The organism is Aquirufa rosea (assembly GCF_004118285.1).
Lineage (GTDB): Bacteria > Bacteroidota > Bacteroidia > Cytophagales > Spirosomataceae > Aquirufa > Aquirufa rosea.
The window spans coordinates 230,686-288,356 of the sequence record NZ_SDHY01000003.1; the positions used below are offsets into that span (position 1 = coordinate 230,686).

The following is a 57,671-nucleotide window of genomic DNA, read 5'->3' on the forward strand; positions in this document are numbered from 1 at the left end:
CAAGTAGTTGTGATAGCATGTAGCTTAAGCTTATGCATTGAGAGTTTACAAGCGATAGGTCACATAGGAATATTTGAAATTGATGACGTAATTTTAAATGGATTGGGGGTTTGGCTAGGGCATGAATTTTGGAAAATTTTGCCTTCAAATATTCATTGGGATCGTTTCCTGAGTTTCTCTATTTTGAGCATTTCTGTCCTCCTTGTTTATTACTTAATCGCCTCAAATTTTAGGTGGCCCCTGCCGATTGGTTTTGAGCCAATGACTCAAATAGAAACTAATGATGCAAGCCGTAATTATGTATCTACCAATGATGATTTATGTGGAGTAACTGGGGGTAAGGGATGTATTATCAAATTGGATCCAACTAAACATCAATTCTTAATTCAGAGAAAAGATGGAGTTATAGAACTAATTCATATTAATGAAAAAACTATCATTAACAGCCCCAGAGGTGTGATTCACGAGACAGACCTGCGTAAAGGCAATCGAGTAACATTGGTGGTAGGGGAAGGCCGACTAGCTAGTTTAATTTTGATATGCCGATAGCCACTTTCAAAGTTATTTTAGGCCATATTCTACGTAAATGGTCTAATTATTCAAATTTTGAGGCTCTTGCTAAGCGATCATTTAGGACGATCCCTATGCCTTCATTTGGTAATTTTTCAGCTATGATTAATGAAAGCCCTTTTTGGTCTAAACGATGCATGGCTGCGTATAAATTTTTAGCGGCCTCTGATAAATTACCAGTGGGAGAGAGGATTTCTTGAATAAGGTTTGGGTTGTTTTTATTAGCTTTCTTGAATAGTAATAGGCCAATGGCTTTTTCGTGAAAGGATAGAAGCGAATTCTCCATGTCTTCACTTACAATCAATGGGGTTTTGGGAGAGTAATGTTTGGAAAGCATGCCGGGTGCTTCCGGATTTTGGTCATTATGGTTGAGCAGGTTAACCTTACCTATACAGGATTCTATCTCCTCCATGGATAATGAGCCTAGGCGGTAGATGATCGCTCGGGATTCTTCATCAAATCCCACAATGGTAGATTCTATGCCCTTTTCGCATTCGCCACCTTCAAGAATTAGCGGTAAATCATTCTTGAAATATTTTTCTACATGCGGTGAGCTAGTAGGACTTATAGATCCGAAGGGATTGGCACTGGGAGCCACTAAAGGAAAATCCAATTGATTTAGTAAGGATAGGGTAAGAGGGTGATTAGGTACACGAACTGCCACGGTATCTTTACCTGCAGTGATTAGGTTTGAAATATGTGGAAGTTTTTTTAACACTAATGTCAAAGGGCCTGGCCAAAATCTTTTCGCCAATTGATAGGCCGCCTGTGGAATATCATATGCCACCTGATCTAGTTTATCTAGTGAGGAGATATGAACTATCAAGGGGTTTTTCAAAGGTCTTTTTTTTAGTTCAAATATTTTTTTGATGGCTTCCTCTTCCCAAGCATTTCCTGCTAATCCATAAACAGTTTCGGTAGGTATCGCAATTAATTCCATTTCTTCCAATAATTGCTTGGCTTGATTTATATCTTGACTAATCATATTAGATTCAACTGTATGCGAACAAAAATTAATAGTCTAGTTCCAGAATTTCACCTCAAGAACTAGACTATTTGTAATTTAGGAAAGCTCTGAAGATTCAAATTTACAAATCAAAAGCTATTTATTGGCCTTGTCCTAAGGAATAGGCTGCTTTACCATTAAAGGAGTATAAGTTTTCCGTTTTAATGACATCAATTTGACTTTCCGTAGCTTTTTGCAATAATTCAATGATGTCTTTTTTGCTGAAAGAACTAGCTGAATTAGGCTTAAAGCGGCATCTCCAATGATCCGTGCAGAAGGTTTCAGGGAATCCATCTGGCCAAACCTTGATTCCCCTATTGGTAATCATACTCAGTTGAACTCCTTGGTTTTCTATTTGTTTAATTTGGGCTGCTAGTGTATCAGCCGAGCTTCCTTCCCAGTGTATAAATAAGTCAACTCCTTCCAAGGTTTTTTCAGCGGCAGGTTTTCTCTTATAGCTTGGTAACTGTAGTGCAGAATTGTGAGCATAAGAAACAGCTTTCAATTGGTCAGGTTTTTTACCCAAGTTCTTAATTACCGCCTGAGCAAACTCTTTAGTACCTACTTTCTGCTTGCTGGTATTTTCATTGTAGATGTCGTAGGTATGAATACCCTCTTCCAATGTTTTCAACCAGGCATTTTGCACTTTTTCAGCAATATCCGTTTGCCCAATGTGGTTTAACATCATGATGGCGCCTTGTAGTAAACCTGAGGGATTGGCTAAGTTTTGTCCAGCTCTTCTTGGAGCCGATCCATGAATGGCTTCAAACATGGCACAAGTCTCTCCAATGTTAGCTGATCCTGCCATACCCACGGATCCTGTAATTTGAGCAGCAACATCGCTAAGTACATCACCATATAAATTGGGCATCACAATGACATCAAATGCCTCAGGAGTATCGGCCATTTTAGCGGCACCGATATCAATGATCCAGTGCTCATTTTCGATTTCTGGATAATCTTTGGCAATTTCATCAAAGACCTGATGAAACAATCCGTCCGTCTGCTTCATTATATTGTCCTTTGTGAAGCAGGTTACTTTTTTTCTATTTTGTTGCTTCGCATATTCGAAAGCATATCTGACAATTTTCTCACAGCCTGGGCGACTGATCAGCTTCAAGCATTGAACCACTTCATCAGTTTGTTGATGTTCAATACCTGCATATAAATCTTCCTCATTTTCTCTTACAATCACAACATCCATGATAGGATGCTTCGTTTTTACGAAGGGGTGAAGACTCATGCAGGGTCTTACATTGGCGTAAAGACCAAGGAATTTACGAGTGGTTACATTGAGGCTTTTATATCCCCCACCTTGGGGAGTAGTAATAGGGGCTTTTAGAAAAATTTTGTTCTTTCGAATGGTTTCCCATGATTCGGGTGCAATTCCCGAGGTGTTACCGGCTAGGTATACTTTTTCGCCGACTTCAATTTCATCAATTTCAATTTGGGCTCCTGCGGCTAGAATGATTTCTAGTGTGGCATCCATGATTTCTGGACCAATTCCGTCACCTTTTGCTACTGTAATTTTAGTCATATTGATTTGATTTAAAATTTGATGACACAAAATTCAGTAATCAAAATCATATTTTTTTATTTATATTTATAATGATATACATAAAATATTTTAATATTAATTATTGATGAATCAAATGAATATTTTTCTTCTGATTGCTAAGAAACGAAGATTTGATGAGTTAGCTACAATGACATTTACTCATAAAAATCGATTTTAGTTCTTATGGTTATTATTTATGTTCCATTTGATCAGTTAATATTTTTAACTATCTGATGAATAGCTTTCATAATTTTTTCTTCTATTCCTGTTTCAAATGGACCTGGCATGCCGTAGTAGATCATGCTGGATTCGGCCTCATATCCACCTTCTTTCAATACCCTTTCTGAGGGAATGTAACACATGACTTCATTGCTATAGCCTGCCACAAAAATGTTTTTATTCGGAAAATCTTCTTTGGTTCGTAAGGAATAATCGACCACGACTTCACCTCCCAGAGCAATGATTCTGAATTCCCTACCTAAGCGAATTCCTTGAACAGGGTAGTTGTAATGATCTGTATTCCAACCTTTATTATAGGCTTCCAGCATTAATTTGGCTCTTCTTTGAATGAATTTATCTGTGCTTTGTAAGTCTTTTTGATAGTCTGCTGCCCGCACTTTTTTGAATCGCAAGTTGATAGTGGTAAAATCAGATTGGATATCATTACTTATTGACTTCATTTCACCTGAAAAAGCTAAATGGATGACTTGTTTGGCTAAGGTATTACCATGTTGTTGTGCCAGTTCCACGGTTCCCCGAGGTTCAGGATTTTGATCACCTGCACATCCTAATATGAAAAATGCAGTAGCATTTGGTATTTGTTTCTCTATATCAATTTGGGCAAAACCCGCATAGTCTCCATTGATCAAATAATTATTTCCTGTTACAGTGGTATTGTGGCAAGCATAACCAAATAATACTGCCTTTATTTCCCCTGAAGCATTTTTGCAAGTAAGTACAGGAACCTCGTGGTCAATGGGGTCAGCCAATAATATGCCATTTTTCCTGGCGGCTAAAGCCCTTCGATTGATGGCAAAGTTAGCCGAGGTTTTACCTATTGCAACCTGCATAGGTACTTGTTGGGCATAAGCATGGCTAATCACCTCCACTAATTTATCAATTAAAACCTGAGTATATTCCGATACAATTTTTTGTTCTTCGTAACTGTAATTTGCAATGACGCTTAAGGATGGCCAAATCATGGGTCCCGAATGGGTATGGGAGGAATTAAACATCAATTGGCGGCGTTCAATTCCAAGCTTTTCTTGTATTTTCTGAGCCACCTCTGTGGACACCTGATGGGATAGGCCCAATAAATCTGTGGTGACAATGATAACTTTTTCTTTCTTGTTTGTCACGACTATCGCCTTCGCCCATAAATCATGCACCACACCTTCTGCAGGCTTATCACGATTGGCATAACCAGTCAAAAATGCCGGTGATTTGGGGGTTATGTTGATTTTAGCAATCCCCACTTGAAAACTTGACTGAGAAAAGCAGGTGCCAATCGTGGCCCAAAAGATGAGCAATAAATGTCTAATTATCATGATTGTATTCTGATCTTGATTAAATCGGTGATTGTTTTTCCATTTCTTTGGATTCTAGCGAGGGTATAGACATTTCCGTTGAGGTCTAATGCTATGGAATTTACATAAAGCGGTCTGTCCCCATTATCATAAAATATGGCTCCATGGTCTTTATAGCTGAGGGTGGAAATATCGAAGGTGACTAGATGTAAGTTTTCTAATCCTTTGGCAGCTCCTTTAGCGATGGATCTTTCTCCTTCTATTCTTTTGCCATTTTCATAGATGGGTCCACCAGTTAAATAATAAATAGTTTTTCCATCAGGGCCCAAGGTAAACCCTAAATATCCATAACTGAATTGGTCAAAAAAGCCTGACTTTTTAGAGGGAAGGGAGGTGATTCGATCGATCAATTCTATGCTTTGCACTTTGGGATCAAACTTGAATAAGTAACCAGAATTGCCATGCACACCATAGGCTAACTTTTCTGGAGCATACCAAAATATTTGTCGCCAATGGTACCCCATGGTTCCTGGCCACTGTGCCTCAAATTTTCCGAAATAATCCAAGCGCATATGAACGTTTGTTAAAGGAGTAATTTTCATTTCTGAGGGATTAACACAGAAAATATCCCCTTCAATGTTCGTAAAATAACAAAAACCTGTATCCTGGTCGACAAATAGTGACCTACATAAGGACCTGAAATCATCGCCTGGAGTTCCTGCCTCACCGTTTCCCGATATGTTGGGTAAATAGCTTAGTTTTTTCTTGTTTACTTCGTAACAGAAAAAATGGCCAGTGGGCCATGTTATACCAAAAATATTTCCTCTACTGGTATCCATGACCATGGTGACCACCCCTTCACCATGGGGGATGGTAGTTAAATCCTCAAATGTTTCCTCTGTTAAATCATACGAAAGGATGTGTCCGCCGGGATATAAATCAAATCCACCAGGCGCTTGTTGAGGCAAGCGATCCATTCCATCAATCAATTGATAATATCCAACATGTGTAGAAAAGTAAAGTTTGTTTTTGTATTCGTAGAAGAGTACATGGCTTTTTCCTTGGGCAATACTTTTTTGACTTGATTCTCCACAAATCACATTTAAGTCTCCCAAAAACTTAATCTCTTCGGTGGTGGGGTCAAAGCGAAACATTTGACCAGCCACATCAAATTTGTCAGATGACAATACGTAATAGATTCGACCATCGCTAGCTAATGAAAGGGCATTGTAAGTATCGTGGGCATCATGGAAGCCTGAATCAAATCGTTGGGCTATTAAGGTAGGATTTGCTTGGTTCATTTTAGCTTTTTCTTAATTTGGTCCGCATGGGCATGAATTCTTTGGATGGCTTGATCGATTAATTCCATGTCATTTTTCGTACCAAGTAGTAAATTTTGAGTAAACCAAACGGCCTCATTGCACAATTGATTGTTCAAAGGGCATTGGTTATTTTCCATGTAGCTAGTATAATTCAGCTCATTGGAAGAATACATTTTTTTGAAATTGCTAGATTCAAAGGTTTGTTTCAAAAATGGCTGGGTATTTAAGGAAGTATATCCGCCAGAGCAGGGTACTCCTTCCGCATCTAAGGCTTGTAAAAATTGTGCTCTGCTGAGGCCTTTGAATGCATTGGGATCATATCGGAAAGGGTATAAATGGTAGGCCGCCCGAGTTACGTCTGGGTAAAGGCGGACGGTGTGTATGCCATCAATCGATTTTAAAAGGGAAGTCAGGTAGTTAGCATTTTCATTTCTTTTGGCTGTTTGTTCTTCCAGTCGACTCAGTTGAGCCAAACCAATGGCAGCTTGATATTCAGAAAACCTTAATTTATTGCCTTGTATTTGACTTCCTGCACTAATAGAGCCTGTGGCTATTCCATAGGGTAAACCTAGATTATGAAAGGAATAACAAGCATCCATGAAGGCTTCATCGTTGCTGATAATGGCCCCACCTTCACCGATGGCAATATTTTTGGAGTTTTGAAAGCTGAAACAGCCTGCTTTCCCGAAGGTTCCCACGTGTTGATGATTGATAGCAGCCAAGGGTGCCTGACAAGCGTCTTCGATGACAATTAATTGATGTTTTTTGGCCACTTCCATGATGCGTGGCATATCGCAGGGAAGTCCCAAAATATGCACAGGCATGATGGCTTTGGTCCTTTGACTAATTTTGGCTTCTATTTTAGTAGGGTCCATTTGGAAGGTCGTAGGGTCAACATCTACGAAAATGGGTATGGCTCCATTGGCCAAAATCGCTTGTATGGTGGCGATGAAAGTGTAGGGTGTAACTATGACTTCATCACCTGCTTGAATTTTGGATTGATTCAGGGCAATAATGAGCGCATTGGTTCCATTGACCACGGTCAGACAACGTTTGGATCCAATTAAATTAGCCCATTTTTCTTCAAATAGACTAACTGTTTTGGCTCTAGACCAAACTCCACTTCGCATGACATCCAACAGGATTTTTTCATCATTTTCTGAATCCCAAATGGGCCATTTGACCCACTGGTTGGGTAAAATCGTCTTTTCTCCACCTAATATTACAGGCTTATTGGAATTTTTGGAAAGTATTAAAAAATTGGATTTGGAGATTATTCCTGCCTGTAAACTAAGGATAGAGGCTTTTTTGATAAAATCTCTTCGATTTGCGTTTTTCATTTTGAGGTATAACAGAAGAGTAAAATAGGTTGATTTTCAAAACCTTGAAGTAGGATTGAATAAATATATAATCTAAAAGTAATTTAAATAAATATTAAAAGATGTTTTTAAATGAAAGTAAGTTGCTGTTGCTGCTTTTCATGAAAAATGATTGTATTGAAATCAGCTCACCCCCAATAAAAAGGGATATCTCTACAAGAAATGTCCTCTTATTTGACTGATTCGTTATTTTGTAGCCCCGGCAGGAATCGAGTCGAACGCGACCCCAGCAGCATCTTGGGTACCGGAAACCTACATGATGCCAAGCATTCATAAAATGGAATCCTATTGGAAGTTCTGCTGCATAAATTCCATTTTCACCCCAATAAAAAAGGACATCTCTTCTTGAAATGTCCCTTGAAGCTGACCATCGTCATGTTGTAGCCCCGGCAGGAATCGAACCTGCATCTTAGGTACCGGAAACCTACATTCTATCCATTGAACTACGGAGCCAAAGGGTCAAAATTACGAAAACTTCTCTAACTGTTTGACAAGCACGGCAAAATCTTTCGGGTAGGGTGCCTCCACCGTGATAGGACTTCCATCTAATAAATTGAAACTTAAACTATGTGCATGTAAGGCCACGCGACGAATCAGGGGTAGCTCTTCTGTTTCTTTTTTTAGGTTAAACTTTTTCTTTAGGTCTGATAAGTATATATCTTGTCCGCCATACAAGGCATCCGCTACAATAGGAGCTTTTAAACAAGCCAAGTGAATGCGGATTTGGTGCATTCTTCCAGTAATGGGCATGCATTCTACCAATGTGAAATGCTTAAATACTTGTAATGTTTGAAACCAAGTTTCCGCATGTTTTCCTTTTGCTCTGTCGATCACCACGATACCATCCTTCAAGGGTAAAATGGGCAAATTGACCAGCATACCATCCCAATCGTGCATTCCTTCTACCACCGCGTGGTAGCGCTTAGCTGTTTCTCGATGCTCAAATTGCATGGAGATATGTCTGTAAGCCTCCGGATGTTTGGCAATCACCAAGGCCCCAGAGGTTTCTTTATCCAGTCGATGGCCTACCTGGGCATCGTCAGAATAGGCTTTGGCCAATCGTAAAATATTGGGAGCAAAAGTGTCTTTGCGCTCATCTAAAGTGGATATCCCTGACGGTTTATTGATGACAAAAAAATCGCTGTTTTCGAAAAGGATAGCGTCCTCTATTTTCCATTTCATAGACAAATTTAGTTCGGTAGGCTAATTTTTCCTAAACTTAACCAGGGAGAATCCCCTAAACGTCTCTCAGAGGAAACATGTTTGTCCATCAAGGTTTCGTTGGCCAATAAGGCAAATAATACCGCTTCTTTTGCTTCGGAAGCTATACCCAAGCTATCACTTTGGCTAACAGTCATGTTTGGATTTATTTTGGCAAGCCTTTCCATTAGTAAGGGATTTCGACTACCTCCACCACTCACAATGAGTTTAAAATGGTTTTCTTTCTGATTCGGAATGTATGTTTGCATGGCCAAACTAATGCATTGAGCTGTCAGTTCGGTCAAGGTTCGTAGGGTATCTACAGGAGTCAATGAGTAATTATTTTCTTTCATGACTTGTTGCAAAAGCTCGAGATTAAAATATTCAGGTCCAGTGCTTTTGGGGAATGGCTCCTGAAAGAAAGGTAAATTCAATAGGGAGTCCAAAAGTGGGATATGCAATATCCCTTGTCGAGCCAAACGGGCATCTTTATCATATTGAAATCCAGGAAAATGTTGCCGAACAAAGGCATCCAATAAGGTGTTTCCTGGGCCAGTATCGGTGACTAAAATATCTTTAGGTTCCTGACTGGCCGACAAATACGTAAAATTACCAATACCGCCTATGTTCAGTAAAATCCGATGTTCTCCCTTTTTTGAAAACAAAAAATAATCTCCATAAACGGCCAAAGGAGCGCCTTCACCTCCGCCTGCCACGTGTTTTTGACGGAAATCGGATAAGGTTATAATTCCCGTCAGATGAGCTATATGATCGCCATCTCCGATTTGCATGGTGGAATGGGGCAATTTTCCCGATCGAATGGGGCGATGCATAACGGTTTGTCCGTGCGATGCTATGGCATCTACATCAGCTGGTTTTACCCCCCAGTGTTGTAAACTATCCAAAATATATTGAGCATGCAAACGTCCTATTTGAGTGTTCAAAGTAGATAAACTTGGAAAGTGAATGTTGTCCTTGGCAAATACTTCTCGGATGGATTGTTTGAATTCCTCGGGATAGGGGATAGTTTGATGTTGAAGTAAATCAATTTGGGTTTGTAAGCCATATCCACTAAACCGGCAAAGTGCCAGATCTAAACCATCTAAGGAGGTACCAGACATGAGTCCTAGAATCAACCTGGATGGTTTTTGGGTTATTTGGTACAAATGAGCTATTTGTGGATTCAATATCTGTGGTGGTTTTGAAATGTTCGCTTTTACCAGTTGTTACTTTTGGGGTTATGTCTTTAGCCCCTTCGACCTTTAGATTTGACAACTTTTTAAAAGTTGTCAAATCTATGGGCTAACTACGGGCTAACTAAGAGCTAACTAATGCCTAACCAAGGGTTAATGTAAGGGTTAATCCTTAGCCTAAAGTTAATTCCCAAGTAAGCGAAGTTATAAAAAATCGGGCTTTATCTTTGATATTTATTATCAGACAAGTGATAATAAATTGATAATTCCACCTCCTCATTCCGTATATTTGTGACATTTTTAAACAATCGGACATTCATGGCATTAGATGTAATTATTGTTGGTGGAGGCATTGTAGGTTTAGCTACAGCTCAGCGATTATTGGAAGCGAAACCTGATTTGCAAATAGCCCTTTTCGAAAAAGAAAATATGGTTTCCCTGCATCAAACGGGAAATAATTCTGGAGTTATTCACTCAGGATTATACTATAAACCAGGTTCTTTAAAAGCCAAAAATTGCATCGAAGGTTATCATCAATTGATTGAATTTTGTGAGAAGGAAGCTATTCCATACGAATTGACAGGTAAAATTGTGGTGGCAAGCACTCATGAACAAAGAGCTCAGTTAGACAATTTATATATCAGGGGGCAGCAAAATGGTCTGGAGGGCTTAAAAAAGCTTTCGTTACCAGAGATGCAAGAATATGAGCCCTATGTGACGGGAGTGGAGGGAATGTGGGTGCCACAAACAGGTATTGTGGACTACCGAGTGGTAGCAGCTAAATTAGCGGAGAAAATTCAACAGGCTGGATGTCAAATTCACTTGAACGAGCGAGTGATTGGAATCACCAAAGGTATTAGTTACTCGATTGTAGAAACTGTTAAAGGGGTATATGAAACCAAATTGGTGATTAATTGTGCTGGTTTATATTCAGATGAAGTGGCACAATTATCCCAAAGAGAGCCATTGGATGTGCGCATTGTGCCATTTAGAGGGGAATATTTTAAGTTGAGAAAAGAAAAAGAGTATTTAGTTAAAAACTTAATTTATCCAGTTCCAGATCCTAATTTCCCATTCTTGGGCGTTCACTTTACTCGCATGATGCGTGGGGGCGTGGAGGCAGGCCCTAATGCCGTATTGGCATTCAAAAAAGAGGGGTACAAGAAATTGGGTGTGGATTTCAAGGAATTATGGAATACGCTGACATGGCCAGGATTCCAAAAAGTAGCTACTAAATATTGGGAAACGGGTTTGGGCGAGATGTACAGAAGCTTTTCTAAGGAGGCTTTCACCAAAGCACTACAAGTCCTAATTCCAGAAATTCAGGAGCAAGATTTAGTGGAAGGAGGAGCAGGAGTGCGTGCTCAAGCCTGCGACCGTAATGGTGGATTATTGGATGATTTTTCTATCATTGAAGATGCCAAAATCATTAATATTTTGAATGCACCAAGTCCAGCGGCGACCTCCTCCTTATCCATTGGTAAGACGGTAGCAAGTATGGCCTTGAATCGATTTTCTTGATATTCATTCTAGTCTTAGGGAACCCTTCTATCACTGAGTGCGTTCAAGATTTTTACCTTAACCATTAGATAAACTAGCATGAAATTATTATTTACTTATTTAAGTCATTACCGTTGGCGGGTAGTGGGTGCTTTGGCATTGGCAGCCACCAACCAGATATTCTCTTTGATGGATCCCTATATTTTTAGGAAAATCATTGATGATGTTGCGGCGGTATACAGGTCCAATACGCATACTATGGACCAATTTGTACAAGCAATTTGGCCTTTGGCTTTGGCATCTGTGGGCGTGGCCTTTGTTTCCAGGGTCGCCAAAAACTTTCAGGATTATGTCATTAATACGGTTACTCAAAAGGTGGGAGCTAACTTGTATTCTGATGGAATCCGTCATTCTTTGGAATTACCTTATGAAACTTTTGAAGACCAGCGCTCTGGAGAAACCTTGGGGAAATTACAAAAGGTACGCACCGATGTAGAAAAGCTAATTACCGTTGGAATAAATATCTTGTTTCAATCTGTGATAGCCTTGGTATTTATTTCCATTTATGCCTTTTCAGTTCATTGGATGGTTTTACCCTTGTTTTTACTTACAGGGCCGCTTATCGCGTATGTTTCATCTGTTCTAAGTAAAAAAATCAAAACGATTCAGATTGAGATTGTCAAAGAATCTACCGCCTTGGCAGGTTCTACTACCGAATCCTTGCGAAACATCGAATTAGTGAAATCCCTCGGTTTGGCAGATCAAGAAATCCGTCATTTGAATGCCACCACAGAAAAAATTCTGCTTTTAGAACTAAAGAAAGTGCGATATGTGCGCTCCATGGCCTTTGTGCAAGGTACATGCGTGAATCTTTTACGTATGTTGATGGTGGTAGTTTTAATCTATTTGATCTATGAAGGTCAAATTACCATTGGCCAATTTTACTCCTTGAATATCTATTCTTTCTTTTTATTCAATCCTCTACAGGAAATCGGGAATGTAGTCAATACTTATCGTGAAGCTGAAGTTTCTTTGCAGAATTTTGAACAAATATTGACAATTCCAATAGAGAAAAAACCTGAAAAGCCTAAAGCCATCAGTTTCATTCAATCTTTGCAATTTGATCAAGTAAGTTTTCAACACCAATCTGCGACCTCAGAAGCATTGAAAAATATCAGTTTTGATGTGAAAGGTGGTGAGACCATTGCTTTTGTTGGTCCTTCTGGTGCAGGAAAGTCTACCTTGGTGAAATTACTGGTAGGTTTGTACCGACCGAAAAAGGGGAAGGTATTTTACAATGGCGAGGAAGGTGAGCAAATTGATTTTGATCAACTGAGGAAAAAAATAGGCTTTGTCACACAGGATACTCAATTATTTTCTGGTTCCATTCGCGAAAACCTATTGTTTGTCAATCCCAATGCTACCGATGCTCAATGCCTGGAAGTACTAGAAAAAGCGGCTTGCCAAACTTTATTGGCCCGAGCCGACAAAGGATTGGATACGCTGATCGGAGAAGGAGGAGTCAAGGTGTCTGGTGGTGAAAAGCAACGACTAAGTATAGCCAGAGCACTTTTGAGAGATCCAAATTTATTGGTTTTTGATGAGGCAACATCAGCATTAGATTCATTAACGGAAGAGGAAATTTCAGAGACCATTCGTGCAATTTCTCAAGAATCTACCCATTTGACTATCCTGATTGCCCACCGTTTATCTACCATCATGCATGCTACCAGAATTTATGTCTTGGAAAAGGGTAAAATTGTGGAACAAGGTTCACATGATGAGCTGATTGAGAGCAAAGGATTGTATTTTGCTATGTGGCGCCAGCAGGTGGGTGAAAATAAAAGCAACTAAAGCTTGTAAGAAACCTTTAAAAAATTTTGCAATTCCTTGATTGCCCATACATTATTTGGGAATCTTTTGTTTCGAACAAATAGGATTGTGTATATTTGTTATTTGAAAAAATTTCAGACTATTAATACTATGTCGTTAAATAAATTCTCTAAAACTCTAACTCAAGAGATTACTAACCCTGCAGCTAAAGCGATGTTGTATGGAATCGGATTAAGTTCTGAGGACATGCAAAAGGCACAAATTGGTATTGCAAGTACAGGTTATGAAGGTAACCCTTGTAATATGCATTTGAATGGCTTGTCGGTCCATGTAAAAAAGGGTATTCAAGAGAATGGTATGGTGGGATTAATTTTTCACACCATAGGTGTTTCTGATGGAATGACCAATGGAAATGATGGTATGAGTTATTCCTTGCCATCTCGTGATATTATCGCAGATTCCATCGAAAATGTCGTGGGAGCTCAGTGGTATGATGGCGTTATAGCGGTAGTAGGTTGTGATAAGAATATGCCAGGAGCCATGATGGCTTTAGCCCGTTTGAATCGTCCGGGTATGCTCGTATATGGAGGAACCATCAAATCTGGCTCTTACAAAGGAGAAAAATTGGATATCGTTTCTGCATTTGAAGCTTTGGGTAAGAAATATGCAGGAAGCATTTCAGATGAAGATTATGAAGGAGTTATTCGTAATTCAATCCCGGGTCCTGGTGCTTGCGGAGGTATGTATACCGCGAATACTATGGCCTCTTCCATGGAAGCCATGGGATTAGTTTTGCCGAATTCTTCATCTTATCCAGCTACCCATGAAGGTAAAAAAGAGGAGTGTTTGGCCATAGGTGCTGCCATGAAAAACTTATTGGAGAAAAATATTTGTCCTAGAGATATCATGACGCGCCATGCCTTTGAAAATGCCATGACGGTAGTAATGGCTTTAGGGGGCTCTACCAATGCGGTTTTACATTATTTGGCCATTGCTCGTTCGGCAGGTATCGAGTTCTCATTAAAAGATATTCAAGATATTTCTGACCGTACACCATTATTAGCTGATTTAAAACCTTCAGGTAAATATTACATGGAAGATGTATTGGCCATCGGTGGTATGCCAGCTATTTTGAAGTATCTGTGGAAGGAAGGTTATTTACATGGGGAATGCATGACTGTTACAGGTAAAACGATGGCAGAAAATTTAGCCGATGCACCCGATTTAAATTTTGATACTCAGAAAATTATTTATCCAATTTCCTCTCCAATTAAGCCAACTGGTCATTTGCAAATTTTATATGGTAACTTAGCTACCGAAGGTGCGGTGGCTAAAATTACAGGTAAAGAAGGAGAGCGATTTGAGGGAACTGCTAAGGTTTGTGAGCGTGAAGAAGAAGTAATGGAGTTTATCTCCAAAGGCGAAATTAAGCCGGGCCATGTAGTGGTAATTCGTAATGAAGGACCAAAGGGTGGACCAGGTATGCCAGAAATGCTTAAGCCAACTTCTGCCTTAATGGGCGCTGGATTAGGAAATAGCGTGGCGATGATTACCGACGGGCGTTTTTCTGGTGGAACTCATGGTTTCGTAGTAGGTCACGTTACTCCTGAGGCACAAGAAGGTGGAAACATTGGGTTAGTGAAGGATGGAGATAAGATTACCATCGATGCGGTAAATAATGAGATTATCCTACACGTGTCCGATGAGGAACTGGCTGAGCGCCGTAAATTATGGAAACCAAGAGTTTCTCCCCATACTTCCGGAGTATTAAGAAAATACATCAAGAATGTATCTTCTGCAAGTTTAGGATGCGTAACTGATTTGTAAAAAATGACAAATTAGATTTTTTTCTATCTACGGATAATATAAATTAGACGAACCATTTAACGAAACAACATAAGACCCTTTAGTATCATGGGAAAAACCCAAGTAGCAACTACTCAACCCACATCAACTCAACCCTCAAATTTTAAAACTGGGGCTCAAGCGGTTATGCAATCGTTGGTTGAGCAGGGGGTGAGTACCATTTTCGGATATCCGGGTGGAGCTATTATGCCTACCTACGATGCTTTATTTGATTACAGAGATCAATTGAAGCATATTTTGGTGCGTCATGAGCAAGGGGCAGGTCATGCTGCTCAAGGCTATGCCCGTATGTTGAATAAGGCGGGAGTATGTTTGGTTACCTCAGGTCCTGGGGCAACTAACCTCATTACACCGATTGCCGATGCGATGTTAGATTCTACACCTATTGTTTGTATCGTAGGACAAGTAAGAGCTAATTTATTGGGTACTGATGCATTTCAGGAATGTGATGTGATAGGTATGTCCATGCCTATAACTAAATGGAATTATCAAATTGTAGATGCGAATGAAATCCCTGAGGTCATGGCAAAGGCATTTTATATTGCCGAGTCAGGCAGACCAGGGCCCGTGTTGATTGAAATTACAAGATCGGCTCAGGTAGAAGTGATGTCGGTTCCTTTTTCTTATAAAAAGTGTGAATCCATTATTTCTTATAAGCCAAGAATTGAGCCAAAAGAGGAACATGTGGAGGCTGCAGCTAAATTGATTAATTCGGCGAAGCGTCCTTATATTTTGGCAGGTCATGGAGTTTTAATAGCCCAAGCCGAGAATGAGTTAAAGGAATTTGTTGAGAAAACAGGAATCCCAGTAGCTACTACTTTATTGGGTATGTCTGCAATGGATGCAGATCATCCTCTTTATGTGGGTTGGCCAGGTATGCACGGAAACTATGGTGCTAATGTGTTGACCAATTCATGTGATGTATTGATTGCTATTGGTATGCGTTTTGATGACCGTATCACGGGTGATTTAAGTACCTATGCCAAACAGGCAAAAGTGATTCATATTGAGGTAGATCCAAGTGAGATTGATAAAAATGTGAAGGCAGATGCCCCTGTGGTGGGAGATGCCAAAGCAGCGCTGAAGGCTTTATTGCCATTGGTTAAAAAGGCAGATCATCATGAGTGGAGAGCCGAGTTTAAGAAATATGATGATGAGGAGTATGAGAAGATTACCAAGAAAGATTTATTCCATGAAGGGAATCAAATCAAAATGGGAGAGGCGGTAGCAATATTGTCAGATAAAACCAAAGGGGAGGCGGTAATTGTAACGGATGTGGGTCAGCATCAGATGATTACGAATCGATATTACCGATTTAAAAAACATAATTCCATCGTGACCAGTGGTGGTGCAGGAACCATGGGTTTCGCCTTACCAGCAGCATTTGGTGCTAAAGTAGGCGTTCCAGATCGTGAAGTGATTGCGATTATTGGAGATGGTGGATTTCAAATGACTTTACAAGAGTTGGGAACCATCGCTCAAAGTGGTTTGCCGGTTAAAATCATTATTTTGAATAATAATTTTCTAGGCATGGTACGCCAATGGCAGTCGATGTTCTTTGATAACCGGTATTCTTTTGTGGAATTACAAAACCCTGATTTTATTACCATTGCCAAAGGGTTTGGTATAGAAGGACATACCGTAAGTGATCGATCACAATTAAGTGATTCTATTGATACGTTGTTAAATTCTGACAAGCCGTATTTATTGGAAATTATTTGTGAAAAAGAAGAGAATGTATTCCCTATGGTACCTGCGGGCGCTTGTGTGACTAAAGTAATGCTTGAGTAGAAATTATATGTTGACAACTTACACTATATCGGTATTTACTACCAACACCATCGGATTGTTGAATCGTATCACGATTATATTCACTCGTAGAAGATTGAATATTGAGTGTTTGACTGTTTCAGAGACCGAGCGTAAAGGCGTATCTCGTTTTACTATTGTCATTCGCAATGATAATCGTGAGAGTGTGGAAAAATTAGTCCGTCAAATTCGTAAAATAACGGATGTACTGGCAGTATTCGGGTATTTGGATGATGAAATTGTATTTAATGAGATAGCGCTATTTAAGATTGCTACTCCATTAGGGGCGGAGCCATTGGATGTGAAAACTATCAATTTAGATTGGAATGCCAAAGTGGTTCATTGGGGATTGGATTATGTGGTGGTGGAAAAGAATGGTTCGGAAGAAGAGATAAATGAATTCTATGCTTATTTGAAGCAATGGGATATTTTGGAATATATTAAATCAGGCCGAGTAGCCGTAGGAAAAACGGAAAAAGGATTGGTAGAATATTTACCAGAAGGCAATTGGGAGATTGTCTAATAGAAGTATAGTAAAATAGATTTGAAAAGATTATAAATTAAACAAAAACGAAAATGGCAAAGATTAATTTCGGTGGGGTTGTTGAAGAGGTAGTAACAAGAGAAGAGTTTCCATTAGAGAAAGCTAGACAAGTACTAGCTGATCAAACAATTGCAGTAATTGGTTATGGAGTTCAAGGTCCGGGTCAAGCATTGAATATGAAAGACAATGGATTGAATGTGATCGTAGGTCAACGTAAAGGAAAAACGTACGACAAAGCAGTAGCTGATGGCTGGGTTCCAGGTGTAAACTTGTTTGAAATTGAAGAAGCACTTCAAAAGGGAACAATTATCTGTTATTTACTTTCAGATGCGGCACAAATTGAAATGTGGCCAACTGTGAAGAAATATCTAACAGCTGGAAAATCTTTGTATTTCTCTCATGGATTTGGAATTACCTACAAGGAAAAAACAGGTATTGTTCCTCCAGCAGATGTAGATGTGTTTTTAGCAGCACCAAAAGGTTCTGGAACATCATTACGTCGTTTATTTGTAGAAGGAAAAGGTTTGAACTCTTCTTTTGCAGTTTACCAAGATGCTTCTGGCAAAGCTCGTGAAAAGTGTATTGCTATGGCGATTGGTGTAGGATCAGGTTATTTATTTGAAACAGATTTCTACAAAGAAGTAACTTCCGACTTAACAGGAGAGCGTGGTACTTTGATGGGTGCTATCCAAGGAATTTTTGCTGCACAGTATGAGGTATTGCGTGAAAATGGACACTCTCCTTCAGAAGCTTTCAACGAGACTGTAGAGGAATTAACTCAATCATTGATGCCTTTAGTAGCTGAAAATGGAATGGATTGGATGTATGCTAACTGTTCTACTACCGCTCAACGTGGAGCATTAGATTGGTGGAGACCTTTCAAAGATGCTACTAAACCAGTATTTGAGAAATTATACAATTCCGTTAAGACACAAGCAGAAGCTGCGCGTTCTATCGATTTGAATTCACAGCCTGATTACCGTGTTAAATTAGAAGCAGAATTAGCAGAGTTACGTGATTCTGAAATGTGGAGAGCAGGTGCTGCGGTACGTAGCCTTCGTCCAGAGCGTAGCTAATAACATTAAGTATAAAAAAAGAGAGGGGGTAATTTGCCCCCTTTTTTTTATGTTCAAAAATGAAAATAACGCTCATTTTTAACGCTGTTAAGGTTTAAAACCTTGACAGCGTAGAGCGTTAAACGATTTTCAAAACATTTTTATTGCCACATTTCAATCAAGTAATTGATAATCCTTTCATTGGACTTCTCATATTTTTTATTCTATCGCCCCATTGCTGTTCGTATATACTCGAATTGTAAAATAAAATTGATTTTATTTAATAAAATTTTATTCTAGACATTCAATAGCAATAAGGCGAATTGTCTAATATTGTTTTCATATTTAGATTATTATTCTTTTTTGTGCTTTTTATTTTAAATTTACGCGATTTTTAATCTAAAAATTGCCAGTTCTTCGATTTAGGTTTTTTGGTTAATAATGTAATTAAAGCTAGTTTTGTGAACTAAATAATCGAAACAAACCTATGAATAATCGTATACAGATATTTGATACTACCTTACGCGATGGGGAACAAGTACCGGGTTGTCAATTAAACCGAGAGGAGAAAATTGAAGTAGCCAAAGAACTTGAGAAGTTGGGGGTAGATATCATTGAAGCTGGTTTCCCTATTTCTTCACCTGGCGACTTTGCCTCGGTAAAGGCTATTGCTGAAGTGATCAAGGACGCGACAGTTTGTGGTTTGACTCGCGCAAAAAAAGAAGATATTGATGCCGCGGCGCAAGCTTTGAAGCCTGCACGTAGACCTAGAATTCATACGGGAATTGGGGCTTCAGATGTACATATTAAGCATAAATTCAATTCAACTAGGGAGAAAATTATTGAGCAGGCCATTTGGGCCGTGCAATATGCTAAATCCTATGTAGAGGATGTTGAGTTTTTTGCAGAAGATGCTGGAAGAGCAGATTTGCCATTTTTAGCTCAATTAACACAGGCAGTGATTCAAGCTGGTGCTACAGTAGTCAATTTGCCAGATACCACTGGATATTTATTGCCCCACCAAATGCATCATAGAATTTCTTATTTGTTTGAGCATGTGGACAATATCCATCAAGCTACAATTTCCATGCATAATCATAATGATCTAGGTTTAGCTACAGCAAATACGATTGCAGGAATTCAGGCAGGTGCCCGACAAGTAGAGGTGACCATTAATGGTATCGGCGAACGTGCCGGAAATACTTCATTAGAAGAAGTAGCCATGATATTGAATGTGCACAAAGACTTAGGCTATACTACGGGTATTAAACCAAAATACTTGTACCCAACTAGTACTTTAGTTTCCAATTTGATGGGTATGCCAGTTCAAGCAAATAAAGCTGTGGTGGGTGCTAATGCCTTCGCTCATTCATCTGGAATCCACCAAGATGGCTTCTTGAAACATGCACAGAATTACGAAATCATGAATCCTGAAGATGTGGGTGTACCTTCTTCTGCTATTTTGTTGACTTCTAGATCAGGACGTGCTGCATTACGCCATCGATTACAGCTTTTAGGATTTGAATTTGAAAAACCCGAGTTGGATAAATTATATACCCGCTTCCTTTTGATGGCAGATGAGCGTAAGATGATCCACGATGAGGATTTAAAAGAATTAGTAGGTTAGTTCATGTTCGGTGCAGTAGCGCTGCTGACTAAAACAATTCCTGCTTCGTGCAAATTTTTTAAAATGCCCAAGTTAATTTCTTGTTTGACACTTTGAAATTTACCAAAATCACTTGTTTGAACGAAATAGGTAATAGAAATATCCAAAGAATAAGTGCCAAAGCCCTCAAAGATTATTTTTGGGGCTTTTTTCTTGCACAGAGGTTCCGCTAAAATGATTTGTTCTATTTCAGGAAGTACTTGCTGAATTTGTTCTGGCTTGCTTTGTAAAGAACAGGAAAGCGTATATTTTGCCCTCCGATAATTTCTCTCACTCATGTTCTCTAACGATTGGGAAGTTAGTAATCGATTGGGAATCATAATTAAATTGCCATCTAATGCCCTTAATCGGGTACTTCTAAACCCAATTTTTTCCACATCTCCAGATATGCTGCCTACTTGTATGCTGTCGCCAACCACAAATGGTAAATCAAGAAATATAGTAAATGAGGCAAATAAATTTTCTAAAGTCTCACGTGCAGCTAATGCTAACGCCAAACCACCTAAGCCCAATCCAGTAATTAGGGCCATAACATCTACTTGAAATACTCGGCCCAACAAGACAAAGCAAGATCCTGCCATAATAAATACCATACCCAAGTCGTTAAGGAATGGTATAAATTGTTGTTTAGATTTTTGTTCTACCCCTTGCCATTTTTGTTGAGCTATCAAAATGATCACCTTTAGCATACGAACTATTAACCACGTAAAGGTGATGATGACGGCAGTTTCAAAAGTTTTTTGTAGCAGAAAAAGTAAGCCAAATTTCTCTACGGGATTGAAATTCCAAACCTTGGGAACATGTAAATATTGAATGCTGAAATATAAAAATACCCAAAAGAGTAAAAGCTCTACTGGCTTTCTAAGTAACTGGATACAATCTTGTACTTGAATAAATTGATTAGGCAAAAAGCGAAAGATGATTTTGGAAAATGAATTGGAGAAGAACCGTCTCAAAGCAAGTCCGATTAGCAGTATGCCCACAAAAAACAATATGTCTTCTGCTGAATTTTCCAATAAATACCAATTAGCCAATGCTTCTCTCATCTGAATTATCAATTTTGCCCCCAAATATAGAGAATAACTTAGTCGAATGTGAAAAAAAAGTACGACCTTTGCAGACTTGCAGGCTAAGCTGTATAGTAAATTATTTTATGATTATTCGTCCATTGATAACTCAAAATTTAACATTTAAAACTAGCCGTGGCTTTTTGATAGCGCTTAGCTTAATTTTTAATGCCCTGTTAAGTTTTTCGAGTAGTGCCCAAACTATTTTGAACTCACCACTTTCCTACATCGGAATGGGTGAATTAGATGAAGGAGGTAGCCCCACCAGTGCCATGATGGGTGGTTTAGGAGTATCTAATTCCAATGGTATTTATACCAATATGCTAAACCCTGCATTACTAGCCAGAAATAGATATACTGTCTTCGAAGTTGGGGTAAAAACTGAATTAAAAGATTTACAAGACACTCGTCAGCGCCAGCAAGTATTCGGTGGAAATTATCATTCATTAAATCTAACCTTGCCTATTTCAAGTCGCTGGACGGCATCCATCGGTTTTAGACCTCATTCATCTGTCGAATATTCTACTCGTTCATTTCGTCGTTTAAATTTATTGGGAGTAGATAGTTTGATATACAGCTATGATGGAAAAGGCGGTGTAACCAAATTAACTTTTAACAATGGTTTTAGGATTGGTAAGGAAATTTATGTGGGTCTTGGCATTGATTATTTATTCGGTACGGTAAATAGAAATGTTTCGACTCAGAATTTATCTGATGGACAGTATTATAAAATTCAATTGGAAAATAGAATTGACTATTCTGATTTCCTTTTCAGAGGAGGTTTAGCTTATCGTAAAAGTTTAAAAAACGATATGTACCTCAATTTCGGAGCTTCCTTTGATTTGAGCTCTTCGCTGAATTCCAAACAGTTGAAGCGTTTTGCCATCATGGATTTGTCGGGTATCAATATGATTAATGCTGATACACTTGAAAAGTCAACCAAATACATTCAAAATTTACCAGTTAGTCAGCATTTTGGAATTAGCCTAGAGAAATTAGCGAATTGGATGGTGGGTATAGATTATGCTAGAACGGATTGGACGCAAGTAGATAATAATTTAGGTCGATCTACCCAATTACCTGTTAGTTCCCGCTGGTCCATAGGTGGTGAATATACTCCTGATTTTGAGTCTGTATCAAATTATTTTAAGCGGGCGACATACCGTGCGGGCTTCAGCTATTCCACTACTCCTTATGACTATTTAGGCAATGGGAAATATGCAGTGGATAAATACGTGAGTTTGGGCCTTGCATTGCCTTTACGTAATTTGTCTTATCTGAATATTGCCTATCAAATCGGTAAAAGAGGAGTCTTAGCTGATAATGGGCTTGAGGAACAATACCAACGAATTACGATCGGTTTAACCTTCAGCGATCTTTGGTTCCAAAAGGTGAAACTCAACTAAACATAAGCTATGCGCAATGGGGTAAATCTCGTTTTGCTGTTTGCCTGTTTATTCCTTTCCTTGTCTTGTCGGGAAGAGAAATCAACCAAAAATTTAATTTATGTAGGTCCCAAGTCAGAATTGACGGACATTGATATGGTCTACTCTGATTCAGCAAGGACTGTCGTTAGAATGGTGACCCCCACTCAGCTTACCCTGTATTCGGAGGATCGCGTGTATCCAAAGGAGGTGAAACTTTGGTTCTATGATAAACTGGGTAATGTTACATCTCAGGTTCGAGGTGATTCAGCTCATTTCTTTAGACAAAACAACTCTTATAAGTTGATGGGCAATGTCCAAATTTTTAATGTACAGCAAGGGGAGACCTTAAAGACCGACGAGTTTACTTGGTTACCTGAAGAGAAAAGAGTCTTCACCGAAAAGCCTGTGCAAATTCGGACAAAAAAGGAAATCATTTATGGGGTGGGAATGGATGCTGCACAAGATTTCACTCACTATTCTTTACGTCACGTAAGTAATTCAGTGTTAACAGTAGAAAGCTTACCTACTGATTAATGGCAATTTTTCAATGCCAATCGGGCACTGTCCAACGGGAAAATTCTTTTGTCATCTCCCCATTTTTCTCTCATATAAGTAATAAGCTCAGCTATGTCCAATGCCTCCAATTTAGTATTGCCCGGCATATAATTTTGATAAACTTTCTGGTTTACAACAATTGTATCCTTTTGCCCATATTTGATGATGCAAGTTAATTGGTAGGCACTTAGTCTTTTCCATACATCGGTTTTTGCCAATGGAGGATACAAGTCCTTTAATCCTGAACCATCTTTTTGGTGACAATTTTCACAATGCCTTTCATATTGTCCCATCCCTTCCACTACATACTGTTCCCTAAGAATTTCTTCCTGACTCTGACAAGCAGAAAAGCATAATAAAAAAGAAAACATTCCAATAATTCCGATGATACATGTTGAGCTTTTCATTATTTTTCTTTCAAAAGTAGTTCTATGTCTTCCATTAAATGGTTGACCTCTTGTTCTTTCGTACCATCATAAATGCCTCTTACATGGCGTTGTTTATCCACTAAAATAAAAGCACCACTGTGCACAAAGCCCCCTGCTTCATTTTTGTCTTCTTGGGTTGTTACCATAAAACTTTTTTGCCCCAGTTCGTAAATTTTAGCTTTTTCTCCGGTCACTAAATTCCATTTGGGGGATTGTATGTGTAGGCGCGAGGCATATGCCTTTAGGACATTTGGACGGTCAAATTCCGGATCTATGCTGAAGGAAAGTAACCCAATTTGGTCTTGATTGGCATATCGTTCGTACAGTCTTAGCATTTGGGTTTTCATTTTTGGACAAATGGTCGGGCAGGAAGTAAAGAAAAAATCAGCTATATAGATTTTTCCCTCGTAGTTTTTATCCGAAATCCAAACCGAATCTTGATTTAAAAATTGGAAGGCAGGTATTTGATGGTAAATAGTATCTACCTTACCCGCTTTTACCACCGTGTCTTTGTGACCTAGAATGGGCAGCGTCCTTTTTTCCTGACAAGCAGCATTGAAGATGATTACTAATAGCAATATCAGCCTAATTTTTATATTGATTGACGGCATGAAGCGTGGAGTCGGTTAAGGTTTCTACAGACTTTAATTTTTTTAATTGATCTTGTAAGTAGCTAAGTTTCGCTTGGAATTCCATCTTAGCCAATGAATCCAAGGAAAACTGGTGCATCCAATGCATCATTTCATTATCCGCTCTATCTAAGGATTGAATAAGTTTTTTTACATGTACAGAGTCTGGTCCTTTGCTTAAACTATCTAAACTTGTTTTGAGTTGGATAATTTGCTCCGTTTTTGGCATGAGATTGTCATGTAAATTCATGACAGAATCGTTTAATTCCTTGATAGCAGTTTCCTCCGATGATTGGCATGATGTGTCTAAGAGTATTAAAGAGGAAAGAAATAGGTGTTTGAAATGTTTCATATGGAATCTATTACTAAGATTGAATTTGTTGCATGAGTTTGCGTACATGTTCTTTGAAATCTAGGTAACCAGACTGTCCTCCGATCATTTTGGCAATTTCATCTACTCGATTTTCACCGTCTAACAATTTGATATTGGAAACAGTTTTTTCTCCTTCATGATTTTTGTAAACAAACCAGTGCGTTTGTCCAGTGAGGGCTATTTGAGGCAAATGGGTAATTGCAATCAATTGATGATGTGCACTCATTTGGCTTAACATTTGGCCCATTTTAATGGCAATTTCTCCGGAAACCCCTGTGTCAATTTCATCCAAAATAAGGGTGGGCAGAGCTCGTTTTTGGGCTAATAAATGCTTGATAGAAAGCATGAGTCGGCTTAGTTCTCCTCCGGAAGCTATCTGCTTGAATGGTTTTGGGCTAAGCCCTTTATTGGCTGAAAAAAGGAGCTGAATTTTATCGATTCCCGTTTTGCTCAAATGGCTTTCTTGTGCATCCCAAGTTAAGGTGGCGTTGGGCATGCCCAATTGATGTAAAGACTTGATTAAAATTTCTAGAATTAATTCAAGCGAGGAGAGCCTGCTAGCTTGCAATAATTTAGCTTTAGATAAGGCATCTTTTTCAGCTTTCTTCCAGTCTATCTTGGCTTCTTCCAAAGCTTGGTCTAAATTCTCGTGTTGAGCCAATTCTTCCTCCAGTTGATTTCTTAATTGAATCAATTGCTCAACATCTTTTGCCTGATATTTTTGTAGGAGACGATTCAAAAGATCTAATCTTTTTTGACCCTTTTCTAATTCTAGGGGATCAGATTGGAATGAGTCAGCTTCATTTTCTATTTCCAATGAAAGGTCTTTTAGTTCAATCCAAAGAGATAGAATCCGTTGGTTCCAATGTTCAAAAGAAGCTCCCCACTTGGAGAGTTGTTGGCTGATTTGCCGGGCCTGCCCCAATTGCTCCATGGCGGCCGCGTCTGACATGCTTAGGCAATTGGCCAGCTGGGCTAATTTTTCTAATATCAGTTCTGAATTTTGTAGCTTTTGTACCTGTTCGCTTAAATTATCATACTCATCAGCAGTAAGTTGCGCATTCTCCAATTCTTGCCATTGAAATTGAATGAAATCCAAAGCTTGGTTTCCTTGTTGGGCTTTTTGAACTAGCTTTTCATATGTATACTGAGCCGTTTGAAATACTCTAAATGCCTGCTCAAATGAGGATTTTAACTCATGGTTTTGTGAAAAATCATCTATCAAATCCAATGCGAAGTCGGGGTGGCCCATCCATCCATTGTCCTGTTGGGAATGAATATCCACCAGCTCATGTCCTACCCGCCGCATACTTTCCAAGGTAACTGGGCTATCATTGATAAAACTTCTAGATTTTCCTTGGGGATTTATTTCTCTTCGAATCAAGCAAGGATCTTCAAACTCAATGTCCTCTTGCAGGAAAATTTCTTTCAGATGAGGGTATGCCTTGATGGAAAAAGTCCCTTCGATGATGCATTTTTTTTGATCATCGTACAAACTTTTAGTGTCGGCTCTTTGACCTAATAGTAAAGAAATAGCACCTAGTAAGATGGATTTACCCGCACCAGTCTCACCTGTAATCACGGTTAAGCCATCATTTAGGTGGAGATCTAAATGGTCTATTAAAGCGTAGTTTTGTACCTGTAAGTGCCTTAGCATGTATCTCAAATGGAAGCTTAAATTTACGGAAAATTATTTGTTGAAATATTTATTTAAAGCTCTTAAAGCTTTTTAAATTAATTTATCAATAATTTGTACCTTTGGGAAAATTTTTTCGCCTTAGAATAATTAAACCAGACAAAATGAGTGTTTTAGTAAATAAAAATTCCAAGATTATAGTTCAGGGTTTTACAGGTACGGAAGGAAGTTTTCATGCCGAGCAAATGATTGCTTACGGAACCAATGTGGTAGGCGGTGTTACTCCAGGTAAAGGTGGTGGAACGCATTTAGATCGTCCTATATTCAACACAGTGGCAGAGGCAGTAGCAAAAGCTGGTGCAGATACGTCCATTATTTTTGTTCCTCCTGCTTTTGCAGCAGATGCTATTATGGAAGCTGCTGATGCAGGAATCAAGGTGATTATTTGTATTACAGAAGGTATTCCTACGAAAGATATGATTGTAGCGAAGGAGTATATTTCTACTAAAGACTGCCGTTTGATTGGTCCTAACTGTCCAGGGGTTATGACTGCAGATGAATGCAAGGTAGGCATTATGCCAGGGTTTATTTTTAAGAAGGGAAAAGTGGGTATTGTGTCCAAATCAGGAACATTGACTTATGAGGCGGTTGATCAGTTAACCAAAGCCGGTTTAGGTCAAACTACTGCCATAGGTATCGGAGGAGATCCCATCATTGGAACTACTACGAAAGAGGCGGTTGAATTACTGATGAATGATCCAGAAACTGAAGGTATCGTGATGATTGGCGAGATTGGTGGGGGTATGGAGGCAGAAGCTGCACGTTGGATTAAAGCCGATGGAAATAGAAAGCCAGTAGTTGGGTTTATCGCAGGTCAGACAGCACCTAAGGGGCGACGTATGGGTCATGCAGGAGCCATTATAGGAGGGGCTGACGATACAGCGGAAGCTAAAATGAAAATTATGCAAGAGTGCGGCATTCATGTGGTTTATTCGCCAGCAGATATTGGTGAAACCATGTTGAAGGCTCTTTCAGCCAAGTAATATATCTAAGGGATGCTTCCTTTTAGTAAAAAATCTGTTTCATATTTTGCATTCGTGCCACGGTGGAGCAGATTTTTTTTGTGCCTTATCGTATGTGTTTTATGGCAGAATTCCCATTCAAAGGCGGCAGTATGGAAGCCCATGCATGCCATTGAAAAAGAATGGCTGGTGTATCAGTCTTCATGGAACAGCTTTTTGCCGTATATTCCAAGCCAACATTACGCATATCATTCCAAGTCAATTTTGTTGAATAATCGAGACTATTACCAGGGTTATTTGACCATCAAACCGAAAGAAACTTACCATTTATTTGTTGATGGGGCCTTTCAGAGGAAACTGGAGAAAGGTATATTGGTCAGATTTTCTTTGGATAGTTTACTTCGTGAACATCAAAAAGATCAAGTCATAGCCACTTTTTATAGTAGCACCCTGGAAGGTTTGCCAGCTGATCTGAGTATAGAAAAGCGCTTCGATCAAGTGATTGCTCAAAATAGGGAGGTACAATTATTCTTAAATAGAATACCAGCCGTGTTTACTAATTTTTTCACTTTGGCATTTTTGACCTTGCTAGCCTTTTTGGGTTTATTGTATGCGGGATTCACTAGGTATTTTCAAGTGTATTTTCGTTTTATTGATTGGATAAATTGGGAAACGAGAGAAAATGCCATAGTCAAAAGCCCCTTTGCTTTGGCCAATTTATATGTCTTATTTATTTTGAGCCTATTGATCTCATTAATGGCATTTTACAATGGGATCAAATACCGCGCTGGTGATGCCTTTTTTGTGAACGAGGAAAATTATAACACCTTGCTTCCTTCTTTGTGGTTTATCTTTTCTCGCACCTTGTTGGCCTACTTCTTGTTTATTACTCAATATTTTATTTTTCATCTTTTTGCCAATTTATTTAAGCTAAGAGATGTGGCCAATTTTCATTTTTTTAAATCGATTCAGACGAATATTCAATTCTTTATCTTAGTTTTTTCTGGGATTGGGTTGTATGCTGTCTACCAAGGGCCAGCCTATTCTATTGATATGGAAATTGTCTCATATTTATTAAATGCCTATTTGCTCATTCGCTTTGTTTATTTTATTCAGGTCTTTAATAAAACACTATCAGTCAATAAGTTATCTTTGTATGCGTATTTGATAATCACAGAAGCCATAGTTATTTTATTTGGTGTTAAGGAATTGATATTTCCACAATACACCTAGACTTAAGAGAGTGATTTTCAAGATTTTTTTGTATATTTGCCACATAAAATTGACTATTCTAGATTGTTGAGTTAATACAAATTTGATTTATGAGTGAATTAGCTAACGTTGCTACACCGGATATCAAGCGGTTGAAAAAAGTTAAAAGTATTTTGGTTACTCAAGCAGCTCCTACGGATGCTAAATCTCCTTATTTTGAAATAGAGAAAAAATATGGAGTTAAAGTCGATTTTCGCCCATTTATTGAGGTTCGTGGTATTGCCTTTAAAGATTTCAGAAAGCAGAAGATCAATATTCTGGAGCATACGGCTATCATTTTCACGAGTCGCAATGCGATAGATCACTTCTTTAGAATCTGTAAGGAGGCAAAAATTGAAGTTCCTTCTGATATGAAGTATTTCTGTATTACAGAGCAAACGGCTAATTACCTTCAGAAATACATTGTGATAAGAAAAAGGAAGGTCTTTACTGGTACTAAGACGGCTTTAGATTTATTGGAAATTATTAAAAAGCATAAATCTGAGAAATTCTTATTCCCATGTTCCAACAAGCGTCAAAAAGATTTGCCGGATTACATGGGTACCAATGATTTCCAATTGACGGAGGCAGTGATGTATGAAACCGTATCTGCTGACCTATCTGATCTCGAAGAAGTGTTTTATGATGTGATTGCATTTTTTAGTCCATCGGGTATTACTTCATTGTTCGAGAACTTTCCTGATTTTAAGCAAAATAATACACGTATAGCGGCATTTGGTTCTACAACAGCCCAGGCTGTAACCGATGCCGGCTTACTCTTAGATATTCAAGCGCCACTACCCAATGCACCTTCTATGACGGGTGCCTTAGAGCATTACATCAAGCAGGCGAATGCCTAAAATTTAAAGCCCCGATTCGGGGCTTTTTTATTAATATGTGCTTGGGAATTTTCTCATTTGAAAATATTGCTTATTTTTAGCCATCTAATTGCCTAACAAGCTAAAAATTGAATATGCGCTTCCAAAAGCACCTAGCTTCGGTTCCTGCTTTCACAGTTCTGTGTTTCTGCATAGTATGGCTATTAGGAGGGCTAAATATATATGCTCAACAGGATCCTGGCTTGAGTATGTTTCATTTGAATTCGATAAATCAAAACCCTGCCAATTCGGGCTTAAGAGGGGCATCATTTGCCCAATTGCATTACCGTAATCAATGGACACAATATGAGGCCACAGTAGAAGGGCCGGGTAACTTAGGAACTCAGTTATTAGCAGTATCGCTTCCTATTAGTAAAATGAATTTGGGTGTTGGCCTGATAGTGATGTCTGACAAAACTCCATCTGGTGTCGGCCAACAAGGTATGAAGTTGCAGGTGGCCTATCATTATGCTATTGGTGAAGCCATTTTGTCTATGGGTATCAGGGGAGGATTGCAAGGGAAATCTTTCGATGGACGTGTTTACCGAATCCGTGATGATAATGATCCCATTGCCAGTCAATTGTCTGGAAAAGTGATCAGTCAAAATCAGTTTGATGTAGGTGCTGGGATAATATATTCTAAGGATAACTGGCAAGTGGGATTGTCTGCAGACCATATCACTTCACCTAAGTTTACGATGGATACACCGCAGGGGAATTTAGCTGTTCCATTGATAGCGGCGGTTAATGGGTCGGCAGAATTAGCGCTTTCCGAGAATTTTTCAGTTATGCCATTTGGGCAGCTTAGGTATTATTCAGGTAGATTTTTACCAGAGCTAGGCTCTAGATTAGGCTTTAAAGATATGTTTTGGGCAGGAGGTTCGTTCCGATTAAACGATGCGGCCATAGCCATGGCTGGACTATCCTTACTTAGACAAAAATTAGATATTGGATATTCATTGGATGTATCAGTGGTGCAAGCAGCGGTTAAGGCACCATTGACACATGAAATATTTGTTCGGTTTCAGTTGCCATCATTTCAACCCAATGGAATCAAGGGATTGCCAGTTAGAACACCTAGGTTTAAGATTTTATAGGATTAAAAATAAGGTATAAAATTTTGTACTTTTACTGAAATATTCCTAGAAAATGCTTTAAATTTGGGGAATTTGAATGAGTGTAAGTAGGATTAATTGGAGTAAAAACAATTTTTAATGCCGGCTTACGTTAACAAACAGTAATTTTAATTTGCTTTTATGAATTTTCAATTTGTTGAAAAGAGATTAATATGGGGGCTTTCCATTTTGGCAATGGCTGTTGTATTAAACAGTTGCGGTTCCAAAAATTCAGGTGGGTCTAAGACATTAAGTAGTAAAAAAGGCTCCTCAGGAAAAGGGATCTTGGGAATAGGAAAAGCTGGTAAAGAAGTTCCAGGTGTACAAAACGGAGAGATTGTTGCTACTACGCGCAAGGGATGGTCTCAACCAACTCCATATGGTATGGTTTTGGTGCCATCAGGTAGTTATATGATGGGTCAGGCGGATGAAGAAGTATCTCGTGCTGGTGTGAATTTTAACAAGCGTGTGACGGTGGCTGCCTTCTACATGGACGATACAGAAATTACCAACCATGAGTATCGGCAGTTTACTTATGCTTTATTAAAGGATTCTGTTTCTGTTTTAGGGGAGGATAAAATCATGTCCGAATACTATCCGGATACTACAGTTTGGAAGCGTGATTTCACTTATCACAACGGTGATCCCATGACAGAATACTATTTCTCAAGTCCAGCATTTGATCAATACCCAGTAGTGGGTGTTAGCTGGGTTGCTTCTAAGTATTTTTGTTTATGGAGAAGCAAGTTGATGAATGATTATCGTAGAAAGCAAGGTCAATTTATATTGCCAAGATTTGAGTTGCCATCAGAGTCTGAGTGGGAGTGGGCGGCACGTGGAGGAAGAGCTTCTGCCAAATATCCATGGGGTAACCCTTATATTTCCAATGCCAAAGGTTGTCTTTTAGCTAATTTTAAACCTCATCGCGGTAATTATGATGCGGATGGGTATTCATATACTGCTCCTGCAAATGCCTATGATCCGAATGATTTTGGTTTATACAATATGGCTGGTAATGTAGCAGAGTGGTGTGAAGATGCCTATGCAGATAACGCGGTAGCGGTCACTTGGGACTTAAATACTGTGAATAAAGATGCAGATGAGCCAAGAAAAGTGACTCGTGGAGGTTCTTGGAAGGATATTGCCTATTACTTGGAGACAGGTACCAGAGCTTATGAATTGGAACAAAATAAGCGTTCATATATTGGATTTAGATGTATGATGCGTTATTTAGGTCGTCCTAAACAAAATTAATCATATTCCTTTACTGAATTTATAATAGAATCTTTTTAACATGGAAAAATCAATCAATGTCATTGCTAGTTTTGGTGCAGCAGTTGTAATTGTAGGAGCCTTATTTAAAATTGTACACTGGAACGGTGCCAACGAAATGTTGATGATAGGTATGTTCACTGAAGCTGCCATTTTTATTTTATTTGGAGTATTGTACTTGCAAGCTAAGCCAGAGAAAACCTATGAATGGGAAAGAGTTTATCCAGAATTGGTTGGAGGAGCTCCTGCATCTAGACCAACATCTACGGCTGGAGTTGATGCCTTATCTAATCTAAAAGGATTGGGTCCTGATGTGGTAGAAGGTTTGACAAAGAGTTTAAAAGGTTTAACGGAAACTGCTAACAGTTTACAAGACATTTCCAAGGCTACAGTTGCAACGCAAGATTTTGTAAAATCATTATCTTCTTCATCTGAGTCTTTGAGTACATTGAATAAATCGGTGTCTGAAGCGGCTAATTCCTTGGGTGCTATATCGGTTTCTTCTTCTGAGGCTGCTAAATATGCTCAGCAATATGCTAAGGCAGGAGATCAGCTAGCCACCTTAAATTCCATTTATGAGTCAGAGATTCAGGAAGCTACTAAGCATTTGAAAGCCATTAATAGTTATTATGGCAATGTTAATTTAACTGTTGAGCAAATGGCGGCTACTCAAAAAGATGCTGAATTGTTTAAAGCTGAGTTGGCGAAATTGAATGCCAATATTCAATCATTGAATCAGGTATATGGTAGTATGTTAACGGCTATGAAAGGCTAATTTTTCCACTTTAGCGCTTTGATATCATAAATATATGGCAAGTTTAAAAGAGACCCCCCGGCAGAAAATGATCGGGATGATGTATTTGGTACTCACCGCCCTGTTAGCATTGCAGGTTAGTGATGCCTTATTACAGAAGTTTACCTTGTTAAATAACAGTTTGGAGATAGCCAACCAGTCGGCCAGTTCTAAAAACAAAAGTATGGTTTCTGGAATTGAGGATAGAATTAAGGATCTTCCTAATCCAGCGGCTTATGTAGATGTTTTAAGAAAAGCTGGCGAGGTCCGTAAATTAGCCGATGCCTTAGTCAATCACATCGATGGCATTAAATCTAAGGTAATTGAAGCGGGCGGAGGCATTGATCCAGAGACGGGTACCATCAAGAATCCAAAGGAAGAGGAGAAGGTATTTGAATTAATGGTTGGAGCAAACTCTAAAGGAGAGGCCTACACATTAATTCCTATGTTTGATGATTATGTAAGCAAACTGCAAAAGATTGCTGATCCAGGGACCAAATTCCCTTCTTTGGCCTTAGCTGCCAAGGATGATCCGGTAGCTAGTCGTGATGCGGCTCAGTCTAATAAAGATTTTGCAGAGTTGAACTTTGAGAATACACCAGTTCCTGCAGCCTTGGCCACTTTAAGCCAAAAGCAGGCGGAAATTAGACGTTATGAGACGGAAGTATTAAGTCAATTGGCTGCTAAAGTAGGAGCGAAAGAAATTAAGTTCGATAAAGTATTTGCGCAAGTATCTGCTAATGCTAACACGGTAGTAGCTGGTATGGAATATCAAGCAGAAGTGTTTATTGCTGCTACTTCCTCTGGATTTACCCCACGTATGAGCTTAAATGGCGCCTCTATTCCGGTAGTGGATGGTCGTGGCCAGATTAAGTTTAAGACATCGGGTGGAGGATATGATGCTAATGGCCTTTCTAAAAAGACTTATACTGCCACAGTATCTTACATGAGCCCTGCTGGTCCTAAGACAGAGTCTATTCAAAAAGAGTATTTTGTTTTAAAGCCTACCTATAATATTGAGACAGCTACCTTGCCAGCACTTTATTTAGGCTGTGCCAATCGTCTTAGTGTGGTGAGTCCTGGATTGGGAGCTTTGTGGAATCCACAGTTTACAGCGGAAGGAGGAGAGGTAATTCCAGGTCAAAATAGAGGAAAGGTTACCATTGTTCCATCCTCAGCGACCATCACATTAAATGTCAATAATGGGGGTACTTTGTTAGGAAAAGAAACCTTTAAAGTTCGACGTGTTCCAAGACCAGAGGTGCGTATTTTTGGAAATGGTGGCGAGTTAAACGAGAAAAGAGGTACCAGTGCATCAGGTTTAAGAACTTTAGATGCAAGAGCTATAGCTGATGAGTCCTTTAAAGCAACAAATCCAGATGATGCTAACTACCGTGTAGCCAGTGTGTATGTTGCTTTAGTGCGTGGTCAAAGAAAAATTGACGAAATAGCTAATTTGCCTGGTTCTGGGTCAATAGCTAAGTTAGCCGCTCAGGCACAGCCTGGTGATCGCTATTACATTGAAGTAAAAGAAGTTCAAAGAAAGAATTTTAAAGGTTCTATTGAAACCATACCTATTTCTATGGTTAAAAATATTCCTTTGAGTGATTAGGAAAACCCTGTTTATGAAATCGTTAAAACAATTGTTTTTGGTAGTATTTTCTTTAGTGAGTGGCTTTGCTGCCACGGCTCAAGAAAAGCCTTTAGATGAATCTAAATTGAATTCAGTGCGTCCTATAGACCCTGCAAATATTCATTATAAGGCTCGTTTATGGCGTAGAATGGATTTGAATGAAAAAATAAACCAACCATTTTTTTCAGTCAATAATGAAATTTCTAAATTTTTGGTTGAATGGGTAGAGGCCGGCATTCTAACCCCTTACGTGAATGATTCCCTGATTACCAAATTAACGGTAGCTCAGTTTAAGGAAAAATTACGTATGGATGATTCAATTGGAGAGGGGAGTCTTTCTGAAGCAGAAAAAGCAGCAGGTTTTGGGGCTGAGGGTTCTGACAAAAAAGCTGCGGCAGAAGATGATGGTTGGGGGACAACAAACAAACCAGGCACCGCTGCTAAGAAAAATGATGATTTTGACGCTAAGCCAGTGGCTAATTTAGATTCTTACTTTTTTCCAAAGGAACTTTCTATCATTGAAATTAAGGAAGATGCCATTATCGATCGTCAGAGATCTAGGTTGTATTTTGATATTCAAGCGTTGACTTTGATCATTCCAGCATCTAAAACCAAGGCAGGATTTGATAAGCCAGTAGCATCATTCCGTTACAAAGATGTGTACAAATTGTTCAGAAGTAATCCGAATTGCATTTGGTATAATTCTGAAAATGAGACGCAGCATAAAAATATGGCAGATGCCTTTGATTTGAGAATGTTTCAAGCTAGAATTATTAAAAAAGGTAATGCAGAGAATAAGTTCTTAACTGACATCTACAGCTCAGATCGTGAGGGTCTATTAATGTCCCAACAGTTAGAGCATAAATTATTGGAGATGGAGCATGATATGTGGGAGAATTAATTTCCCAGTTGTAGTTTTTTTATTGAAGAGGAAGCATTTGCTTCCTCTTTTTTTTCAGTTAACTGATAACGTAAAAGAATTATCAGTGAAACCATTTTTGTTTTATCAGGCATGTATGAAATTGTGGGAAAAAACCTTTCCACTATGCAATGTCTTAAACAATTAGAACGATTACACCGAATTCATCGCTTAATCCAGCATGAATCAACAGGATCTGCGGCCAATTTGGCTGCTCATTTACAAATATCTCCTCGGCAGCTGGGGGCTTATATCGAAGTATTGAAAGATATGGGGGCACCCATAACCTTTTGCTCAGTCATTAAGAGTTATAAATATAGTTCACCTGTAAGGTTTCAATTTGATTTACGTCTTTTTGTGGCTGATAAATTGGTTTATTCTTTGGATTAGTTTGATTACTAGGAATTTTGGATATGATTTAACTTAATTATTCAATTTTTTGATGACTAAACTGTAACTTGCAGGGTAAATTGAATAATTAAGCATATATGTCGTATCAACGCAAGACAAAAATAGTTGCCACAGTAGGTCCAGTATCTGAATCAAGAGAAGCCTTAATCCAATTAGCCAAAGCTGGTGTAAATGTATTTCGTTTAAATTTTTCTCATGGAACACATGAGGATCATTTGCAACGATTGAAAACGATTCGTTCCATCAGTGAAGAACTAGGATTGAATTTATGTATCCTTCAAGATTTGCAAGGTCCTAAAATTAGGACTCAAATGGTCGAAAATAATGGAGTTTTATTAGAGCCAGGTAAACAACTCATCTTTGCTATGGATGAAAATTTGCTGGGTACATCTGAAAAAGTAGGCACAACCTATACCTCCATGTATTTGGATGTAAATGTGGGAGAGAGGATTTTGATGGATGATGGTAATTTAGAGGTTAAGGTTCTTGCTATCGATAAAGTCAAAAAGGAAGTACTTACAGAAGTGGTTTATGGTGGGACATTAAAGTCAAAAAAAGGCATCAATTTACCTGGAACTAAGGTTTCCTTACCTTGTTTAACACCGAAAGATGAGGCAGATTTATATTTTGGCCTAGATCATGGTGTGGATTGGGTTGCTTTATCTTTTGTGCGTAAAGCTTCCGACATAATTGATATCAAAGAAAAAATCAGAGCTTATGGAAAGAATACTCGCGTGATAGCGAAAATTGAAAAGCCAGAGGCAATTGAGAATTTAGATGAGATTATTGAAGCTACCGATGGTATTATGGTAGCTCGTGGAGATTTGGGTGTAGAGATGGATGGAGCAGTGGTACCTTACTTACAAAAGGTAATGGTTGAAAAATGTACTGCCGCTGGTAAACCTGTTATTGTAGCTACTCAAATGCTAGAATCAATGATTCAAAATCCTGTTCCTACTCGTGCGGAAACATCTGACGTAGCCAACGCTGTGCTTCAAGGAGCTTCAGCTACCATGTTAAGTGGAGAATCAGCATCTGGTTCATATCCTATCAAGGCTGTTGAAACGATGGCGCATATCCATGAGATAGTAGAGCAGCAGCAAAATGCTATTTCCGTAGTGAAAGGAGATGAAGTAGCTATTTATTTTAAAAACCATGCTTTAGCCCAGGGTTCTAAAGAAGTAGCTTTGACTGATCGTTTGATAGCAGGAGCTTGTCGCCTTGCTCGTGATGCTAAAGCTAAGGCTATTCTTTGTATTACAAATTCTGGACATACGGCTTTTCGTTTATCTGCTCACCGACCAAAAGCAGATTTATACGTTTTCACTTCCGATAAACAGTTAATGTCTACCATGGGTCTTTTATGGGGAGTTAAAGTTTTCTTTTATGATCCATCAGCTGATAGTGCTGAAAAAACGGTGGCTGCTATGGTGGATAAGTTAAAACAAGATCAATTATTATCCTCAGGTGATGTTTTCGTGACCACCTTGTCTATTCCTGCCCATTCGGGTAAGAAAACCAATACTGTGCAATTAGGGGTGGTTGAATAACCACCTCCTAATGTTTAATTGGGTGTTTAAAGCATGAAAAAAAAGAATATGTTTCTTTCTAAGCCTCACCTAGGGCTATTCACACTTTGGTCCATGTTTTGGTTCTTAGCTATTTTCTTGCTTTTTTATCCCTTCATTTTCATTCTTCTTCAAAAAATTACTTGGCGTAAATATGCGGCTAAATTAGTACGTGTTTGGTCTAAAATCTTTTTCTTTTTTTGCTTTATTCGCTTTGATGTGAAACGCCACTTTGAGCCTGATATCAATCAGAATTATGTGTTTTGTGCCAACCATTTTTCTTTTTTAGATATTCCGGTGATCGTTTATTTATTGGAGCATTATACTGCTTTTGTAGGTAAAAGTTCTTTGGGGAAATTGCCTTTGTTTGGCTACATGTATGCTCGTTTGAATATCTTAGTAAATCGTTCTGACAATGCCAGTAGAGCAGGTTCACTGGCCAAAGCCATGCGAGCCTTGCAAACTGGTAGAAGCATTGCTATTTTTCCTGAAGGCGGAATTGTATCCAAAAGGTATCCTTACATGTCTAAACCTTTGAAAGACGGGGCTTTAATCATGGCAATACAGCAACAAATACCTTTGGTGCCAATTAGTTTGTATAATAATTATGAGATTTTCTCTGATAAACCTATGATGATTCGACCGGGGGTGATTCGGGCCGAAATTCATCCACCCATTATTACGAAAGGACTAAGCTTAGAGGATGTGCCCATGTTGAGGGAGAAATTATACCATATTATTCAAGATCCAATTTTGAAGTATCATTCATTGGACGAAATTCAATAATTCCTGTATGCGATTTTGGTTATTCGTTTGTTTGGTGGGAAGTATGCTGCTCTCTTGTACTGAAAAGGACCAAGAAGAAAAAGCTGATTTGCCCCGTCCAAAAGGGTATAATCGCCTTATTTTGCCTAAAGCTAAGTACCAAGAACTAGAAAAGGGTCATCCCTTTTCTTTTGAAGTTTCCAGCTATGCCCAAGTGATGCCTGATACCGTTTCGTGGGCAGAGCCTCATTGGTTATATGTATATTATCCTCGATGGCATGCCTTTATTCAATTGACATATAAGCCTTTGAACCGAGATAAAAAGAAATTGGCGGGTCTCATTGACGATGCCTATGCCTTGGCGGCTAAACATCAAGGAAAGGCCCGAGGTATTCAGGAATACGTCATGACGACTCGATCGGGCAGAAAGGCTGGAATTATAGAGTTGGATGGAGAAGTAGCCACGTCTTTTCAATTTTATACCACAGATAGTGTTAAACATTATTTGAGAGGCGCTGTATATGTGAAAACAGCTACACACAATGATTCTTTGGCACCTGTGATTCAGTTTTTGAAAAAGGACGCCATGCACATGATTCAAACTTTGAAGTGGGTACCTTGATTTTGTTTAAATTCAATTTTGTCACTAAAGGATTCTTTCCCTTTCTTTGCATCAATCATGAACGATTCTAGCGTATTGTCATCTTCTGAGGAATCCACCGTTTTTGTGGATGCTTTGATGCCATTACCTATTCCAAAGAATTTTACTTATCGAGTACCACGAGCTTGGGCGGAACTAGTAGAAGTGGGTATGCGAATAGTAGTCCCATTCGGTTCATCCAAGGTATTGACTGCTGTCATAGTTCGGATGCATCATCAACCTCCTAGTCAATACCAAGCTAAATATATTTTAGAAATATTGGATGATCGGCCATTGGTCACTTCCTCGCAAATTGACCTATTTAATTGGGTGGCTGAATATTATATGTGTTATCCGGGGGAAGTGTTTCAAATAGCACTACCAGCCGGACTTAAGATTTCTAGTCAATCCAAGGTTCAAATTAATCCAGCTTATTCTCTTGAAATTAGCTTGAATGACAAGGAACAATGCGTTTTTCAAGCCATTCAAGAAAAAGGCTCATTATCATACGATGAAATCGCTCAAATTGCCGAATTAAAAAGTCCTTACCACCTCATTAAATCCATGGTAGCCAAGCAGGCTGTTTTGATATTTGATGAATTAAAAGATCGCTATAGCCCTAAGGTGATTCGTAAAATTCGTTTGACTCAAGCGTATGAGAACAAAGAAAAATTGGTTGATCTTATTCAAACTTTGGAATCCAAGCCGAAACAATTAGCGCAGCTTTTACACTACCTGCAATTTATTCCAGTTCTTAGAAATCCGGAAGTCAATCAAAAGGGTTTGGATAAGTCCAGTTTTACACAGGCAGATCTTTCTGAAAGCTCTTTGCAGACGCTTATTAAAAACGGTGTTTTCGAGATTTTTGAAGTGATTGTTTCTAGATTTGGACAGGAGGATTCAGAAGATTTTATTCCTGCTGCCTTTGAACTGAATCCCGCTCAAACGACAGCCTACCAATCCATTTTGCAGCAATTCCAAGAAAAGGATGTCGTATTATTACATGGCATTACAGGCAGTGGAAAGACCGAGATTTATATAAAATTAATCCAAGAGGCATTGGCTAACGGTAGTCAGGTGCTTTATTTGTTACCAGAGATAGCCTTAACAACCCAAATTGTGCTGAGGCTAAAACGGATTTTTGGAGAGCAACTAGGCATTTACCATTCCAAATTTTCAGATAATGAACGGGTGGAGGTATGGAAATCCATCGTGGAAGGGAAATATCCTTTGGTAGTAGGCGTACGTTCATCAGTTTTCCTACCTTTTTCCAATTTGGGTTTAGTGATTGTGGATGAGGAACATGAAGCCTCTTTTAAACAAGTAGATCCAGCTCCAAGGTACCATGCACGTGATTTGGCGGTGGTATTGGCTAAACAGCAAGGGGCTAAAGTTTTGCTAGGCTCAGCTACTCCTTCCATAGAATCCTATTATCAAGCCCAAGAGGGTAAGTATGGATTAGTTACACTGAAAGAGCGATTTGGTAAGGCGCAGTTACCACAAATGATTCTCTTGGATACCAAGTATGCCCAGAAAATGAAGCAGATGAAGGGAGGCTTTTCGGTGGATTTAATTCAGGCTTTAGAAGATAATTTCCAAAAAGGCAAACAAAGCTTGCTATTTCAAAATCGACGAGGTTATTCTCCCTACATTCAATGTCAAGATTGCGATTGGATTGCCACATGCCATCAATGTGATGTGAGTTTGACTTTTCATGCCAGGGAACAAGAATTACGCTGCCATTATTGTGGTTATAAAGAAGGATTGCTTCGACGCTGTTCGGCTTGTGGAAGTACGCATTTGAAAACTATGGGATATGGAACGGAGAAATTGGAGGAGGAGTTACAATTGCATTTACCTGATGCTCGAATTGGGCGTATGGATTTAGATACGACTAGATCCAAAACGGCTTTCAATAGTTTATTATCGGAAATTAGTTCAGGTAATATTGATGTCTTGGTAGGTACTCAAATGGTGGCCAAGGGCTTGGACTTTGAAGGCTTATCCATGGTGGCCATTTTTGATGCCGACAAGGCGATTAACTTTCCAGATTTTAGGGCACACGAGCGTGCCTTTCAATTAATATCCCAAGTGGCAGGTCGAGCTGGTAGAAGAGAGGAGCAGGGAAAAGTTTTTATTCAAACCAATCAGCCAACTCACCCACTGTTAGAGCATATTATCCATAATAATTATGAAGCCATGTATGCGGAGGAAATTGTGGAAAGAGAAGGTTATCATTATCCACCTTTTAGCCGTTTGATTAAATTGACTTTCCGAAATTTGGATGCTTCACGCGTAGAAACGGCGGCTAGACATATGGCGGCTGCTTTACAAAATAAATTTGGTCATGGTAGAGTGCTTGGTCCTGAAAAGCCATTGATTGAGCGCATCAGGAATCAATTTGCCATGGAAATACTGATTAAAATAGAGAAGGGGCTCGCATTAAAGAAGTTTAAAGAAACTTTACGAGAGGAAATGGATATTCAAATGACCGGTCCTGCTTGCAAAGGAGTTCAACTCATCATTGACGTGGATTGTATGTAATCAGCGTTTAAATACTACTTCATCAAAATCCAGTCGATTTCTTTTTCCATATATTCCTTCCTCTGTACCTTTACCCACTGCGACAATCATGGTGATTTCAGCTCCTTTAGGGAGTTGTAAGGCACGTTTAACTAGCTTGGAATCAAATCCCTCCATAGGGCACGTGTCATAGCCTTCTGCGGCAATAGAAAGCATAAATGTTTGAGCGGCCAAGGCGCAAGATTTGTGAACCATGACACGTTGGTCAGCCAAACCAGCAAAACGCATGAATGGGTTGTTAAATCCTTTCACCAAAGTTATGGCTCTTCTGATTAATGTACTTAGCCCTAAAATATCTGTGCGATACAGTAGTGGCATAAGTACACGATAATAGTCCAATGCCCTTTTTTCGGATTTACTAGGTTCTCCTTGAATGGAACTTTTGATCTTTTCTATATTCCATTGAGCATGGCTTTTCCAAAGATCTTGTCGAGTAACGAATACCACTAAATGAGAGGCGGTTCTGGCTGCGGATTGTCCTAAACAGAGTTTTTCGTATTTGGACTTTTCCTCGGGGCTTTGAACCCAATAAAACTCCCAAAGTTGCATGTTACTACTATTGGGTGATAAAATAGCCCTTTCTAGGCTACGTTGAATCACCTCATCAGGTACGGGTTGGTTCATGTCAAATCGCCGATTTGACCTCCTTCTTAATACAATGTTTTCAAAAGCTTGTGATAAATTCATCGACTTAATTTACATCGTAAATATACACAATTGACAGATGATTAAGGTTTTTTGTCTTCTAGTTCATAGCGAACATAAGCAAATTTGCTGCCATCGGGTGACCAAGATGGGACATTGATAGTGCCCTGTCCACCGTAAAATTCCTCTGTCAAATCTTCTATTTTTTTATTTTTAAGATTAAGCAAACGAAGTTTTACTTGATGGCCGAAAGGGTGGTTTTGTTTTTGATCTTGAATATAACTTATCACCACGGCCTCTTTTCCATTGGGGCGGATGTGTGCAAACCAAGTGGAATAATCATCAAAAGTCATTTGTTCCGCTTGGCTACCATTAGGCCGCATTCTCCAAATTTGCATCTTTCCAGAGCGGTAAGAATTGAAATAGATATATTTTCCATCGGGACTATATTCAGGGCCGTCGTCTAAACCCTCCTCGGAAGTCAGTCTAATCTCGGGCCCACCATTGGTATCCATGGCGTAGACATCATAGTTTTTGTCTCTTTCTGCACAATAAACCATGGTCTTTCCATCGGGTGATATTCCATGCCAATAGGAGGGTCCTTGGTTGGTTAGTCGGATTGGTTGCCCCCCTTCACTGCCCACTTTAAAGATGAGGGATCCGTTGATACCCGAAGTTGGGTCTGAGCTGGAGATATACAATGTTTTACCATCAAAACTATAGCCATGATCATTGTTGCATTTTTGGACAGTTCCGGTGGGTAGGATTCCTAAATGTTCTCCAGTCGGACTGATTTTTTCTAAAAGACCTTTACTATTTATTAGCAGATGTTTTCCATCTACTGACCAATTAGGAGCTTCAAAGTGCCGATGTTCTTTTAGGATTTCAACGCTCTTTTTGGTTTTCAACTCATAAATATGCAGAGAGCTAATTACACTTTTTCCTGGAGGTATTTGAGCGAAAAGCGATAAAGAAAGGCAAAGCATTGCCAAGGTTAAGGTTGCTTTCATGGGACTTCTGTTTAATGATAAAAAGGTACAAAAAAAAAGTCAGGACATGTGTCCTGACTTTTCTTGATACTTGAATAAACGACTAGTAGTTGTTTTGTTTCAAGGTTGGTTTTCCATCTTTCTGAGAGTTTAAGATCTCATCATTTGGAATTGGGAAGTATTCGTTCTTACCAGTTGTAAATGACTTACCAGCTAAATAACCTCTCTTGTTGTAGGTTCTTCCTGTCATGTCAGTACCATTTTTAGCTTCTTCAGCCATGTATTTGTTCAAGTAAGGACCTGCAATTCCCCAACGAACTAAGTCGAAGAACCGGTGACCTTCCATCGCAAATTCTAAACGGCTTTCCATGCGAACTGCGTTTAATGCATAGTCCTTACCTTTAGCAGCAAATGTACCAGTTGGATATGGATTAACTACATAATTAACAGTTGGATCTTGAACAGAACCATTCTTGGCACGGTTACGAATCATATTGACATATGTTTCTGCACCACTTAAGTTGCCTAACTCAGCCTCACACTCAGCCAACCACAAAATTACAGATGATAATTTCAATAAACGGTAGTTGTTGTTTACGTTACGCTTACTAGTTGAGTGAGTAGAGCTACCTTCGTCGGCTAAATAGTACATCCATTTTTTACCTGTATAAGGACCAGAGTAGTTTTGGTCACGAATCCAAGGATAACCTGGCATTGGGCCCCAATCTAAGAATTGAACACCACGACGACCTACTGTCCAGTCTAAACGAGGGTCTACAGGTACTGTTTTGTCTAAGTTGAATTCAACAGTAGCAGAACGAATACCTTGGTCATTTGGAAGGTCAACCAAATTGTAAGTATCAGCTGTACCATCCGCTTTATCACCAATCATTGGTAAACCATCAGCAGTAGTTTTGAATGCATTTACCAAGTTTTGAGATGGTAAATAGAATCCGCAACATCCACGTCCTGGAGCATTAGCAGAATATGGCCAGTTTAAGTTATCCCCTGCGTTACCATTGTTACCATTAGAACCATCATTTACAGAGAATTGAACCTCAAAAATTGATTCTGAATTGTTGTTGGTGGTATTTCTGTAGTTATCATGGTAGTTAGTTACTAACTTCTTACCAGAGTTTTTGTACACATCTTCTAACAATGTTTTAGCTGCAGCAAATTTCTTTTGGAACATATAAGCTTTAGCTAAATAAGTCATGGCAGCCCATTTAGTTGCACGACCTTTTTGAGCTTGAACTGCTGGAAGGTTATCCATAGCAAATTTGAAATCTGCCTCAATGTTTGGCCAAATGTCTTTGTCATTCGGAACTTTAGTTGAGTTTGGATCATCACGCTTATACACAGTCTCATCGATGTAAGGAATCATGTTCCACATCTTTTTGCCCTCAAAGTGGTAGTGACCACGTAAGAAACGAGCTTCTGCTACTACTTGAGTTCTTTCAGCATCAGTCATATCTTTTACGTCAGTACTTTTTGCTAAAAGGATGGCCTCGTTAGCACGAGCAACCCCATCGTAAGTGTGCTGCCATTTACCTAAGAAATAGGTATTGTCAGATAACCAGTTGAACTGCTCAATGAAACTTTGCTCTGGTTGGTCACCAGCATCAGTTCCCTTTACAGCATCACCCGAAGTGATACCACCAAAAACGTAATTGGAGATGGTTGATTGACGACCCGTATTTCCGGCTCCAACACCGTCCAATAATGAGTACGCTCCAATCAATAATGCATTTACCCCATTCTTATTGCTCAAGGAGGTTAATGAAGCCGCTCCTTGTGGCTGAATGTCGAAGAAACTATCCGAGCAAGAAGTGCTCAGTCCGACGGTCGCTACTAATGCGAATATGATTAACTTTTTCATTTTTTTATGATTTATTTTCAAATGATATCTAGATTAAAATCCTACTCTTAAACCAACATTGTATGATTTAGCTACAGGGAATGCACCCTCATCAATACCCATGTGGATATCTTGGTTGTCATTTCCTGAAGTTCTCAAGTTGATATCTGGATCTAAACCTTTGTACTTAGTAAAGGTGAACAAGTTTTGGCCTTGAACGTAAACTTGTAAAGAACTTAATTTCAATTTCTTAATCACGCTTGAAGGCACGGTATAAGTTAATTGAATGTTCTTGATACGAGTGTAAGATCCATCTTCAATGAAGTAAGTGGAGATTTGCTGACTAAAGGTATCATTCGAGTTCAAACGAGGCAATAAAGCTACGTCACCTTGTTTCTTCCAAGAGTTGTATAACATGTCCTTAGAACGGTTTCCTTGGAAGGTATTGAAGTCTGTCCAGTATTTCAAATAGTTGAAAATTTCATTTCCTTGAACACCTTGAGCAAATACAGTCAAATCAAAGTTTTTGTAACCTAAGTTCAAGTTCAAACCGTATGTAAAGTCAGGATGTGGGTTTCCAATGATCGTTTTGTCATCAGCTGTGATTTTTCCATCACCATTCACATCTCTGAATTTGAATACACCCGCACGAGTGTAACCTGGGATTTGAACAGCTGAAGCTGCTTCAGCATCATCTTTAATAACACCATCTACGATATATCCAAAGTAAGAAGCAATTGGCAATCCTGCTTTAGTAACGGAGATAGCTGGAAGACGAGTAGAGAATCCAAAGATAGTAGCCTTAGGATCATCATTCAATTTAACTACGTTGTTTTTGTATTGGCTGTATTGACCAGAAATCGAGTATCTTAAATCACCAATTTGGTTACGATAAGTGATATTGATATCGATACCCGTGTTGTTTACTTCACCAATGTTTACGTAAGGAATAGAAGCCGTTCCAGCAGTTTTAGGGATTGGCACCTGAGTTAACATGTCGGAGGTAGTACGAGTGTACCAGTCAAATGCAATGTCTAACTTGTTGTTAAACAAACTACCATCAAAACCGATGTTGGTAGAAGTGTTCGTTTCCCAACGTCCGAATGAGTTACCAAACTGAGCAATATCAAAACCTGAAGCAATAGAGCTACCAGAACCTGAGATATCATATGCATTGTTGTTTGGATCTGGAGTAAACAAGGTATAAGCATTGTATACGTTTGGAATTAACTGGTTACCAGTTTTACCCCAACCTGCACGTACTTTTAAATCGTTTAAGAAGGTCAAATCTTTCATAAAAGCTAATTCCGTTAAACGAGCACCCACAGAGAATGCTGGGAATGTACCATAACGGTAAGCTGGAGAGAAACGAGATGAACCGTCACGACGTAAAGTGAAGTCAGCTAATAAGAAATCTTTGTAAGAGTAGTTTACTTTACCAAATTGAGAGAACAAAGCAGTTTGAGTAGCACCTGATCCAGCGTTAGCCAAACCTGCTGCAGAACCATTGTTCAAATAACGATAAGATAAATCATCAAACGCGAAGTTTGAACGAGAAGCATTGAATCCGAATGAATAGGTAGAAACAGCTTCTGTACCTACTAACACGTTGAAAGTGTGATCTCCAATAGTTTTGTTGTAGTTTACGGTGTTGTACCAAGTTACCGCACGGTCAAATGAGTTAGAAACAGTTAAACTATTCGAGTTTCTAGCCTCAGCAGCTTCGATATCACGGTTGAAATACGCCGACTGGTTGTAGTTGTTATATTCAAAACCTAAACTAGTACGGGCTTTCAAGTTTTTGATGATTTCATATTCTAAGAATACGTTACCAAAAATGTGGCTACCTTTTACTGGGTTGTCTTTCTCTCTCCATTGACGAGCAAATGGGTTAGGAGCATTACCTAAGTTAGATCCACGAGAACCAGCAAAACCATTCAAATCAGATGAGTTAGTTCCACCTAAAGCAACTGGACCACCTGTAATATCATACACTGGAATGATAGGTTGGATACGAATCGCAAACATGATTGGGTTAGATTCATTGTTGTTACCTGAAGGTACTCCTACTTTTTCATCATAAGAAACTGTGAAGTTCTCACCGAAAGTTAAATTTCCTTTTTTGAACTCTGTGTTAGCACGAACTGAATAACGTTGGTAGCTAGTGTATTTCAAGATACCATCTTGACTAAAATATGAACCAGAGATCGCATATTTTCCATTTTTAGAACCACCTGTAGCACCTAACTGATAGTTAGAGATTTTGGCTGGTCCAAAAATTACATGCTGCCAATCTGTTCCTTCCTTGTTAGCTTTAGTAATGTTCCAAGCTGTTTTACCTAAGTTAGGATCAGTGATATCGTTGGTATAAGTATAGTTAGCTGGCAAAGAACCATACACGTTTGGATAGATATAATCCGCGATAGTTTGTGTACCATCTGGTGCAAAACGATATTGAACTGATGGAGATGTTCCAGCAGGCTTTCCAGCTCCAATTTCAGACTCGTAATAGTATTGACCTAATTCTTTTGTGTTTAATAAATCCAAAGTTTTACCAACATCTTGTGTACCTGTGTACATGTCGAAGTTGATTTTAGGCTCGCCTTCTCCACCACGCTTAGTCGTGATAATAACAACACCATTCGCAGCACGAGCACCATAGATAGAAGCCGCAGAAGCATCTTTCAATACCTGCATTGACTCGATATCACTTGGGTTGATTTGGTTCAAAGTTCCTTGAGTTGGAACACCATCAATTACATACAGCGGGCTGTTGTTGTTGATGGAACCGAATCCGCGCACACGCACCATGGTACCACCACCTGGAGAGTTGTCATTTCCGACTGTCACACCAGAGGCACGTCCTTGTAACATTTGTGTAACAGATGCTGATGGTACGGCGGTTAATTCTTTCGCTCCAACTACCGCTACGGCACCTGTGATGTCTTTTTTACGCTGTGAGGCATAACCCGTCACAACTACTTCACTTAATTGGCTCACATCCTCATCTAAAGTGATGGTGATGCTTGATCGGTTCCCTACTGGGACAGTTTTGGCTACATAGCCAACTGAACTAACAGAAAGTTCAGCATTTGCTGATTTTACGGTAATGGAGAATGCTCCAGTACCATCGGTTGTTGTACCGGTGGTAGTACCTTTAACTAAGACGGATACTCCTGGAATACCATCGCCCTTAGCGTCTTGTACAGTACCAGATACTTTTCGGTCCTGACCCCAAGCTACCCATGAAACGGATAACATTAAAGCCATTAAGAAGACCACTCTGCTTACGTAGAAATTTGTTTTCATTTAGTAAAAGATTTGAGTGAAAATTTGATTATGTCTCAAATAAGGAAGCTTTTATCGACATAATCGCTTGCAATTTAGGGTAAACGAATTAAAGATTAGCACATTAGCAAAAAAAAATTTCATTTATCTTATATAGATTTCTTTCTATCAGTCATTTAGCTAAAGGTAAATAAGGTACCATGGTGCAATATCATTAGCCATTGATTACCTTTGTTCTTCATTTTTTATGTCAACCTATACTTATATACGTATGTTAAATCTTGTATTATTTGGGCCTCCAGGTGCAGGTAAAGGAACTCAATCGGCCAAGTTGATTGAGAAATTCGGATTAATTCATTTATCTACTGGCGATTTACTGCGTGCCGAAATTGCAGCAGGTACCGAATTAGGACTAGAAGCAAAAAAATTGATGGATCAAGGTATTTTGGTACCTGATTCAGTGGTGATTGGAATGATTGAAAATAAATTGAATGAGAATAAAGGCGCTTCTGGATTTATTTTTGATGGTTTTCCTAGGACCGTCGCCCAAGCGGAGGCATTAGACGCCTTATTGGCAGGTCATCAGTTATCTATTAAACATATGATTTCTTTAGAAGTTAATCAAGAGGAGTTAACTCAGCGTTTATTGGAGCGCGGGAAAACTTCGGGAAGACCAGATGATCAGAATGAAGATTTGATTCGTAAGCGTGTACAAGAATATGGCGAAAAGACTGCTCCAGTAGCAGGATATTATGCCGCCCAAGGTAAATTCCAAGGAATCAATGGAATCGGGGGAATTGAAGAGATCTTTGGACAAATTGTCCAAATTATTGAAGGGTAAATTCGGTGAAATTATGACATCCAATTTTATAGACTACGTTAAAATAAATGTTCGCTCCGGACGAGGTGGAACGGGTTCTTCTCATTTTAGAAGGGAAAAACACGTGCCCAAAGGTGGCCCGGATGGCGGTGATGGAGGTAGAGGGGGACATATCTATTTAGTTGGAAATGCTCAACTTTGGACTTTACTTCATTTAAAATATCAAAAACATATCATTGCCGAGAATGGCAAGGGTGGTGAAGGAGGTAGAAGATCTGGTGCAGAAGGAGAAGATGTGTACATCGAGGTACCTTTGGGAACCATTGTGAAAGATGCAGAGAGTCAAGAGTTTTTGGCCGAAGTAACCGAAGATGGACAAAAGGTTCTGCTTTTACCAGGAGGTAGAGGTGGATTGGGGAATACGCATTTTAAATCTTCTACTAACCAATCGCCTCGTCATGCGCAGCCAGGAGAAGAAGGACAAGATCGCTGGGTGATTATGGAATTAAAAGTTCTAGCGGATGTGGGTCTAGTAGGTTTCCCTAATGCGGGTAAATCCACTTTATTATCTGTACTATCTGCCGCAAAACCTGAAATTGCTGATTATCCTTTTACTACTTTGGTCCCTCAATTGGGCGTGGTCGCCTATCGAGATTACAAGTCTTTTGTAGTGGCGGATATTCCGGGAATCATCGAGGGTGCCTCCGAGGGTAAAGGATTAGGTTTGCGCTTTTTACGTCATATTGAACGTAACTCCATACTTTGTTTTTTAATTCCTGCAGATGCGGCCAATTGGGTCAAGGAATACGAGATACTTTTGGGAGAGCTGACGAAGTTTAATCCAGAACTTCTTCAAAAACAAAGGGTCATTGTAATTTCCAAAATGGACATTTCTATCCCTGAAATGAAGGACGAAATCACCGCCAGTTTGCCTGCCGATTTACCCCTTGTATTTATTTCTTCCATTACACAAGAAGGAATCCAAGAACTGAAAGATGTTCTTTGGAATACTTTGCAAGAAGAAAATGAGAGGTTCCAAGCGGAGCTTTTAATATCCCATCCGAAAAACAACAAGGAGAATGAAATTTCTTTGGAGGATGAAGAATCTTCCGAGGATTAAGAACCAATTTGCTCTGCTACTAGGGCAATGCCTTCGTCAAAACTCCTAGGTTGATATCCGAGGAGTTTTTTTGCTTTATCTAAGATGAAGCCGGTTCTCGGAGGTCTTTTAGCCGCTTGCTGAAAGGTGGAAGAATCCGCTTTCTTGATTAGATCTACGGGTAATTGAAAGAAATTAGCCGTTTTGATAGCCATTTCATAGGGTGTTAAGAAATCCGATCCTGAGATATTAAACACTCCTTCAATTTCTTTTTGGGCAATCAACCAACATCCAATGGCCAAATCTTCTGCTAAAGTAGGCGTGCGGAATTGATCAGTTACTACTTGAATGGATTTACCCTCTTCCAAGGATTTTTTTACCCATAAGATGATGTTCGTACGACTCATATCTTGAACTATTCCAAAAACCAAAACGGTTCGAGCAATTGCCCACCGGATAGAAGATTCTTGTAGTAGTTTTTCTGCAGCTAATTTACTGGCTCCATAAATAGATATAGGATTGGGCAGTGCTTCTTCATCATATGGTCCATTTTCTCCATCAAAAATGAAGTCTGTGGATAAATGTACCATAAAAGTTCCCACGGAATCACATGCCTGAATCAAATAATGAACAGCCCTTACATTGAGTAACTCACATCCGGCGGGATCAATTTCACAAGTGTCTACGTTGGTCATAGCTGCCGTATGAATCAATACCTGAGGCTTGTATTGTTCAAATACTTGCATTACTTCGCTTTCTTGAGTTATATCTAGAGAAACATAAGTGTATCCTACCTGCGATTCAAGCCGATTAGGTCCTTTGGCGGTGGCAATTAAGTCGATGTCTGACTGCTTCAATAGCAATTGAACCAATTTTTGACCTAATAAGCCATTGGAACCAGTAATTAAAATTCTCTTTTTCATGCGAAACTTCTACTAGATTATGAATTTAACTCGGCTCTAATGGTTTGTAAAATTTTTCTAGCACCCGAATTTACCAAATCTCCGGCTAATAGTTCGCCTAAAATTTGAGGATCAGTACCGATTTTTGTGAATTCTAATTTTTGTTGACCATTTAAACTTAAAACACCAGCGGTCAATTGGATCTGTTCCTCTTTTAATTGGGCATGTCCATACACTGGAACACTGCAACCACCCTCTAATTGATACAATAAACTACGTTCAGCCAATAAGCATTTTTCTGTATCTAGGTGATTACAGGCCATTCTGATTTGTTCTTTGATGTAAGAATCTAATGATTTGACACATTGAATAGCCACAGAACCTTGGCCAACCGCTGGGACAAATTGCGATAAATCCAAATGTTCTTGTATATATGAAGTCATCTCCATTCGATGAACACCCGCATATGCCAATAGCATAGCATCACAAGTACCTTGTTTAAGTTTTTCTAAGCGCGTTTGAAGATTTCCTCGCATTTCAACCGCTTCATGCTGAGGATATAAATGCTGAAGAAAAGCCCTTCTCCTGGTTGATGAGGTGCCAATGCGTAATTTTTTGTCACTATTTAATCTGAGAGTTGGATCTAAGCTAAGTACCACATCATGCGCCGCTTCTCGCTCAGTAAAGGCTATTAATTCCAAGTCATCAGGTAAATGAGAAGGTAAATCTTTGGCGGAATGTTGTGCGATATCAATACTCCCTTCTCGAAGCATACTTTCCAATTCCTCTGTAAAGACTCCTTTGGACCCAATTTTAGATAAGGAACGATCCAGCACTTGGTCACCCTTGGTACTAATGGCTATAAGTTCATAGCTAAAGCCTATGCTTTCTAACAAATGCCCCACGTGATTGGCTTGCCAAAGTGCTAATACCGAGTTTCTAGTTCCTATTTTTATATGGGTCATAATCAAACGTTTTTAGGGCTGTGGTAGATTCGAACAAATTGTAGTGATAAATCCAGATGGACCATTTTGGCCCTGGCATTTCTTTCCAAATGATAATGAACATCGGATACCTTGCTGGCCATTTTTTCAATCTTTTCCTGACTTAGGGTTTTGGAAAAATTTTCGATGAATTTTTTTTCTTTTTCAAGCGCTTTAATCAATTGTGTCGTTCCGGCAATCTGATAAACACATTGGCGGAAAACATGTAGACCATATTCCAAAATGCCCTTTTGGTCCTCCTTGGCAAAGCCGTCATACTGCTCAGCCAAAAGAACCAATTTGCTGAGATTTTTAGAATGAACTGCTCGCATCCACTCAGCAAACCAGGTGGAAGTACTTAAATTTTCTGAAGCGGATTTTTCCAAAGCCCATGCCATGTTACCTTCTGAACTTTGAGCCAGTTGCAGGGCTTTTTCATACTCAATACTTGATTTTTCAACTAAAAAATCGGCTAAGTGATTTTCCTCCACTTGTGGTATTTTTATCCGCTGGGTTCTGGAGATAATCGTTGTTAATAATTTTTGTGGATCGGAACATACCAACAAGAAAAGGGTAGTAGATGGGGGTTCCTCCAGTGTCTTTAAAAGGGCATTTCCTGAGGAGGCATTTAATGATTCTGGAGTCCAAAGAATTACCACTTTGAAAGGTGCTTCAAAAGGTTTTAGACTGATTTTGGGAATTAGTTTTCGGGTTTCTTCCACCGGAATATTTCCCTGTTTATTGCCTTCAGCTCCTAAAAAAACGAGCCATTCTGGTAAGGTACGGTAAGGAGATTCGCCAATGAAATTTCTCCATTCCGGTAAAAATAAATCCGATTCGGGTTCTTTTACCTTTTTTGTGCTGATGGTTGGGAAAAGAAATACGAGGTCGGGGTGTACCGTCCTTTTCATCTTTTGGCAACTCGCACATTGCCCACAGGCATCATCTCCTTGTTTGTTGTTACAAAATAGATAGGTGGTAAATGCCAACGCCATGGCTAGCTGAGGTCCACCATAGGGTCCATGAAACAATTGAGCATGAGCTATATGTTGGTTTCTTACAGCTGCACTCAATGTTTTTTTAATGTCAAATAAGCCTGGAATGTCCTTAAAAAGCATGCTTATTGGAATAAGTAAACGAAAGGGCTAAGTTCGGAAAGAAGCCTCCTCTTTCCAAATTTCTTCCATGACCTGTGTCAGATTTTCAGGAATACCTTGTTGTTTTAATGACATCCAATCTGAAGCTACCTGTAGGGCTTTTGCCATGTGATAGCTTTGTACCTTGGGGTATTCTCCCCAGGTAAAGGAAGGTATGAATTTGGGTAAAAAAGCTTGGCTACTGATATTGCAATGACAGCCAATCACCGTTCCGGTGTTGAATTTGCTATGTATACCTGTGGTCACAAAATCACCCATGATGATTCCTAGCGCTTTTAGTCCTGTATTTCGGCTTTGTTTTAGGCCGTAGTCGAATAGTGTGACGGGCTTTAAATCATTTTTGAGATTAGAGTTGCTGGTAAGAGCTCCCATGTTACTAAAACTTCCGATTACCGAACTTCCAATATAACCTTCGTGGGCCTTATTGCTGTAGGGGAAAAATATAGAATGATTAATTTCACCACCTACTTTACAGGCTGGTCCAATGGTGGTATTTGGCCTGATTTTAGCTCCAAGATTGGATGTAGATCCTTTCAAAAAGGCTGCAGGTCCTTGAATGATAGTTCCCATTTGTAAGTTGACATCCTCACCTAGGAAGATAGGTCCAGAACTAGCATCTAACATACAGCCCTTCATTTGAGCCTTGGGGTGTATAAAACAATTTTCAGGCGCTATGATGATATTGCCTAGGGCTTGGTATTTTTCTAAGTCAAAAGGTGCCGCTTGTATTTCCTGGCACAAGGTAGCAGCTTGGTGAACCAATAAATCCTCTGGGTACTGAATCCATTGGGCATTTCCGGTATAGATAATTTTTTTCTTGCTGGTAATTTCTGGATGAGTCTCTGATCCAACAAATGCCAGGACCTGCCGATCTTGCATTAGGACTGTGTGGTCTTCTAATGCTGAAATGGCGGATACTGTGGCTGGGTCAGGGAGTAAAGAGCCCAAAATGTTGAGCTGTTGGCTTGGGTCTGATATTTGTATGTTCAGAGCTTGCCATTTATCTCTGATGGTACTTGTTCCTAGCCACAATTGATCAAGGGTACGATAATAGCTTAAGGGTCTCAATGATTGGACCAAGAGTGGATCATTATAGAAGTTGACGTTTTCCAGCATGCGGTAAAAATACAATAAAAAAGCCTCCCTGAAACAAGTTCGGGGAGGCTTCATTACGTTTTTGTTTGGATTAGTTTTTTTGAGCGTAACGCTTATTGAATTTATCCACACGTCCAGTAGTATCCAATAACACATTTTTACCTGTGTAGAATGGGTGTGATTGAGAGGAAACCTCAATTTTAAATACTGGGTAAGTTGCTCCTTCGAATTCTGTTGTTTCCGTGGTATGAACGCAAGAACGAGTTAAAAACTTGTAATCTGCTGATAAATCGTGAAATACAACTTCTTTGTATTCTGGGTGAATGTCTTTTTTCATGTTGCTAAAATAATGACGATTCCCTGCCGTCCATTTGTTTTATGAGGAAGACCAATGGGAGGATGGTCTGTTAATTTGGGATGCAAAATTAAAAATTTACAGGGGAATTCCAAAAAAATCTCACAACAATTTTTTGGCGTTTTTGCCAACTTCTACCAGCTTTAAAAAATCTTGAAAAATATTTTCTGGTACTTTTCAAAGACGCGAATGTCGTAACGAATTGACTTGCCATTGTTTGCATATTGTATTTCAAATAAGCCTATTTTTTTTATTTTTTTTGGAGAAAAAATAGTTTGCAAGCAGGGTTCTTTTTTTCTAATTTTACGTAGTGCCCAACCCTCCCAAGGACTATGCAATCCTTGGATGAAGTTAAAGCTTTAAAAACAAAACCGCCCAATCATTTTTCAGGCAAAATTAGCTTGGATACTATAGATAAGAAATTTTCTAGAGCGGGAATCTTTTGTTTTTTGAACGGGTTGTACACCGATTAAATTGAAGTTAATTTCTAATTATATAAATATGTACGTAATCAAAAGAGACGGTCGCCGTGAGTCTGTCAAGTTCGATAAAATCACTGCAAGAATTGAGAAGCTATGCTACAGCTTAGATCCTTTTTTTGTACAACCCCTTGAGGTTGCTAGAAAAGTGATTACTGGACTTTATGACGGAGTTAAGACTACGGAATTGGATAATTTAGCAGCAGAGACTGCAGCTTCTCTGACCACCAAGCACCCAGATTATGCGGTCTTGGCAGCGCGTATTGCCATCTCTAACCTTCACAAGAATACTTTGAAGTCTTTTTCGGCTACTATGAAGCGTTTGTATACGTACATTGACCCAAAGACAGGTCAAAACGCTGCTTTGCTTTCCAAGGAGGTGTACGATATCATTAAGAAAAATGCAGTTGAATTAGATGAGGCCATTATCTATGATCGTGACTTTGGATATGACTATTTTGGTTTCAAGACCTTAGAGAAATCTTATTTGTTGAAATTAGATGGTCAAATAGCAGAGCGTCCTCAGCATATGTTGATGCGTGTGGCAGTAGGTATTCACGGAGCGGACATCGCAGCGGCTATTGATACTTATAATTTATTGTCGGAGCGTTGGTTTACTCACGCCACCCCAACCTTGTTTAATGCGGGTACTCCTAAGCCTCAAATGTCATCTTGTTTCTTGTTAACTATGCAAGATGATTCCATTGAAGGAATTTACGATACCCTAAAGCAAACGGCTAAGATTTCACAATCTGCAGGGGGTATTGGTTTAAGCATTCACAATATCCGTGCTACAGGCTCTTATATTAAGGGTACCAATGGAACTTCCAATGGTATCATTCCTATGTTGCGTGTATTCAATGATACAGCGCGTTATGTCGACCAAGGTGGAGGTAAGCGCAAAGGCTCATTTGCTATCTATTTAGAACCATGGCATGCTGATGTGTTTGATTTCCTTGAGTTGAAGAAAAACCATGGTAAAGAAGAAATGAGAGCGAGAGATTTATTCTATGCTCTTTGGATACCTGACTTATTTATGAAGCGGGTAGAAGAAAATGCAGAATGGTCATTGTTCTGCCCACATGAGTGCCCAGGTCTTTCTGATGCATATGGGGAGGAGTTCGAGGCCTTATATGAAAAATATGAGTTGGCAGGAAAAGCTCGTCAAGTAGTGAAAGCACAAGAATTATGGTTCAAAGTGTTAGAATCACAAACTGAGACAGGTACTCCATACATGTTGTACAAAGATCATGCCAACAAGAAATCCAATCAAAAGAACTTAGGTACGATTAAGTCTTCTAACCTATGTACTGAGATTATGGAATATACTTCCAAGGATGAGGTGGCAGTATGTAACTTGGCTTCTTTGGCATTGCCTAAATATGTTCGTATGAACGAACAAGGTGTGCTGGCTTTTGATCACCAAAAATTATATGAAGTAACCAAAGCAGCGACTCGTAATCTGAATAAGATTATCGATGTGAACTACTACCCTGTACCTGAGGCAAGAAATTCCAACTTGCGTCACCGTCCAATCGGACTCGGTGTTCAAGGTTTGGCTGATGTATTCATCATGTTGCGTATGCCTTTCGAGTCAGCCGCTGCGAAACAGTTGAACAAAGATATCTTTGAAACGATTTACTTCGCTTCTATGGAAGCATCCATGGAGCTAGCTAAAGTGGAAGGACCATATTCTACTTGGGAAGGTTCTCCTATCTCTAAAGGTATTTTCCAATTTGATATGTGGGGGGTAAGTCCTGAGTCAGGTCGTTGGGATTGGGAGACGCTTCGTCGTTTAGTGGTTGAAAACGGAGTACGCAACTCCTTGTTAGTAGCTCCTATGCCTACTGCCTCTACCAGCCAGATTTTAGGAAACAATGAGTGCTTTGAGCCTTATACTTCTAACATCTACGCTCGTCGTGTATTATCTGGAGAGTTTGCTGTTGTGAACAAGCATTTATTGAAGGATTTAATCAAGTTAGGATTGTGGAATGAAGGCATGAAAAACAAGCTGATTGCAGCAAACGGTTCTGTTCAGAATATTCCAGAAATACCTCAAGATTTAAAAGATCTATACAAAACAGTTTGGGAGATTAAGCAGAAGACTATCTTAGAGATGGCAGCCGACCGTGGTGCTTATATCTGTCAATCTCAAAGTTTGAACATTCATATTCAAGATGTGAACTTTGGAAAGTTAACATCCATGCACTTCCACGCTTGGAAGCTTGGCTTGAAGACAGGTATGTATTACCTGCGCACCAAGGCTGCAGCAGATGCCATCAAATTCACTATTGAAAAACAAGCTGAGGTGGCCATTGAGCAGACAAATTCAGTACATGAGTCAGAAATGCAGTATGCTAAACAGCAAGCTGCCTCCGCTGCTTCATTTACAGATACTGATGCTCAAAATAGAGCCGATATGACCTGCTCTCTAGATAATCCTGAAGCATGTGAGGCCTGTGGTTCTTAATCAAAAGCTGTTATTCAGTTTCAAATTGTGTTTGAAAAATCACTTGATGGCGACATCAAGTGATTTTTATGTTTTTTAGCTAATGTGTTCAAATGAAGAATAAAGGTCTATTTGTGGGAAGTTTTTTTGCATTGATGCTTCTTGCATTGGTCTTACGCGTCTACCACATTGGTCAATTTGGTTTATTTGGAGACGAAAAACAGAGTTTACTCATCGCTGTAGGAAATACCAATTTTGGTGGTATGACTGATTTATTGGCACCTCCCAAAACATTTACTCCTGGAGATTTTTGGGCAGACAGAGGGCTAAAAGCTTGGTTGGATGCTGATGCTCGCGGAGATGTCAGCGGCAATAGTTTGGTGCATGACATGATGCTCAAACTTTTTGCATTCCTATTCGGGAAAGAAGATGGAGTCTTACGCTCCGTTTCAGTGCTTTTTAACATGTTAACTCTTTGGTTAATCTTTTTTTGGGCGAGAAGGCTTCGACCTGGTTCACAAAGCTTTCCAATCCTAATTTTAGCTCTAGCGGTATTGGAA

Annotated in this window: 48 protein-coding genes and 1 tRNA gene (2 of these 49 only partly in view); 27 read left to right on the forward strand and 22 right to left on the reverse strand. The window is 39.2% G+C overall.

Annotated elements, in window-relative coordinates; all coding sequences use genetic code 11:
* Window positions 1–549, forward strand: partial view of a VanZ family protein gene (locus tag ESB04_RS06115; protein ID WP_129026844.1) — the 3' portion only. Its footprint begins 288 nt before the window's first position; the window shows 549 of its 837 coding nt (coding positions 289–837); its start codon lies beyond the left edge, outside the window; it ends in the stop codon at window positions 547–549.
* Between the two features lie 46 nt (window positions 550–595).
* Here the strand turns inward: ESB04_RS06115 and ESB04_RS06120 are convergent, their stop codons facing one another.
* The 8 genes from ESB04_RS06120 to ESB04_RS06155 all read right to left on the reverse strand — a co-directional run bounded on the left by ESB04_RS06120 (window position 596) and on the right by ESB04_RS06155 (window position 9,748).
* A complete protein-coding gene (locus ESB04_RS06120) occupies window positions 596–1,555 on the reverse strand; it encodes an L-threonylcarbamoyladenylate synthase (RefSeq protein ID WP_129026845.1) in 960 nt (319 codons plus the stop codon).
* Window positions 1,556–1,676: 121 nt separating this feature from the next.
* Entirely contained in the window at window positions 1,677–3,113 is a 1,437-nt protein-coding gene (locus ESB04_RS06125) for an NADP-dependent isocitrate dehydrogenase (RefSeq protein WP_129026846.1), read from the reverse strand.
* A gap of 230 nt (window positions 3,114–3,343) precedes the next feature.
* Complete coding sequence (locus tag ESB04_RS06130; RefSeq protein ID WP_129026847.1) at window positions 3,344–4,681, reverse strand: neutral/alkaline non-lysosomal ceramidase N-terminal domain-containing protein; 1,338 nt, start codon at window positions 4,679–4,681, stop codon at window positions 3,344–3,346.
* The gene (locus ESB04_RS06135) at window positions 4,678–5,961 is read right to left on the reverse strand and encodes a hypothetical protein (RefSeq protein ID WP_129026848.1); all 1,284 of its coding nucleotides are present in this window, start codon (window positions 5,959–5,961) and stop codon (window positions 4,678–4,680) included. The genes ESB04_RS06130 and ESB04_RS06135 overlap by 4 nt, the downstream gene beginning before the upstream one ends.
* Entirely contained in the window at window positions 5,958–7,322 is a 1,365-nt protein-coding gene (locus tag ESB04_RS06140) for a DegT/DnrJ/EryC1/StrS family aminotransferase (RefSeq protein ID WP_129026849.1), read from the reverse strand. The genes ESB04_RS06135 and ESB04_RS06140 overlap by 4 nt, the downstream gene beginning before the upstream one ends.
* 420 nt (window positions 7,323–7,742) lie before the next feature.
* A tRNA-Arg gene (locus tag ESB04_RS06145) sits at window positions 7,743–7,814 on the reverse strand.
* Between the two features lie 12 nt (window positions 7,815–7,826).
* Window positions 7,827–8,543 (reverse strand): RluA family pseudouridine synthase, encoded by a 717-nt coding sequence (locus tag ESB04_RS06150; RefSeq protein ID WP_129026850.1) that lies wholly within the window; start codon window positions 8,541–8,543, stop codon window positions 7,827–7,829.
* Between the two features lie 8 nt (window positions 8,544–8,551).
* Complete coding sequence (locus ESB04_RS06155) at window positions 8,552–9,748, reverse strand: anhydro-N-acetylmuramic acid kinase (RefSeq protein ID WP_129026851.1); 1,197 nt, start codon at window positions 9,746–9,748, stop codon at window positions 8,552–8,554.
* A gap of 324 nt (window positions 9,749–10,072) precedes the next feature.
* Here ESB04_RS06155 and lhgO point away from each other — a divergent pair, with 324 nt between their 5' ends.
* The 7 genes from lhgO to ESB04_RS06190 all read left to right on the forward strand — a co-directional run bounded on the left by lhgO (window position 10,073) and on the right by ESB04_RS06190 (window position 19,988).
* Window positions 10,073–11,275: an L-2-hydroxyglutarate oxidase gene (lhgO, locus tag ESB04_RS06160; protein WP_129026852.1), complete on the forward strand. Its 1,203-nt coding sequence runs from the start codon at window positions 10,073–10,075 to the stop codon at window positions 11,273–11,275.
* Between the two features lie 78 nt (window positions 11,276–11,353).
* Entirely contained in the window at window positions 11,354–13,108 is a 1,755-nt protein-coding gene (locus ESB04_RS06165) for an ABC transporter ATP-binding protein (RefSeq protein ID WP_129026853.1), read from the forward strand.
* A 129-nt stretch (window positions 13,109–13,237) separates the two neighbouring features.
* Complete coding sequence (gene ilvD / locus ESB04_RS06170) at window positions 13,238–14,914, forward strand: dihydroxy-acid dehydratase (RefSeq protein ID WP_129026854.1); 1,677 nt, start codon at window positions 13,238–13,240, stop codon at window positions 14,912–14,914.
* Between the two features lie 87 nt (window positions 14,915–15,001).
* Window positions 15,002–16,744, forward strand: a complete 1,743-nt coding sequence (gene ilvB, locus ESB04_RS06175; RefSeq protein WP_129026855.1) for a biosynthetic-type acetolactate synthase large subunit — start codon at window positions 15,002–15,004, stop codon at window positions 16,742–16,744.
* A 10-nt stretch (window positions 16,745–16,754) separates the two neighbouring features.
* Entirely contained in the window at window positions 16,755–17,285 is a 531-nt protein-coding gene (gene ilvN / locus ESB04_RS06180; protein WP_129027039.1) for an acetolactate synthase small subunit, read from the forward strand.
* A gap of 53 nt (window positions 17,286–17,338) precedes the next feature.
* A complete protein-coding gene (gene ilvC / locus ESB04_RS06185; RefSeq protein WP_129026856.1) occupies window positions 17,339–18,382 on the forward strand; it encodes a ketol-acid reductoisomerase in 1,044 nt (347 codons plus the stop codon).
* A gap of 466 nt (window positions 18,383–18,848) precedes the next feature.
* The gene (locus tag ESB04_RS06190) at window positions 18,849–19,988 is read left to right on the forward strand and encodes a 2-isopropylmalate synthase (RefSeq protein ID WP_129026857.1); all 1,140 of its coding nucleotides are present in this window, start codon (window positions 18,849–18,851) and stop codon (window positions 19,986–19,988) included.
* On the opposite strand, the gene ESB04_RS06195 is transcribed toward ESB04_RS06190, so the two are convergent.
* The gene (locus ESB04_RS06195) at window positions 19,985–21,073 is read right to left on the reverse strand and encodes a mechanosensitive ion channel family protein (RefSeq protein ID WP_129026858.1); all 1,089 of its coding nucleotides are present in this window, start codon (window positions 21,071–21,073) and stop codon (window positions 19,985–19,987) included. The genes ESB04_RS06190 and ESB04_RS06195 overlap by 4 nt on opposite strands.
* Before the next feature lie 227 nt (window positions 21,074–21,300).
* On the opposite strand from ESB04_RS06195, the gene ESB04_RS06200 reads away from it, so the two are divergent.
* Both ESB04_RS06200 and lptC read left to right on the forward strand, forming a co-directional pair.
* Window positions 21,301–22,500 carry a hypothetical protein gene (locus ESB04_RS06200; RefSeq protein ID WP_205749481.1) on the forward strand — a complete coding sequence of 400 codons (1,200 nt, stop codon included), beginning with the start codon at window positions 21,301–21,303 and terminating at the stop codon, window positions 22,498–22,500.
* A 9-nt stretch (window positions 22,501–22,509) separates the two neighbouring features.
* Entirely contained in the window at window positions 22,510–23,055 is a 546-nt protein-coding gene (gene lptC, locus ESB04_RS06205; protein ID WP_129026860.1) for an LPS export ABC transporter periplasmic protein LptC, read from the forward strand.
* Here lptC and ESB04_RS06210 read toward each other — a convergent pair.
* The 4 genes from ESB04_RS06210 to recN are packed head-to-tail and all read right to left on the reverse strand — an operon-like array spanning window position 23,052 to window position 26,163.
* Window positions 23,052–23,483, reverse strand: a complete 432-nt coding sequence (locus ESB04_RS06210; RefSeq protein WP_129026861.1) for a c-type cytochrome — start codon at window positions 23,481–23,483, stop codon at window positions 23,052–23,054. The two genes, lptC and ESB04_RS06210, sit on opposite strands and share 4 nt — an antisense overlap.
* Window positions 23,483–24,082, reverse strand: a complete 600-nt coding sequence (locus ESB04_RS06215; protein ID WP_235832184.1) for an SCO family protein — start codon at window positions 24,080–24,082, stop codon at window positions 23,483–23,485. The genes ESB04_RS06210 and ESB04_RS06215 overlap by 1 nt, the downstream gene beginning before the upstream one ends.
* 7 nt (window positions 24,083–24,089) lie before the next feature.
* Window positions 24,090–24,485 (reverse strand): hypothetical protein, encoded by a 396-nt coding sequence (locus tag ESB04_RS06220; RefSeq protein WP_129026863.1) that lies wholly within the window; start codon window positions 24,483–24,485, stop codon window positions 24,090–24,092.
* Window positions 24,486–24,498: 13 nt separating this feature from the next.
* Window positions 24,499–26,163 (reverse strand): DNA repair protein RecN, encoded by a 1,665-nt coding sequence (gene recN / locus ESB04_RS06225; protein ID WP_129026864.1) that lies wholly within the window; start codon window positions 26,161–26,163, stop codon window positions 24,499–24,501.
* Between the two features lie 143 nt (window positions 26,164–26,306).
* On the opposite strand from recN, the gene sucD reads away from it, so the two are divergent.
* The 13 genes from sucD (at window position 26,307) to priA (ending at window position 40,953) form a co-directional block, all read left to right on the forward strand.
* Window positions 26,307–27,185: a succinate--CoA ligase subunit alpha gene (gene sucD / locus ESB04_RS06230; RefSeq protein ID WP_129026865.1), complete on the forward strand. Its 879-nt coding sequence runs from the start codon at window positions 26,307–26,309 to the stop codon at window positions 27,183–27,185.
* A 78-nt stretch (window positions 27,186–27,263) separates the two neighbouring features.
* Window positions 27,264–28,397: a hypothetical protein gene (locus tag ESB04_RS06235; protein WP_129026866.1), complete on the forward strand. Its 1,134-nt coding sequence runs from the start codon at window positions 27,264–27,266 to the stop codon at window positions 28,395–28,397.
* A gap of 89 nt (window positions 28,398–28,486) precedes the next feature.
* Window positions 28,487–29,275 carry a uroporphyrinogen-III synthase gene (locus tag ESB04_RS06240; RefSeq protein ID WP_129026867.1) on the forward strand — a complete coding sequence of 263 codons (789 nt, stop codon included), beginning with the start codon at window positions 28,487–28,489 and terminating at the stop codon, window positions 29,273–29,275.
* A gap of 113 nt (window positions 29,276–29,388) precedes the next feature.
* A complete protein-coding gene (locus tag ESB04_RS06245) occupies window positions 29,389–30,390 on the forward strand; it encodes a PorP/SprF family type IX secretion system membrane protein (protein WP_129026868.1) in 1,002 nt (333 codons plus the stop codon).
* A gap of 159 nt (window positions 30,391–30,549) precedes the next feature.
* Window positions 30,550–31,662, forward strand: coding sequence for a T9SS ring complex lipoprotein PorK/GldK (gene porK / locus ESB04_RS06250; protein WP_129026869.1), 1,113 nt, complete (start codon window positions 30,550–30,552; stop codon window positions 31,660–31,662).
* Window positions 31,663–31,702: 40 nt separating this feature from the next.
* Complete coding sequence (gene porL / locus ESB04_RS06255) at window positions 31,703–32,455, forward strand: type IX secretion system motor protein PorL/GldL (RefSeq protein WP_129026870.1); 753 nt, start codon at window positions 31,703–31,705, stop codon at window positions 32,453–32,455.
* A 34-nt stretch (window positions 32,456–32,489) separates the two neighbouring features.
* On the forward strand, window positions 32,490–34,085 hold the full coding sequence (gene porM / locus ESB04_RS06260) for a type IX secretion system motor protein PorM/GldM (RefSeq protein ID WP_129026871.1): 1,596 nt from the start codon (window positions 32,490–32,492) through the stop codon (window positions 34,083–34,085).
* A gap of 13 nt (window positions 34,086–34,098) precedes the next feature.
* Complete coding sequence (gene porN / locus ESB04_RS06265) at window positions 34,099–35,007, forward strand: type IX secretion system ring subunit PorN/GldN (RefSeq protein ID WP_129026872.1); 909 nt, start codon at window positions 34,099–34,101, stop codon at window positions 35,005–35,007.
* A 144-nt stretch (window positions 35,008–35,151) separates the two neighbouring features.
* Window positions 35,152–35,415 (forward strand): HTH domain-containing protein, encoded by a 264-nt coding sequence (locus tag ESB04_RS06270; RefSeq protein WP_164969607.1) that lies wholly within the window; start codon window positions 35,152–35,154, stop codon window positions 35,413–35,415.
* A gap of 98 nt (window positions 35,416–35,513) precedes the next feature.
* The gene (gene pyk, locus ESB04_RS06275) at window positions 35,514–36,986 is read left to right on the forward strand and encodes a pyruvate kinase (RefSeq protein WP_129026874.1); all 1,473 of its coding nucleotides are present in this window, start codon (window positions 35,514–35,516) and stop codon (window positions 36,984–36,986) included.
* Window positions 36,987–37,019: 33 nt separating this feature from the next.
* A complete protein-coding gene (locus tag ESB04_RS06280) occupies window positions 37,020–37,790 on the forward strand; it encodes a lysophospholipid acyltransferase family protein (protein ID WP_129026875.1) in 771 nt (256 codons plus the stop codon).
* Between the two features lie 7 nt (window positions 37,791–37,797).
* Window positions 37,798–38,391 carry a gliding motility lipoprotein GldD gene (gene gldD / locus ESB04_RS06285; protein WP_235832186.1) on the forward strand — a complete coding sequence of 198 codons (594 nt, stop codon included), beginning with the start codon at window positions 37,798–37,800 and terminating at the stop codon, window positions 38,389–38,391.
* 57 nt (window positions 38,392–38,448) lie between these two features.
* Window positions 38,449–40,953 (forward strand): replication restart helicase PriA, encoded by a 2,505-nt coding sequence (gene priA / locus ESB04_RS06290; RefSeq protein ID WP_129026876.1) that lies wholly within the window; start codon window positions 38,449–38,451, stop codon window positions 40,951–40,953.
* On the opposite strand, the gene ESB04_RS06295 is transcribed toward priA, so the two are convergent.
* From ESB04_RS06295 to ESB04_RS06310, 4 genes are all read right to left on the reverse strand, one after another.
* Window positions 40,954–41,679, reverse strand: coding sequence for a nitroreductase family protein (locus tag ESB04_RS06295; RefSeq protein WP_129026877.1), 726 nt, complete (start codon window positions 41,677–41,679; stop codon window positions 40,954–40,956).
* 41 nt (window positions 41,680–41,720) lie between these two features.
* Window positions 41,721–42,647, reverse strand: coding sequence for a TolB family protein (locus ESB04_RS06300; protein WP_129026878.1), 927 nt, complete (start codon window positions 42,645–42,647; stop codon window positions 41,721–41,723).
* A gap of 82 nt (window positions 42,648–42,729) precedes the next feature.
* Entirely contained in the window at window positions 42,730–44,505 is a 1,776-nt protein-coding gene (locus ESB04_RS06305) for a RagB/SusD family nutrient uptake outer membrane protein (protein WP_129026879.1), read from the reverse strand.
* Between the two features lie 33 nt (window positions 44,506–44,538).
* On the reverse strand, window positions 44,539–47,793 hold the full coding sequence (locus tag ESB04_RS06310; RefSeq protein ID WP_129026880.1) for a SusC/RagA family TonB-linked outer membrane protein: 3,255 nt from the start codon (window positions 47,791–47,793) through the stop codon (window positions 44,539–44,541).
* Window positions 47,794–48,043: 250 nt separating this feature from the next.
* On the opposite strand from ESB04_RS06310, the gene ESB04_RS06315 reads away from it, so the two are divergent.
* Together ESB04_RS06315 and obgE are read left to right on the forward strand one after the other, a co-directional pair.
* Window positions 48,044–48,613 (forward strand): adenylate kinase, encoded by a 570-nt coding sequence (locus ESB04_RS06315; protein ID WP_129026881.1) that lies wholly within the window; start codon window positions 48,044–48,046, stop codon window positions 48,611–48,613.
* Between the two features lie 10 nt (window positions 48,614–48,623).
* A complete protein-coding gene (obgE, locus tag ESB04_RS06320) occupies window positions 48,624–49,712 on the forward strand; it encodes a GTPase ObgE (RefSeq protein ID WP_129027041.1) in 1,089 nt (362 codons plus the stop codon).
* Here obgE and ESB04_RS06325 read toward each other — a convergent pair.
* The 5 genes from ESB04_RS06325 to ESB04_RS06345 are packed head-to-tail and all read right to left on the reverse strand — an operon-like array spanning window position 49,709 to window position 54,165.
* Window positions 49,709–50,614: an SDR family oxidoreductase gene (locus ESB04_RS06325; RefSeq protein ID WP_129026882.1), complete on the reverse strand. Its 906-nt coding sequence runs from the start codon at window positions 50,612–50,614 to the stop codon at window positions 49,709–49,711. The genes obgE and ESB04_RS06325 overlap by 4 nt on opposite strands.
* Window positions 50,615–50,631: 17 nt before the next feature.
* On the reverse strand, window positions 50,632–51,558 hold the full coding sequence (hemC, locus tag ESB04_RS06330; RefSeq protein WP_129026883.1) for a hydroxymethylbilane synthase: 927 nt from the start codon (window positions 51,556–51,558) through the stop codon (window positions 50,632–50,634).
* A 2-nt stretch (window positions 51,559–51,560) separates the two neighbouring features.
* Window positions 51,561–52,694 carry a DNA polymerase III subunit gene (locus tag ESB04_RS06335; protein WP_129026884.1) on the reverse strand — a complete coding sequence of 378 codons (1,134 nt, stop codon included), beginning with the start codon at window positions 52,692–52,694 and terminating at the stop codon, window positions 51,561–51,563.
* 27 nt (window positions 52,695–52,721) lie between these two features.
* Window positions 52,722–53,903, reverse strand: coding sequence for a putative sugar nucleotidyl transferase (locus ESB04_RS06340; RefSeq protein WP_164969609.1), 1,182 nt, complete (start codon window positions 53,901–53,903; stop codon window positions 52,722–52,724).
* Window positions 53,904–53,919: 16 nt separating this feature from the next.
* Window positions 53,920–54,165, reverse strand: coding sequence for a type B 50S ribosomal protein L31 (locus ESB04_RS06345; protein WP_129026886.1), 246 nt, complete (start codon window positions 54,163–54,165; stop codon window positions 53,920–53,922).
* A 519-nt stretch (window positions 54,166–54,684) separates the two neighbouring features.
* Here ESB04_RS06345 and ESB04_RS06350 point away from each other — a divergent pair.
* Entirely contained in the window at window positions 54,685–57,132 is a 2,448-nt protein-coding gene (locus ESB04_RS06350; RefSeq protein ID WP_129026887.1) for a ribonucleoside-diphosphate reductase subunit alpha, read from the forward strand.
* Between the two features lie 92 nt (window positions 57,133–57,224).
* Window positions 57,225–57,671: the 5' portion of a glycosyltransferase family 39 protein gene (locus tag ESB04_RS06355; protein ID WP_129026888.1), read on the forward strand. The gene runs 1,146 nt beyond the window's last position; only the first 447 of its 1,593 coding nucleotides appear in the window; its start codon is at window positions 57,225–57,227; its stop codon lies beyond the right edge, outside the window.

What these genes read in the sequence shown, in the direction of transcription:
- ESB04_RS06300 (WP_129026878.1), bottom strand. Translation starts at nt 42,647, where the DNA reads ATGAAAGCAACCTTAACCTTGGCAATGCTTTGCCTTTCTTTATCGCTT.
- ESB04_RS06220 (WP_129026863.1), bottom strand. Translation starts at nt 24,485, where the DNA reads ATGAAACATTTCAAACACCTATTTCTTTCCTCTTTAATACTCTTAGAC.
- ESB04_RS06150 (WP_129026850.1), bottom strand. Translation starts at nt 8,543, where the DNA reads ATGAAATGGAAAATAGAGGACGCTATCCTTTTCGAAAACAGCGATTTT.
- ESB04_RS06345 (WP_129026886.1), bottom strand. Translation starts at nt 54,165, where the DNA reads ATGAAAAAAGACATTCACCCAGAATACAAAGAAGTTGTATTTCACGAT.
- gldD (WP_235832186.1), top strand. Translation starts at nt 37,798, where the DNA reads ATGCGATTTTGGTTATTCGTTTGTTTGGTGGGAAGTATGCTGCTCTCT.
- ilvC (WP_129026856.1), top strand. Translation starts at nt 17,339, where the DNA reads ATGGCAAAGATTAATTTCGGTGGGGTTGTTGAAGAGGTAGTAACAAGA.
- ilvD (WP_129026854.1), top strand. Translation starts at nt 13,238, where the DNA reads ATGTCGTTAAATAAATTCTCTAAAACTCTAACTCAAGAGATTACTAAC.
- ESB04_RS06325 (WP_129026882.1), bottom strand. Translation starts at nt 50,614, where the DNA reads ATGAAAAAGAGAATTTTAATTACTGGTTCCAATGGCTTATTAGGTCAA.
- porN (WP_129026872.1), top strand. Translation starts at nt 34,099, where the DNA reads ATGAAATCGTTAAAACAATTGTTTTTGGTAGTATTTTCTTTAGTGAGT.
- ESB04_RS06125 (WP_129026846.1), bottom strand. Translation starts at nt 3,113, where the DNA reads ATGACTAAAATTACAGTAGCAAAAGGTGACGGAATTGGTCCAGAAATC.
- ESB04_RS06340 (WP_164969609.1), bottom strand. Translation starts at nt 53,903, where the DNA reads ATGAAGCCTCCCCGAACTTGTTTCAGGGAGGCTTTTTTATTGTATTTT.
- ESB04_RS06195 (WP_129026858.1), bottom strand. Translation starts at nt 21,073, where the DNA reads ATGAGAGAAGCATTGGCTAATTGGTATTTATTGGAAAATTCAGCAGAA.
- porM (WP_129026871.1), top strand. Translation starts at nt 32,490, where the DNA reads ATGGCAAGTTTAAAAGAGACCCCCCGGCAGAAAATGATCGGGATGATG.
- sucD (WP_129026865.1), top strand. Translation starts at nt 26,307, where the DNA reads ATGAGTGTTTTAGTAAATAAAAATTCCAAGATTATAGTTCAGGGTTTT.
- ESB04_RS06315 (WP_129026881.1), top strand. Translation starts at nt 48,044, where the DNA reads ATGTTAAATCTTGTATTATTTGGGCCTCCAGGTGCAGGTAAAGGAACT.
- ESB04_RS06310 (WP_129026880.1), bottom strand. Translation starts at nt 47,793, where the DNA reads ATGAAAACAAATTTCTACGTAAGCAGAGTGGTCTTCTTAATGGCTTTA.
- ESB04_RS06245 (WP_129026868.1), top strand. Translation starts at nt 29,389, where the DNA reads ATGCGCTTCCAAAAGCACCTAGCTTCGGTTCCTGCTTTCACAGTTCTG.
- lhgO (WP_129026852.1), top strand. Translation starts at nt 10,073, where the DNA reads ATGGCATTAGATGTAATTATTGTTGGTGGAGGCATTGTAGGTTTAGCT.
- porL (WP_129026870.1), top strand. Translation starts at nt 31,703, where the DNA reads ATGGAAAAATCAATCAATGTCATTGCTAGTTTTGGTGCAGCAGTTGTA.
- ESB04_RS06165 (WP_129026853.1), top strand. Translation starts at nt 11,354, where the DNA reads ATGAAATTATTATTTACTTATTTAAGTCATTACCGTTGGCGGGTAGTG.
- pyk (WP_129026874.1), top strand. Translation starts at nt 35,514, where the DNA reads ATGTCGTATCAACGCAAGACAAAAATAGTTGCCACAGTAGGTCCAGTA.
- priA (WP_129026876.1), top strand. Translation starts at nt 38,449, where the DNA reads ATGAACGATTCTAGCGTATTGTCATCTTCTGAGGAATCCACCGTTTTT.
- ESB04_RS06350 (WP_129026887.1), top strand. Translation starts at nt 54,685, where the DNA reads ATGTACGTAATCAAAAGAGACGGTCGCCGTGAGTCTGTCAAGTTCGAT.
- ilvB (WP_129026855.1), top strand. Translation starts at nt 15,002, where the DNA reads ATGGGAAAAACCCAAGTAGCAACTACTCAACCCACATCAACTCAACCC.
- ESB04_RS06140 (WP_129026849.1), bottom strand. Translation starts at nt 7,322, where the DNA reads ATGAAAAACGCAAATCGAAGAGATTTTATCAAAAAAGCCTCTATCCTT.
- ESB04_RS06210 (WP_129026861.1), bottom strand. Translation starts at nt 23,483, where the DNA reads ATGAAAAGCTCAACATGTATCATCGGAATTATTGGAATGTTTTCTTTT.
- ESB04_RS06295 (WP_129026877.1), bottom strand. Translation starts at nt 41,679, where the DNA reads ATGAATTTATCACAAGCTTTTGAAAACATTGTATTAAGAAGGAGGTCA.
- recN (WP_129026864.1), bottom strand. Translation starts at nt 26,163, where the DNA reads ATGCTAAGGCACTTACAGGTACAAAACTACGCTTTAATAGACCATTTA.
- ESB04_RS06305 (WP_129026879.1), bottom strand. Translation starts at nt 44,505, where the DNA reads ATGAAAAAGTTAATCATATTCGCATTAGTAGCGACCGTCGGACTGAGC.
- lptC (WP_129026860.1), top strand. Translation starts at nt 22,510, where the DNA reads ATGCGCAATGGGGTAAATCTCGTTTTGCTGTTTGCCTGTTTATTCCTT.
- ESB04_RS06135 (WP_129026848.1), bottom strand. Translation starts at nt 5,961, where the DNA reads ATGAACCAAGCAAATCCTACCTTAATAGCCCAACGATTTGATTCAGGC.
- ESB04_RS06270 (WP_164969607.1), top strand. Translation starts at nt 35,152, where the DNA reads ATGCAATGTCTTAAACAATTAGAACGATTACACCGAATTCATCGCTTA.
- porK (WP_129026869.1), top strand. Translation starts at nt 30,550, where the DNA reads ATGAATTTTCAATTTGTTGAAAAGAGATTAATATGGGGGCTTTCCATT.
- ESB04_RS06240 (WP_129026867.1), top strand. Translation starts at nt 28,487, where the DNA reads ATGAGTGAATTAGCTAACGTTGCTACACCGGATATCAAGCGGTTGAAA.
- ESB04_RS06335 (WP_129026884.1), bottom strand. Translation starts at nt 52,694, where the DNA reads ATGCTTTTTAAGGACATTCCAGGCTTATTTGACATTAAAAAAACATTG.
- ESB04_RS06280 (WP_129026875.1), top strand. Translation starts at nt 37,020, where the DNA reads ATGAAAAAAAAGAATATGTTTCTTTCTAAGCCTCACCTAGGGCTATTC.
- hemC (WP_129026883.1), bottom strand. Translation starts at nt 51,558, where the DNA reads ATGACCCATATAAAAATAGGAACTAGAAACTCGGTATTAGCACTTTGG.
- ESB04_RS06130 (WP_129026847.1), bottom strand. Translation starts at nt 4,681, where the DNA reads ATGATAATTAGACATTTATTGCTCATCTTTTGGGCCACGATTGGCACC.
- ESB04_RS06120 (WP_129026845.1), bottom strand. Translation starts at nt 1,555, where the DNA reads ATGATTAGTCAAGATATAAATCAAGCCAAGCAATTATTGGAAGAAATG.
- ESB04_RS06190 (WP_129026857.1), top strand. Translation starts at nt 18,849, where the DNA reads ATGAATAATCGTATACAGATATTTGATACTACCTTACGCGATGGGGAA.